The 55,493-nt window shown below is 70.5% G+C and carries 39 protein-coding genes and 1 pseudogene; 27 read left to right on the forward strand and 13 right to left on the reverse strand.

Annotation, left to right across the window (positions count from 1 at the left end; translation table 11 throughout):
- Positions 1-566 (reverse strand): annotated as a pseudogene (locus O3Q52_RS03665) (hypothetical protein); the annotation flags it as partial.
- Positions 567-792: 226 nt separating this feature from the next.
- On the opposite strand from O3Q52_RS03665, the gene O3Q52_RS03670 reads away from it, so the two are divergent.
- Positions 793-918, forward strand: coding sequence for a hypothetical protein (locus tag O3Q52_RS03670; protein WP_269647311.1), 126 nt, complete (start codon positions 793-795; stop codon positions 916-918).
- Between the two features lie 426 nt (positions 919-1,344).
- Positions 1,345-3,192 (forward strand): ABC transporter ATP-binding protein, encoded by a 1,848-nt coding sequence (locus O3Q52_RS03675; protein WP_269647312.1) that lies wholly within the window; start codon positions 1,345-1,347, stop codon positions 3,190-3,192.
- Between the two features lie 18 nt (positions 3,193-3,210).
- Here the strand turns inward: O3Q52_RS03675 and O3Q52_RS03680 are convergent, their stop codons facing one another.
- Positions 3,211-3,642 (reverse strand): VOC family protein, encoded by a 432-nt coding sequence (locus O3Q52_RS03680; protein ID WP_269647313.1) that lies wholly within the window; start codon positions 3,640-3,642, stop codon positions 3,211-3,213.
- Positions 3,643-3,872: 230 nt separating this feature from the next.
- Here O3Q52_RS03680 and O3Q52_RS03685 point away from each other — a divergent pair, with 230 nt between their 5' ends.
- Together O3Q52_RS03685 and O3Q52_RS03690 are read left to right on the forward strand one after the other, a co-directional pair.
- Entirely contained in the window at positions 3,873-4,823 is a 951-nt protein-coding gene (locus O3Q52_RS03685) for an SDR family NAD(P)-dependent oxidoreductase (RefSeq protein WP_269647314.1), read from the forward strand.
- Positions 4,824-5,026: 203 nt separating this feature from the next.
- Positions 5,027-8,401 carry a pyruvate carboxylase gene (locus O3Q52_RS03690; RefSeq protein ID WP_269647315.1) on the forward strand — a complete coding sequence of 1,125 codons (3,375 nt, stop codon included), beginning with the start codon at positions 5,027-5,029 and terminating at the stop codon, positions 8,399-8,401.
- Positions 8,402-8,556: 155 nt separating this feature from the next.
- On the opposite strand, the gene O3Q52_RS03695 is transcribed toward O3Q52_RS03690, so the two are convergent.
- A complete protein-coding gene (locus tag O3Q52_RS03695; protein WP_269647316.1) occupies positions 8,557-9,639 on the reverse strand; it encodes a DUF2235 domain-containing protein in 1,083 nt (360 codons plus the stop codon).
- 132 nt (positions 9,640-9,771) lie between these two features.
- On the opposite strand from O3Q52_RS03695, the gene O3Q52_RS03700 reads away from it, so the two are divergent.
- The 3 genes from O3Q52_RS03700 to O3Q52_RS03710 are packed head-to-tail and all read left to right on the forward strand — an operon-like array spanning position 9,772 to position 13,261.
- Positions 9,772-10,944, forward strand: coding sequence for a caspase family protein (locus tag O3Q52_RS03700; RefSeq protein WP_269647317.1), 1,173 nt, complete (start codon positions 9,772-9,774; stop codon positions 10,942-10,944).
- Positions 10,941-12,224, forward strand: coding sequence for a hypothetical protein (locus O3Q52_RS03705; protein WP_269647318.1), 1,284 nt, complete (start codon positions 10,941-10,943; stop codon positions 12,222-12,224). The genes O3Q52_RS03700 and O3Q52_RS03705 overlap by 4 nt, the downstream gene beginning before the upstream one ends.
- On the forward strand, positions 12,221-13,261 hold the full coding sequence (locus O3Q52_RS03710) for a ComEC/Rec2 family competence protein (protein ID WP_269647319.1): 1,041 nt from the start codon (positions 12,221-12,223) through the stop codon (positions 13,259-13,261). Before O3Q52_RS03705 ends, O3Q52_RS03710 begins: the two co-directional genes overlap by 4 nt.
- A 16-nt stretch (positions 13,262-13,277) precedes the next feature.
- On the opposite strand, the gene O3Q52_RS03715 is transcribed toward O3Q52_RS03710, so the two are convergent.
- From O3Q52_RS03715 to O3Q52_RS03730, 4 genes are all read right to left on the reverse strand, one after another.
- Positions 13,278-13,805, reverse strand: a complete 528-nt coding sequence (locus O3Q52_RS03715) for an NUDIX hydrolase family protein (protein WP_055612524.1) — start codon at positions 13,803-13,805, stop codon at positions 13,278-13,280.
- A gap of 163 nt (positions 13,806-13,968) precedes the next feature.
- On the reverse strand, positions 13,969-15,033 hold the full coding sequence (locus O3Q52_RS03720; protein ID WP_269647320.1) for an iron-siderophore ABC transporter substrate-binding protein: 1,065 nt from the start codon (positions 15,031-15,033) through the stop codon (positions 13,969-13,971).
- Positions 15,033-15,176 carry a hypothetical protein gene (locus O3Q52_RS03725; protein ID WP_269647321.1) on the reverse strand — a complete coding sequence of 48 codons (144 nt, stop codon included), beginning with the start codon at positions 15,174-15,176 and terminating at the stop codon, positions 15,033-15,035. Before O3Q52_RS03725 ends, O3Q52_RS03720 begins: the two co-directional genes overlap by 1 nt.
- A 210-nt stretch (positions 15,177-15,386) precedes the next feature.
- The gene (locus O3Q52_RS03730; protein ID WP_269647322.1) at positions 15,387-16,736 is read right to left on the reverse strand and encodes a lysine N(6)-hydroxylase/L-ornithine N(5)-oxygenase family protein; all 1,350 of its coding nucleotides are present in this window, start codon (positions 16,734-16,736) and stop codon (positions 15,387-15,389) included.
- Positions 16,737-17,078: 342 nt separating this feature from the next.
- Here O3Q52_RS03730 and argB point away from each other — a divergent pair, with 342 nt between their 5' ends.
- Positions 17,079-17,852, forward strand: a complete 774-nt coding sequence (gene argB / locus O3Q52_RS03735) for an acetylglutamate kinase (RefSeq protein WP_269647344.1) — start codon at positions 17,079-17,081, stop codon at positions 17,850-17,852.
- Positions 17,853-17,945: 93 nt separating this feature from the next.
- Here argB and O3Q52_RS03740 read toward each other — a convergent pair whose 3' ends face one another.
- The 4 genes from O3Q52_RS03740 to O3Q52_RS03755 all read right to left on the reverse strand — a co-directional run bounded on the left by O3Q52_RS03740 (position 17,946) and on the right by O3Q52_RS03755 (position 22,020).
- Positions 17,946-18,758, reverse strand: a complete 813-nt coding sequence (locus tag O3Q52_RS03740; RefSeq protein WP_269647345.1) for an ABC transporter ATP-binding protein — start codon at positions 18,756-18,758, stop codon at positions 17,946-17,948.
- 49 nt (positions 18,759-18,807) lie between these two features.
- Positions 18,808-19,827, reverse strand: coding sequence for an iron chelate uptake ABC transporter family permease subunit (locus O3Q52_RS03745; protein ID WP_269647346.1), 1,020 nt, complete (start codon positions 19,825-19,827; stop codon positions 18,808-18,810).
- Between the two features lie 83 nt (positions 19,828-19,910).
- Positions 19,911-20,933: an iron ABC transporter permease gene (locus O3Q52_RS03750; RefSeq protein WP_269647323.1), complete on the reverse strand. Its 1,023-nt coding sequence runs from the start codon at positions 20,931-20,933 to the stop codon at positions 19,911-19,913.
- Positions 20,934-21,072: 139 nt separating this feature from the next.
- Positions 21,073-22,020: a methionyl-tRNA formyltransferase gene (locus O3Q52_RS03755; protein WP_269647324.1), complete on the reverse strand. Its 948-nt coding sequence runs from the start codon at positions 22,018-22,020 to the stop codon at positions 21,073-21,075.
- 256 nt (positions 22,021-22,276) lie between these two features.
- Here O3Q52_RS03755 and O3Q52_RS03760 point away from each other — a divergent pair, with 256 nt between their 5' ends.
- From O3Q52_RS03760 to O3Q52_RS03795, 8 genes are all read left to right on the forward strand, one after another.
- Positions 22,277-23,611, forward strand: a complete 1,335-nt coding sequence (locus O3Q52_RS03760; RefSeq protein WP_269647325.1) for a lysine N(6)-hydroxylase/L-ornithine N(5)-oxygenase family protein — start codon at positions 22,277-22,279, stop codon at positions 23,609-23,611.
- Between the two features lie 52 nt (positions 23,612-23,663).
- Entirely contained in the window at positions 23,664-24,719 is a 1,056-nt protein-coding gene (locus O3Q52_RS03765) for an iron ABC transporter permease (protein ID WP_269647326.1), read from the forward strand.
- Complete coding sequence (locus O3Q52_RS03770) at positions 24,716-25,777, forward strand: iron chelate uptake ABC transporter family permease subunit (RefSeq protein WP_269647327.1); 1,062 nt, start codon at positions 24,716-24,718, stop codon at positions 25,775-25,777. The genes O3Q52_RS03765 and O3Q52_RS03770 overlap by 4 nt, the downstream gene beginning before the upstream one ends.
- Positions 25,778-25,822: 45 nt before the next feature.
- Positions 25,823-26,662 (forward strand): ABC transporter ATP-binding protein, encoded by an 840-nt coding sequence (locus O3Q52_RS03775; RefSeq protein ID WP_269647328.1) that lies wholly within the window; start codon positions 25,823-25,825, stop codon positions 26,660-26,662.
- Between the two features lie 110 nt (positions 26,663-26,772).
- Complete coding sequence (locus tag O3Q52_RS03780) at positions 26,773-27,825, forward strand: ABC transporter substrate-binding protein (protein ID WP_269647329.1); 1,053 nt, start codon at positions 26,773-26,775, stop codon at positions 27,823-27,825.
- A 49-nt stretch (positions 27,826-27,874) separates the two neighbouring features.
- Complete coding sequence (locus O3Q52_RS03785; protein ID WP_269647330.1) at positions 27,875-29,662, forward strand: ABC transporter ATP-binding protein; 1,788 nt, start codon at positions 27,875-27,877, stop codon at positions 29,660-29,662.
- Between the two features lie 58 nt (positions 29,663-29,720).
- On the forward strand, positions 29,721-40,793 hold the full coding sequence (locus tag O3Q52_RS03790; protein WP_269647331.1) for a non-ribosomal peptide synthetase: 11,073 nt from the start codon (positions 29,721-29,723) through the stop codon (positions 40,791-40,793).
- The gene (locus tag O3Q52_RS03795) at positions 40,780-42,483 is read left to right on the forward strand and encodes an ABC transporter ATP-binding protein (protein WP_269647332.1); all 1,704 of its coding nucleotides are present in this window, start codon (positions 40,780-40,782) and stop codon (positions 42,481-42,483) included. Before O3Q52_RS03790 ends, O3Q52_RS03795 begins: the two co-directional genes overlap by 14 nt.
- A gap of 204 nt (positions 42,484-42,687) precedes the next feature.
- Here O3Q52_RS03795 and O3Q52_RS03800 read toward each other — a convergent pair whose 3' ends face one another.
- Positions 42,688-43,812, reverse strand: a complete 1,125-nt coding sequence (locus tag O3Q52_RS03800) for an alpha/beta hydrolase-fold protein (protein WP_269647333.1) — start codon at positions 43,810-43,812, stop codon at positions 42,688-42,690.
- Positions 43,813-43,983: 171 nt separating this feature from the next.
- On the opposite strand from O3Q52_RS03800, the gene O3Q52_RS03805 reads away from it, so the two are divergent.
- The 3 genes from O3Q52_RS03805 to O3Q52_RS03815 are packed head-to-tail and all read left to right on the forward strand — an operon-like array spanning position 43,984 to position 46,032.
- The gene (locus O3Q52_RS03805) at positions 43,984-44,196 is read left to right on the forward strand and encodes an MbtH family protein (RefSeq protein ID WP_269647334.1); all 213 of its coding nucleotides are present in this window, start codon (positions 43,984-43,986) and stop codon (positions 44,194-44,196) included.
- Between the two features lie 31 nt (positions 44,197-44,227).
- Positions 44,228-45,802 carry an amidohydrolase gene (locus O3Q52_RS03810; protein ID WP_269647335.1) on the forward strand — a complete coding sequence of 525 codons (1,575 nt, stop codon included), beginning with the start codon at positions 44,228-44,230 and terminating at the stop codon, positions 45,800-45,802.
- Positions 45,799-46,032 (forward strand): hypothetical protein, encoded by a 234-nt coding sequence (locus O3Q52_RS03815; protein ID WP_269647336.1) that lies wholly within the window; start codon positions 45,799-45,801, stop codon positions 46,030-46,032. Before O3Q52_RS03810 ends, O3Q52_RS03815 begins: the two co-directional genes overlap by 4 nt.
- Positions 46,033-46,062: 30 nt before the next feature.
- Here O3Q52_RS03815 and O3Q52_RS03820 read toward each other — a convergent pair whose 3' ends face one another.
- A complete protein-coding gene (locus O3Q52_RS03820) occupies positions 46,063-46,722 on the reverse strand; it encodes an isochorismatase family protein (RefSeq protein WP_269647337.1) in 660 nt (219 codons plus the stop codon).
- 136 nt (positions 46,723-46,858) lie between these two features.
- Between O3Q52_RS03820 and O3Q52_RS03825 the strand changes: the two genes are divergently transcribed.
- From O3Q52_RS03825 to O3Q52_RS03860, 8 genes are all read left to right on the forward strand, one after another.
- Positions 46,859-48,958 (forward strand): penicillin acylase family protein, encoded by a 2,100-nt coding sequence (locus tag O3Q52_RS03825; RefSeq protein WP_269647338.1) that lies wholly within the window; start codon positions 46,859-46,861, stop codon positions 48,956-48,958.
- 180 nt (positions 48,959-49,138) lie between these two features.
- Complete coding sequence (locus tag O3Q52_RS03830) at positions 49,139-49,615, forward strand: sigma factor (protein WP_332112852.1); 477 nt, start codon at positions 49,139-49,141, stop codon at positions 49,613-49,615.
- 88 nt (positions 49,616-49,703) lie between these two features.
- Positions 49,704-50,354: a helix-turn-helix domain-containing protein gene (locus O3Q52_RS03835; protein WP_269647339.1), complete on the forward strand. Its 651-nt coding sequence runs from the start codon at positions 49,704-49,706 to the stop codon at positions 50,352-50,354.
- Between the two features lie 47 nt (positions 50,355-50,401).
- Positions 50,402-51,739, forward strand: a complete 1,338-nt coding sequence (locus O3Q52_RS03840; RefSeq protein ID WP_269647340.1) for a Xaa-Pro peptidase family protein — start codon at positions 50,402-50,404, stop codon at positions 51,737-51,739.
- A 110-nt stretch (positions 51,740-51,849) separates the two neighbouring features.
- A complete protein-coding gene (locus O3Q52_RS03845) occupies positions 51,850-52,791 on the forward strand; it encodes a thiamine pyrophosphate-dependent dehydrogenase E1 component subunit alpha (protein ID WP_269647348.1) in 942 nt (313 codons plus the stop codon).
- Positions 52,779-53,759: an alpha-ketoacid dehydrogenase subunit beta gene (locus O3Q52_RS03850; RefSeq protein ID WP_269647341.1), complete on the forward strand. Its 981-nt coding sequence runs from the start codon at positions 52,779-52,781 to the stop codon at positions 53,757-53,759. Before O3Q52_RS03845 ends, O3Q52_RS03850 begins: the two co-directional genes overlap by 13 nt.
- 29 nt (positions 53,760-53,788) lie before the next feature.
- On the forward strand, positions 53,789-55,147 hold the full coding sequence (locus O3Q52_RS03855; RefSeq protein WP_269647342.1) for an amidohydrolase family protein: 1,359 nt from the start codon (positions 53,789-53,791) through the stop codon (positions 55,145-55,147).
- The coding region (locus O3Q52_RS03860; protein ID WP_269647343.1) for a cupin domain-containing protein at positions 55,144-55,493 on the forward strand (350 nt) is incomplete at its 3' end. The genes O3Q52_RS03855 and O3Q52_RS03860, both read left to right, overlap by 4 nt.

Genomic DNA, 55,493 nt, shown 5'->3' on the forward strand with positions numbered 1-55,493 from the left:
CGGCTGGGGCGCTCGGGCGCGGAGGTCGTGGGGGAGGAGGCACCCGAGTCGGGCCGCGTCCTGCCCGGCTGCGTGTACGGCGTCGACGGCTTCTCGGCGATGTCCGAATCCGCGCCCGTGGACTCCGGCGCCGTGGCCGCCTGTGCCCGGTCACCGGACTGCTGGTCCATCACGGACACCGTGAGGCCGCCTCCGACGAGTGCGACGGCGGTCGCCACCACGGCCCGGCGCTGGTTCTTCTTCCAGCGGGCCCGCTGGCGACGCCGTGCCGCCCGTCCCTGCGGGGCGGACGGCACGGGTGCGAGGTCGTCGTCCGGATCGGTCCGCGGGTACTCGCTCATGGCCGCCGTGATCGCTGCCCCGCCGGCCGTGGCGTGCGGCCGGTCGTCGTGCCACGTGTCCGCCGGGGCGGCATCCCATGCGGGCGGTGTGCCCGCACTCGTCGAGGTGGCCGGGACGGTGTGCCCGCCGGCGGTGATCGGGGCGATGTCCGGGGCATAGGCACCGCACCCTGGACACACCAGGGCGCCATTGAGATGCCGGCGGCAGGAGGAGCAGTAGTCCATCGGGGGTCTTCCTGGGTTGACGCACCGTCGACCCTCCGGGCCGCGGCCCGGGCACGTTCGTACGTGGGATCGAGCGGCCTGCAACGCTAACGAGGCTTTCGAGGGACTGTGTGCAGTCTGTGTGAGACTCCTGCGCGGGTTCTTCGGGGGGTCTGTGGGTTACAGCGGTGTACCGCGCCCGGCCGGAGCGGGTTCACCGGGGACCGTGCTCCGGTTGGACCGCTTCGTGTCCGTTGAGTGCCTCGGCCATCTGGCGCTGCGTCTGCTCGGCCGCCACGCGGGCTTCCTCCACGACGTCACCGCGCTCACGCACCAGGCTCTCGTAGACCGGCAGATGATCGTTTCGGGTTGAACTGGGTATCACTGGGCTGGTCCTTCTTCGTGTCGTACCCGGATGAACGAGCGGTGTCGATACGGCCATTCAACCGGCCGGGCCGAGATTCGCACGCAATTATGCCCGTCAATTGGCGAGGCAATCCCGTGGCCCGGTCCGGTGGACAAATAGCGGCGGGCGGAACGCAATTGAGGAGAACGCGAAGTAATTCTGTGCCCGTGGTGAAAACATTCTGCAGCGGTCCATTCCGTGTGTGCCGCGTGTACCTGACTGACGCGCCTCGGTGGCGGGGAGGGCGGCCACCCGGGCCGTACCGGCGCGCACGCGGGCGTACGCGGCGCACCGGTGGGCGGCGGGCCAATGGCTGAGAAAAACGCTTGGACCCGGGGGGTGCCGTCGCGGGACGATTCGGTTCCAGTTGGCACACAACACCACAGGGTTGGAATGGAAACGCCCGAATCGCGAGAGGTTCCGCGGAGCAGGGGCTCGGTGCTCCTGGCACTCCGTTACTACGGACGGGAGTTGGCCCGGCTACGGTGGCTGACGGTACCCGCGATGCTGATGCCCGCACTGGGCAACATCGGCATCAACTACATTGCGCCGCTGATCGTCGCGAAGCTCGTCGGCCGCATCGCCGGTGACGCCGGTATCGACCTCGGCTCGACGCTGCCGTACGTTCTCGGCTTCGCCGGTGCCCTGCTGCTCGCGGAAATACTGTGGCGCATCGGCCTGCACTGTCTGAACCGCCTTGCCGCCCGCGGTATCGAGCGGCTGTACGTGGTCGGCATGGACGAGCTGTTCGCCAAGGACGCGGCGTTCTTCCACGACAACTTCGCCGGGGCGCTGACCAAGCGGGTGCTGAGCTTCGCGTCCCGCTTCGAGGAGTTCGTCGACACCCTGACGTTCCAGGTCGTGGCCAGTCTGGTGCCGCTCGTGTTCGGGTCGGTGGTGCTGTGGCGCTATGAACCGCTGCTCGTTGTCGGTCTCTTGACGATGATCGCGTTCACGGCGCTGCTCGTGGTGCCCCTCATCCGTCGCCGTCAGGCGCTCGTCGACAAGCGCGAGGAGGCGATCGCCAGGGTGGCGGGCCACGTCGCCGACAGCCTGATGAACATGGACACGGTCCGGGCGTTCGCGGCCGAGGAACGGGAGGCGGCCGAGCACCGCTCCCGCGTCGCGCAATCGCGGCGGCTCACGCTGAGGTCGTGGGACTACGGCAACCTGCGCATCGACACGCTGGTCGCGCCCATGTCCGTACTGACCAACGCGCTCGGTCTGTTGCTCGCGGTCGCGCTCGGCGGGGGGCGGCTCGGCGTGGAGGCGGTCGTGGTCGCCTTCACGTACTACACGAACGCGACGCGGATCATGTTCGAGTTCAACCAGATCTACCGTCGCCTGGAGAGCGCGATGACGGAGGCCTCGCAGTTCACCGAACTGCTGCTGGCGCCGCCGACCGTGCTCGACCCCGCGACACCGGCGCCGCTGCCGGGGGCCGCCGACGTCCGCTTCGAGCAGGTGACCTTCGCCCACGGGGGCGCGGAGCCGCTCTTCGAGGACCTCGACCTGGCCGTGCCCAGCGGGACGAAGATCGGCCTCGTCGGACGGTCCGGCGGCGGCAAGACCACGCTCACCCGGCTGCTGCTGCGGATGACGGACATCGACGCCGGCCGGATCCTGATCGGTGGCCAGGACATCAGCAGGCTGCGCCAGGCCGACCTGCGTGGTCTGATCGCCTACGTGCCGCAGGACCCCGCGATGTTCCACCGCACGCTGCGGGAGAACATCGCGTTCGCCCGGCCGGACGCCACCGACGCCGACATCCGCCGGGCGGCCGAGGCGGCGCACGTCGCGGAGTTCGCCGACGCGCTGCCGGACGGCTTCGACACCATGGTGGGCGAGCGCGGTGTGAAGCTGTCCGGCGGACAGCGCCAGCGGGTCGCTCTCGCCAGGGCGATCCTGCGCGACGCGCCGATCCTGCTGCTCGACGAGGCAACCAGCGCGCTGGACTCCGAGAGCGAGATCCTCGTCCAGGAGGCGCTGTGGCGGCTCATGGAGGGACGGACGGCGCTCGTGGTGGCGCACCGGCTGAGCACGGTCGCCACCATGGACCGTCTCGTCGTCCTCGACCGCGGACGGATCATCGAGCAGGGCACGCACCAGGAACTGCTCGCGTCGGAGGGCGCGTACGCGAAGCTGTGGCAGCACCAGTCGGGCGGCTTCCTCGACGAGGACGCCATCGACCCCCTCGGCGACCCTCTCGACGGCAGCCCCGCCCGGGCCGACCTGGTCTGAACGCGAGGCGGTCGCGTGTCAGGGGGCGAAGACCTGGGAGTCGTCGGCGAACGCCTTGAACTCCAGGGCGTTGCCGGCCGGGTCGAGGAGGAACATGGTCCACTGCTCGCCGGTCCGCCCCTGGAAGCGGACGTAGGGCTCGATGACGAACTCTGCGTCCGCCGCGCGCAGCCGGTCCGCCAGCTGCCGGAACGCGGGGACCGTGAGGATCAGTCCGAAGTGCGGCACGGGTACGTCGTGGCCGTCGACCGGGTTGTGTATCCGCTGGGCGCGCTCCGGCGAGAGGTGCGTGACGAACTGGTGGCCGTGCAGGTTCCAGTCCACCCAGGTGTCCGAGCTGCGGCCCTGCTCCAGGCCCAGCACCTCGCCGTAGAAACGGCGGGCGGCCGCCAGGTCGTCGACCGGCATGGCCAGATGGAAGCGCGGGATCGGGGAGTCGAGAACGGTCATGGACGTCTCCTGCCTCTCGGCGACGCGGGTTCGGCCCCCGCCTTCGAAGATTGTCCAGGGTCTCGTCAACGGTCCGGCTTAAGACGAGCAGCCGTGTCGCCCGCCTGTAGGCGGCGGACGGCATCTGTCGGTGATCTGTCGGCGGCCGCCGGGATCTTGGGGATGTGGGCTTGGGCCATGAACACGTGGCCCGTCCACCACCAGATCGTCCCGAGCGCGAGGAGCGTGCCATGTCGTCCGCAGTCCAGTCCCGGCCGTGGTCCGTTCACCGGCTCCCGCGTGCCGACGCCAAGACCTTCCTGGTCACCGGCGGCAACGCGGGCATCGGGTACTTCGTCGCCGAGCAGCTCGCCGGCACCGGCGCCACGGTGGTGCTCGGCAGCCGTGACGCGGCCAGGGCCGAAGCGGCCATGGCATCCATCCGCTCCCGTGTCCCCGACGCCCGCGTACGTCATCTGAGGCTGGACCTCGCCGACCTGTCCTCACTGCGGGCCTGTGTGGACGCCCTGGAGGTGGACCGCCTGGACGCGGTGGTCCACAACGCCGGGGTCCTGATCGAAGAGCCGGAGCGCCGGGAGACCGCGGACGGCAACGAGTGGATGTTCGGCATCAACCACCTCGGGCACTTCGCGCTGACCGGATGGCTCGCGCCCCTGCTGGCGGCCGCCCCCGCCGGCCGTGTCGTCACCACCGGAAGCTTCACGGGCAAGTCCGTGCGGCTGGACCTGGCCGACCTGCAGAGCACCCGGGACTACCAGCCCAAGCGCACCTACTCCCGCTCCAAACTCGCGCAGATGCTCTTCGGCTTCGAGCTCGACCGCCGGCTGCGGGCCGCCGCGAGCACGGTGTCGAGCGTGGTGACCCACCCCGGCGGCGCGCTGGACTCCCTGACTCCCGAACGCGCGGACGTACATCGGCGCACCACCGGCGAACGGCTGCGCGGCCTGCCCGCCGGTCTGCTCGTCCAGGGCAAGGAGCACGCCGCGTGGCCTGCCGTACGGGCCGTTCTCGACCCGTCCGTGAGCGGCGGGCAGCTGTGGGGACCCCGGGTGTTCGGCCTGCGAGGCGTGCCCGGACTCGAACCGGTCGGCGACCGGCTGGCCGACCGGGATGCCGCGGCACGTCTGTGGGAGGCCAGCCGCGACCTGACCGGGGTCGATCCGACCTTCGGGCCCGGGTGACTGTGCACCCTGTAACTGGGTAGCCGCCCGACCGCTCAAGGAGTTCGTCGGTGGCCCGCGAGGCCGGCCAGTGGAGGTCTTGGCCGGGTACCTGGCTGCTCCGCGGGCCGGAGGCATCCGGACGAGTGGCCCGGCTCACATGGCGCGGGGCGGGCGGGGCCGACACGATGGTGCGCGTCACCGGGCAGGCTGAAGGGATCCAAATGTTCCGCAAGGTGCTGGTCGCCAACCGTGGTGAGATCGCTATTCGCGCGTTCCGCGCCGGCTATGAGCTGGGCGCGCGAACCGTGGCCGTCTTCCCGCACGAGGATCGCAATTCACTGCACCGGTTGAAGGCGGACGAGGCTTATGAGATCGGGGAGCCGGGACACCCGGTGCGGGCCTACCTCTCCGTGGAGGAGATCGTCCGCGCGGCGCAGCGGGCGGGAGCGGACGCGGTCTACCCGGGATACGGGTTCCTGTCCGAGAACCCCGACCTGGCGCGCGCCTGCGAGGAGGCCGGCATCACCTTCGTCGGCCCGAGCGCGGACACGCTGGAGCTGACCGGCAACAAGGCGCGCGCGGTGGCCGCCGCCCGCGCGGCAGGCGTACCGGTGCTCGGCTCCTCGGAACCCTCCACCGACGTGGACGAACTCGTGCGCGCCGCCGAGGACATCGGATTCCCGGTGTTCGTCAAGGCCGTCGCGGGCGGTGGCGGGCGTGGCATGCGGCGGGTCGAGGAGCCCGCCCAGCTCCGCGAGTCCATCGAGGCGGCGTCCCGCGAGGCGGCGTCCGCGTTCGGCGACTCCACGGTGTTCCTGGAGAAGGCCGTCGTCGAACCCCGTCACATCGAGGTGCAGATCCTCGCGGACGGGGAGGGCAATGTCATCCACCTCTTCGAGCGCGACTGCTCGGTGCAGCGCCGCCACCAGAAGGTGATCGAGCTCGCCCCCGCGCCGAACCTCGACCCCGAGCTGCGCGACCGGATCTGTGCCGACGCCGTACGGTTCGCCCGGGAGATCGGCTACCGCAACGCGGGCACCGTGGAGTTCCTCCTCGACCGCGAGGGCAACTACCACTTCATCGAGATGAACCCGCGCATCCAGGTCGAGCACACGGTGACCGAGGAGGTCACCGACGTCGACCTCGTGCAGTCCCAGCTGCGCATCGCCTCCGGCCAGACCCTGGCCGACCTCGGGCTCTCCCAGGAGACCGTCACCCTGCACGGTGCCGCACTTCAGTGCCGTATCACCACCGAGGACCCGGCCAACGGCTTCCGACCCGACACCGGCAGGATCAGCGCCTACCGCTCGCCCGGCGGTTCGGGCATCCGGCTGGACGGCGGAACCACCCACGCCGGTACGGACATCAGCGCGCACTTCGACTCGATGCTGGTCAAGCTCACCTGCCGGGGACGCGACTTCAGCACCGCGATCGGCCGGGCCCGGCGTGCCGTGGCCGAGTTCCGCATCCGCGGCGTGGCCACCAACATCCCCTTCCTGCAAGCGGTGCTGGACGACCCGGACTTCCGGGCCGGCCAGGTCACGACGTCGTTCATCGAGAAGCGCCCGCACCTCCTCACGGCCCGCCACTCCGCCGACCGCGGTACGAAGCTCCTCACCTACCTCGCCGACGTCACGGTGAACAAGCCGCACGGCGAACGGCCCGAGCTGAGCGACCCCGTCACCAAGGTGCCGCCCGTGTCGGCCACGGAGCCGCCCGCCGGGTCCCGGCAGCGGCTCGTCGAACTCGGCCCCGAGGGCTTCGCCCGGTGGCTGCGCGAGTCACCGGCCATCGGCGTCACCGACACCACGTTCCGCGACGCCCACCAGTCGCTGCTCGCCACCCGGGTGCGTACCAAGGACATGCTCGCCGTCGCGCCCGTCGTGGCGCGGACCCTGCCCGAGCTGCTGTCCCTGGAGTGCTGGGGCGGCGCCACCTACGACGTCGCGCTCCGCTTCCTCGCCGAGGACCCCTGGGAACGCCTGGCCGCGCTCCGAGAGGCCGTGCCGAACATCTGTCTGCAGATGCTGCTGCGCGGCCGCAACACCGTGGGCTACACGCCGTACCCGACCGAGGTGACCGACGCCTTCGTGCAGGAGGCCGCGGCGACCGGCATCGACATCTTCCGGATCTTCGACGCGCTGAACGACGTCGGGCAGATGCGGCCCGCCATCGACGCCGTACGGGAGACGGGAACGGCGATCGCCGAGGTCGCCCTCTGCTACACCTCCGACCTGTCCGACCCGTCCGAGCGGCTCTACACCCTGGACTACTACCTCCGCCTCGCCGAGCAGATCGTCGAGGCAGGGGCCCACGTCCTGGCCGTCAAGGACATGGCGGGCCTGCTGCGCGCTCCGGCCGCCGCGACCCTCGTATCGGCGCTGCGCCGCGAGTTCGACCTGCCGGTGCACATCCACACCCACGACACCGCGGGCGGCCAGCTCGCCACCTACCTCGCCGCGATCCAGGCCGGCGCGGACGCGGTCGACGGCGCGGTGGCCTCGATGGCGGGTACCACCTCGCAGCCCTCGCTGTCGGGCATCGTCGCCGCGACCGACTACACCGAGCGGTCCACCGGGCTGAGCCTCCAGGCCGTGGGCGACCTGGAGCCGTACTGGGAGAGCGTCCGCAAGATCTACGCACCCTTCGAGGCGGGCCTGGCCGCGCCGACCGGGCGGGTCTACCACCATGAGATCCCCGGCGGGCAGCTCTCCAACCTGCGCACCCAGGCGGTCGCGCTCGGCCTCGGCGACCGCTTCGAGGAGATCGAGGCGATGTACGCAGCCGCCGACCGCATCCTCGGCCATCTGGTGAAGGTCACCCCGTCCTCGAAGGTGGTCGGTGACCTCGCGCTCCACCTGGTGGGCGCCGGCGTCTCACCGGCGGACTTCGAGGCGACCCCGAACAGGTTCGACATCCCCGACTCCGTCATCGGCTTCCTCCGCGGCGAGCTGGGCAACCCGCCCGGCGGCTGGCCCGAGCCGTTCCGCACCAAGGCCCTTGAGGGCCGCGCCGCCCCCAAGCCCGTCGAGGAACTGACCGCGGACGACCGCGAGGGGCTGGTGAAGGAGCGCCGGGCGACACTCAACCGGCTGCTGTTCCCCGGGCCGACGCGCGAGTTCGAGACACACCGTCAGACCTACGGCGACACCAGCGTGCTGGACAGCAAGGACTTCTTCTACGGGCTGCGCCCCGGGACGGAGTACGCGGTCGACCTCGAACAGGGCGTACGGCTGCTCATCGAGCTGGAGGCCGTGGGCGAGGCCGACGAACGCGGGATGCGTACGGTGATGTCCGCCCTGAACGGCCAGTTGCGGCCCATCCAGGTGCGCGACACCTCGGTGGCCTCCGACGTCCCGGCGACGGAGAAGGCCGACCGGGCCAACCCCGGCCATGTCGCCGCGCCGTTCGCCGGAGTCGTGACGCTCGCGGTCGCCGAGGGCGACGAGGTGGCGGCCGGCGCCACGGTGGCCACCATCGAGGCCATGAAGATGGAGGCCGCGGTCACCGCCTCGAAGGCCGGAACGGTGTCCAGGCTGGCCATCAACAAGATCCAGCAGGTGGAGGGCGGCGACCTGCTCGTCGAGATCGGCTGAATCGGCTGACCCTCCCGACGGTTTCGGCCGGAGGGTTGGGAAGGTTCGGAGGGGGCCCTGGGGCGGCTCGCCGCTGGGTAAGGATCCCCGGCGAGCCCATGGGCGCGTACCTCCACCGCCCCGTGAGGATCACTGCCGGGCGGTGAGTCAGGGGATCACTGCCGGGCGGTGAGCCAGCCGGTGTCCGCCCAGACCGCCGTCGGCGGGATCCGGTCCGCGTGTCCGGCGTCCTTCTCCAGCCGCGCGCGGACGCTCTCGTGCACATGCGCGCCCTGCGGAAGTCCACGGCGCCGGTAGGTGAGCAGGGCCCAGATCCAGCCCATCCGGTGCACCTTGCCCAGGGCGTCCTCGGGCACGAGGGTCACCTCGCGCTCGTAGGCCCGGGGCTTCAGGAGGAGACGTGCTTCGGGCTCGCCGTCCCGTGCTTCGAGGGCGCCGTCCACGACCCACTTGAGGGCGATCGCGGCGAGCCGGGGATCGTCGTCGAAGGTCCCGCCGACGTCGGAATGGACCCCGGCGAACCACACCTGCTCGACCGTCGACGGCACGGCCTGCTTCTTGTCGCCGTCGGCGGGGGTGACGAGGTACTCGCGGTAGGGTCTGCGCTTCTCGTCGATGGACACGGCGTGGCGGATGCGGCGGACGTTCGGGGCCTGACGGGTGTACGGCCAGCGCAGGTTCCAGCGCAGGAGGCCCGCGGCCTTCACGGAGTCCCAGATCCCCAGGTACTCGACCCGGATGCCGACCCGCCCGTCGACCGCGTTGCTGAACGCGCCCGCGAATCGGTGGAGTTGGTCCCAGTCCTGCCGCGTCCAGTCCTTGTTCCTCGCGTAGACGGACACGGCGTACGGGACGAGGTTCTCCATGCCGGGCCGCATCAGACCGACCGCCTTGAGCATGCCCACGAGGGCGCGGGCCGTGTAGGCGCCGCGGCTGAAGCCGAACACGTAGATGCGGTCGCCCGGTTGGTAGTGCCGCATCAGATAGGTGTAGGCCTCGGCGAGGTTGGTGCGCATTCCGGAGCCGAAGGCGAGACCGAGGAGTTTCGACAGATGCCGGCCCAAGGGTGTCCAGGCGCCCGCGGCCGAGAACGTGCCGACACCGGGGTCGTAATAGGCGATCTGCCGGGCGGGATCGGTGAGGTCCAGCATTTCGTAGAGCCGGACGACATTGGTGTTCCCTTTCGCCTTCAACTGATTGCCCGTGCCGTCCAGACAGACGACGAGATTCTTGGCCATGGGGCGCCTCACGTTCACCGAGGAACCGGTCACTGGTGGCATAGCGGGACATATTGAATGTCTCAGGAATATAATAGGGAAAATGCTGCCTTCGGGCACGCTCCGGTGCGGTACAGGGGTTCCGGAGGATCCATGGCCGGTTCCGTGGTCCACCTCGATGAGCACGCCGGTTCTCCGTGCACCCACGCACTGGTCATCGGCGTCGGCAAGTATCCCCATCTCGCCGGGGGCGAGGCACCGGTCGCCGATTCCGACGGAATGCGGCAGCTCAGTTCGCCGCCCATCTCCGCCCGTACGCTCGCGACCTGGCTGCTGGCCGAGTACCACGACCCCGGGCGACCGCTCGGCAGCGTCGCCCTGCTGCTCAGCGAGGAAACGCCGACCCCGTTCGTGAACCCCCGCACCCAGCAGGCCCACGAGGTCGAGACCGCCACCATCGACAACATCCTCACGGCGGTCACCCAGTGGTACGACCGCGGTGACAGCCATGTCGACAACCGGCTCGTCTTCTACTTCTGCGGCCACGGAGTCTCGCAGGGCGACGACATGGCGCTCCTGGCCGCGGACATCTTCGCCGACGAGCACAACCCCCTCAACAGCGCACTGGACTTCGCGGGCCTGATGAACGGCCTCAAGCGGTGCAGGGCCAGCGAGCAGGTGTTCTTCGTCGACGCATGCCGGTCCAACTCCGATGTCCTCATCGAGCGTTCGGGCGCGCGCTTCGCGGGGCGCTCCCCGCTCGGCGCCGGGACCCGGCCCCTCGATCTGCCGCGCCGCTTCCACATCCCGTACTACGCCACCCTGTCCGGCGACCGCTCGCACGCGCGGCCCGGTCAGGTGAGCCTGTTCACCGAGGCCCTCCTGAAGAGCCTCGCCGGCGCCGCGAGCGACGATCCCGAGGGCGACTGGCGGGTCGACACCTCCGACCTGCTGAAGGCCATCGACCACTTCATGCGCCAGCCGCGGTTCGCCGGGGCCGTGGCGGGCGTCCAGGTCCCCTCGGTCGGCGAACTGCCCGTGTTCGTCCTCCACCAGTTGCCAGGACCGCCGGTCGTCCCGGTGTACGTCGGCTGCGATCCCGCCGAGGACAACGCCGAGGCCGAGTTCGTCTGCCGTGAAGACGGTCTCGAGCGGCTGCATCGGGCCGCGGGCGAGGTCGACGGCGAGGATCCGGAGAGCGAGTGGGCCATCGAACTGTGCTTCGGGGACTACGACTTCGAGGCCCGGCTCGGCGACCAGGACGTGCGGACGAAGTCCGTCACCGTACGTCCGGTGTTCCGCCGCGTGAAGTTGGAGAAGCCATGAGCGCGGGCCTGAGCGTGAACGTCGAGTTGAGCCTCCACGAAGCCGACCTCGCCGACGGGGCGAAGGTGGTCGGCAACATCTACCCGTCCGAGGGCAGCGGCCCCGGTCACCGCGCCGTCCTCTTCCCCTGCGGGACCACGGCACCTCCGGCGCGGTTCGAGGTCGCCCCCGGCCACTACATCGTGTCCGCCACACTGCCCTCCGGGGTCGTGCTCTCCAAGGACGCCGAGGTGGCGGACGGCGAGGAGAAGCAGGTGACGCTCCGCCCGGCGGCCTCGCCCTTCGAGTCGCACTCCTGGCAGCACCTCATGGGCAACATCGAGTCCTACGGGGCTTACCACGACGGAGCCCCGATCCCCGTGCCCCGCTCCCTGGGCTCACGGTCCGGGACCTGGGAGCGCGGCGCGTTCATCGAACCCGGACACGCGGCCTGGGTGGGCGACCCGAAGCCGACGAGCTGGCAGTTCCCGTCGATGCTCCGGCTGACCGACGGGCCCGCGAAGCAACTGGTCGCGTTCGAGATCGCCCGCTCCGAACCGCACTCCGTCGCCAGTCTCGAACTGGGCGACGCCGCCGCGCGGCTGTACCGCTTCGGCGAGCACGGCCCGGTCGACGAACGGGGCGGACGCACGCTCGACGTGCCCCTGGGCCCACGCCAGTTCCTGGTCGTCTCGCTGGCCGGCAGCGAGTACGTCGTCACCCTGCCCGCCCCCTGGGGCGCCGCGCAGATCGAGGTCCTCGTCAACGAACGGCAGAGCCCGACCGGCAGCGCCGTCTCGGTGTCCGTACGCGACAGCCGGGTGGGGCCCGCCCTCGCCTACATGGCCCGGGGCGCCTTCGACGCGGCGGCGACGCTGGTCAGGGACGCGGAGACCATGCTCTACGGAGAGATGACCAACCCGCTCGCGGCGGTGGCGGGCGCCTACGTCCTCGTCGGCAGCGAGCTGACCGAACAGCCGCACCGCTGGGACCCGTGGCTGTCCCGGCTGCGGCGCGAGTTCGACTGGATGAGCGACGGATCCCTGCTCTGGGCCATGCGGCACCTGCGCCGGGCCCACACCGAGCCCGAGCGGGAGGCGGCACGGGACGCCCTGGTCGAGGCCTTCGACCGCGGAGTGCCGGTCTTCACCCTGGGCCTGAGCCGCCTCATCCACGGACTCTCCGAGTTCCCCGACGACCCCGGCTGCGCCGCGCGGCTCGAACAGGCCCGCCGCCTGTCGTGGCGTGTCGACATGCGCGAGCCGTTCGTGATCGTCGCTCTGCGAGGGAGACAGCAATGATCCGGTTCACGATGATGCCCGGCGAGGACGGCGACTGCCTGCTCCTGGAGTACGGCGACGGCGGCTTCGTACGACGGATCCTCGTCGACGGCGGCCGCTCGGGAACGTACCCGCTGATCAAGCCCACGCTCGCCGGGCTCGACGGTCAGGTCGACGTCCTCGTCGTCACCCATGTCGACCAGGACCACATCCTCGGCGTGCTCGCCCTGCTGGACGACCTCGACCGGTCGGTGGAGTTCGGGGACGTGTGGTTCAACGGCTTCGACCACCTCCTCGACACCGAGGGGTTCGGCGCCCAGGACGGGGAGAAGCTCACCAGCGCCCTGCTGGAGCAGAAGGTGCCGTGGAACGACGCGTTCGGCGGACGCAGTGTCGAGGTCGGCCGAGAACTCGCGTGGTTCGACGACGGATCCACGATGGACGTGCTCTCACCCGACCGCAGGCAACTGGAGAAGCTGGCGCCCGCCTGGACCGCGGAATGCGCCAGACACGGTCTGATCCCCGGCCGGGATCCCGAGGAGAACGCCCCGGTCCCGGGCTTCGAGCACTTCGGGGGCGTCAACGTGGACCGGCTGGCCGCGTCGGTGTTCAAGCCCGACACGTCGAAGACGAACGTGTCGAGCATCGGTCTGCTCTTCGAGTTCGAGGACAAGCGGGTCGTCCTCACCGGTGACGCCGACGACCGCCGGCTCGTGGCGTCGATACGGCCCCGGGCCGAGGCGGAGGGCGGACGGATGCACGTCGACCTCCTCAAGGTCGCCCACCACGGAAGCGACTACAACCTCTCGAACGAACTCCTCGACCTGATCGACTGCGACCGCTACCTGATATCGACCAGCGGCGCGCGGCACGACCACCCCAACGAGATCGCCATCGCCCGGATCCTCAAGCACGGCGGAGCCGAGAAGGAACTCGTCTTCAACTACCGCGACCGTGCGGCGCTGTGGGACGTCACGGGCCTGAAGGATCGCTTCGGCTACACCGTGACCGCCCCGGCACCGGACGAGCCGGACGGGTTCGTCGCTCTCGAACTCTGAGGACGGGCGCCGGCCGTCAGGACAGGTGGCCGATGTGCGCGAGGGCCTGCTTGAGGAGGGCTCCGGTGCCGCCCGGCATCTCGTTGATGACCACGGGCGACGCGGCCTCCTCGGGGCTGAACCAGACCAGGTCGAGAGCGTCCTGCCGCGGCCGGCAGTCACCGGACACCGGGACGATGTAGGCGAGGGACACCGCGTGCTGGCGGGGGTCGTGGAACGGCGTGACCCCGAGCGTCGGGAAGTACTCGGCGACGGTGAAGGGCTGCAGCGAGGCCGGGACGCGGGGGAGTGCGACCGGGCCGAGGTCCTTCTCCAGGTGGCGCAGCAGGGCGTCCCGCACCCGCTCGTGGTGCAGCACCCGGCCGGAGACGAGCGCGCGGCTGACCGTCCCGTCCGACCCGATGCGGAGCAGCAGTCCGATGCTGGTGACTTCGCCGCTGTCGTCGACGCGGACGGGGACGGCCTCCACGTACAGGATCGGCATGCGTGCGCGCGCCTGCTCCAGTTCGTCGTGCGGGAGCCAGCCGGGCGTGGTTTCGGTCATGTCAGACATTGGTTGATCATACTTTCAGGGTCTCCAGTAGCGAGCGTGTCGCGTGACACAGCCGGGGCCGAGGTCACACGCGCGACACGGCAGGACCGGGGATCACGGTTCGCCCGTGGCCCCGGCCCTCTGTATACATCCGCCGGGTTCCTCGTGGACGTCGTCAGGACGTCGGCTCGGTGACCTTCGTGGCCGTGTCGCCGTCGACCGCCGCGCCGAGCTGCGGGACCAGACGCTCCAGCATGTACGGCAGGCTCAGCACCGACACGAACGAGACGGCGTTGCCGAAGTCGCCCGCCTCCTTGACGAAGACCTCGCGCCCCTGCTTCACCGCGTTCAGGTCGGCGTAGAGGGCGTTCTTGTGGAGCGCGGCCGCGTCCTTGGCCGTGTCGCCGACGATCCACACGATCGCGTCGGTGTCCAGCAGGTCGGTGCGCTCCTTGCTGATGTCGGCCCCGAACTCGTCACCGATGACCTTGTCCAGGTCCTTCGGCAGCTCGAAGCCGAGGTCGGTCAGGATGCGCGAGCGCGGATCCTGGCTGCCGAAGACGAAGATGCCCTCGTACGGGGTCGCCATCACGCCGGTGGACTCCGCGAACTCGGGATTGTCCTCGGCCGTGGTCGCGATGTCGTCCTGGACGCCCTTGACCAGGTCCTTCGCCCTGCTCTCCTGACCGAGCGCCTTGCCGATGATCCCGGTCTGCTTCTGCCACGGCACACCGAAGTCGTTGTACTCCTTCGGCTGGGCCACGACCGGGGCGAACTTCGAAAGGGTCGTGTACTGGTCCTTCGTCAGACCGCCGTAGACCGCGAGGATCAGATCAGGTCGCAGGGCTGCGATCTTCTCCGTCTGCGGGCCCGTGCCGGTGTCCTTCAGCACGGTCGGGGCCTCGGCGCCGCCCAGCTTGTCGGCGGCCCATGGACCGATGGCGCCCTTGTAGTCGCCGAGCCAGTGGGTGGTGCCGACGGGCACCTTGCCCAGGGCGAGCACGGGGTCCTGGTCGGTCAGCCCGACCGTGACGATCCGCTTCGGCTCGGACTTGATGGTGGTGCTGCCGTACTTGTGGGCGATCGTCACCGGGAAGGCGCCGCTCGCGGACCCGGACGAGTCCGAGCCCGCCTCGGAGCTGTCGTCCTCGGAGCCGCAGGCCGCGGCGGTGGAGAAGAGGAGGAGTGCCGACGCGAGCGCCGCGACGAGGCGTGTGCCTCTTCTGGAAGAGCCGGGCATCAGTCGTCCTTCAGGGTCGTGGTGTCAGGGCGGCGGTGCGTGGGGGTCTGGTCGGCCGTGGTGCGGGTGCCGGACCACGCCTCCCACAGGGAGGCGTGGACGCCGGCCGCCGCGCACAGCTCGTCGTGGGTGCCGCTCTCCACGATCCGGCCGGACCGGTTCCCGCAGGACGTCCCGCCCCGTCGGATATGAAGGACTCACCCGTGTCCCTCCGGGATCGAACGCGGAAAAGTTAGGTGAGGCTGCCTTGAGTTAATGGGTATTGCCCGGTGAGGGAACGGGGAACCGACGGCGGCCGTGCGGGTGGGACGGCACGTGGATCCGTGCCGTCCCACCCCGGCCGTCGGGGCCTCTCAGCCGGCTCGCGCGGTGAGGCCGTCCGCCAGGTCGTCCGCGCGGTGGGCGAGCAGGGAGTCGAGGATCTCGCCGGACCGGACCGCCGTGGTGGACAGCAGGGTCGAGGTGAGTCCGTGCGTGTGCTCGGTCGCGCCCTGCAGATAGATGCCTGCCGTCACGTCGGGCGTGAGCTCGACACGGTGATCGCGCCCGACGCGTACCGCGTCCTTGTCGTCCCGCAGGCAGAGTTTCGCGGTCCTGCCCAGGAGGGTGTCGAGATCCCTGGGGCGGTAGCCGGTCGCGTGGACGAGCACGTCCGCGGAGATCACCTCCCGTTCCCCGGTGGGGAGATACTCGACGGTGACCTCAAGGTGGTCGTCGAGGCTGCGTACGTCCCGGATGCGGGACACGTTGCGCAGGCGCAGCCGCTCACGGCCCTGCACCTTCTCGCGGTACATCGTCGCGTACAGCGACTCGATGAGATCCATGTCGACCACCGAGTAGTTGGTGCTGCGGTGGTAGTCGACCAGGGACTGCTTCACCTCCGGTTTGGAGCGGAAGTAGACGTCCACGGCCTCCGGGTCGAAGATCCGGTTGGCGAACGGGCTGTCGTCGGCGGGCGTGTACCCGTACTTGGCGAAGATCGCGCAGATCTCCGACTCGGGGAAGGACTGGTGCAGATAGTCAACGGCCTCGGCCGCGCTCTGGCCCGCGCCGAGCACCAGGACACGGCCCACCGGGGTGCCGGAGTCGTTCAACTCACTTACACGCGGAACGAGTTGGCTGTTGTGCCAGATGCGGTCGGACAGGGCGGTGTCCGGTGGCAGGTGCGGCTCCAGACCGACGGCCACCGAGATGTTCCGGGCCCTTCGTGTGATGGTCCGCTCAGGGGAGCCGGGCACGCGGCTGACCACGTCCAGCCAGCGGACCTCCCCGTCGGGGCCGGTCACCGGGTCGACCGACACGACCTCGTCGGAGTAGTCGACGAGGTGGGCCACCCGGGCGGCGGCCCACTCGAAGTACTCGTGGAACTCGATCCGCAACGGGAACAGCGTCTTCGCGTTGAGGAAGTCCACCATCCTGCCCCGCTCCCGCAGGAAACACAGGAAGCTGAAGTCGCTGGTCGGGTTGCGCATGGTGACCAGGTCCTTGAGAAAGGACACCTGCATCGTGGCGTCTTCGATGAGCATTCCCCGGTGCCAGCCGAACGACGGCTGGCGCTCCAGGAATCCCGCGCGGATCCGGTGCTCCGGGGCGACTTGGGCGTTGTGTTCCTCAACCGCAATGGCCAGTGCGAGATTTGACGGCCCGAAACCTATACCGAGCACGTCAAGGATGGCGTCCGGCTCGTCATGCAGTGCGTTCACCGCAACTTTCCTTCCCCTAGGCGCCACTGATGTTAAATAAGGTTAGCCTTACCTTGCAATGGTGTGTCCTAGGAGAGGATCGACGATGCGGGTCGTCATGTTCGGCTGTCAGACCTGGAGGCACAGCACGCTCCAGGCTCCGCCGGAGTCCGGCCTGGCCGAGAAGCGCGTGGCCCGCAGCGGCCGGCGTCCGTGAACGGGGCCGTCGTGGCCGAAACGGCCACCTCCCTCGATGCCGCGTCCTTCGAGGTCACGTCCTCCGCGGCCGATCTCACCGATCGCCTCGCCGCGCTGGAACCCCTGTGCGGACACACGGTCGTCGTCAAGTACGGCGGCCACGCGATGACCGACGACACGCTCAGGCGGGCCTTCGCACAGGACGTCCTCACCCTGCGGCGCGCCGGCGTCAGACCGGTCGTCGTGCACGGCGGCGGTCCGCAGATCGGCGCCCACCTGGACCGCCTCGGCCTCAAGTCGTCCTTCCTGAACGGGCTCCGGGTCACCACTCCGGAGACCATGGAGGTCGTCCGCATGGTGCTGTCCGGCAAGGTCCAGAAGGAACTCGTCGGCCTGCTCAACGAAGACGGCCCGTACGCCGTCGGCCTCAGCGGCGAGGACGGGCGCACCCTCACCGCCGTCAAGCGGTACGCCGAAGTGGCCGGTGAGTCCGTCGACATCGGGCTCGTCGGGGACGTGGCACGGGTGAACACCGCGGTCGTACGCATCCTGCTCGACAGCGGCCACATCCCGGTGGTCTCCTCCGTCGGCCGCGGCGAGGACGGGCAGGTCTACAACGTCAACGCCGATACGGCGGCAGGGGCGTTGGCGGCCGCGCTGGGGACGCGGATCCTGGTCGTCCTCACCGATGTTCCCGGGCTGTACGCCGACTGGCCCGAGAGCGACCGGATCGTCGACCGGATCGGCGCGGGGGAACTGGAGCGGTTGCTGCCGACGCTGAACGGCGGCATGGGACCCAAGATGGAGGCCTGTCTGAGGGCCGTCAGGGGTGGCGTGGGAGCGGCCCGGGTGCTCGACGGGCGCGCGCCGCACGCACTGCTCGACGGGCTGGCGGGTGTCGTCGGAACGGGGACGACGATCCTGGCGGAACCCGCGTGAACGCTCCACTGTCAGGAGGGTGATTCGGCTGCGGGTGGGTGGGGGCCGGCCGCGCCCCGCGGCGGAGCCGCAAATCGACACAGCCGCGCGCCCCTAACGGGCGCGGGCTCCATGGTGACGCCCTATCGGGATGACCAGTGGGGTGCCGCTGACCGGGTCCGTCGTGATCTGGCAGGTCAGGTCGAAGACGTCCTCGACGGTGGCGGCGGTGATGACCTCCGCGGGGCTTCCTTCGGCGACGATCCTCCCGGACTTCATCGCGACGACGTGATCGGCGTACCGGCAGGCCTGGTTGAGGTCGTGGAGCACCATGACGACCGTGCGGCTCTCGCGCCGGTTGAGGTCGGTGATGAGGTCCAGGACGTCGATCTGATGGGCCAGGTCCAGATACGTCGTCGGCTCGTCCAGCAGCAGTACGGGGGTGCCCTGGGCGACCGCCATGGCGATCCAGGCACGTTGGCGCTGACCGCCGGACAACTCGTCGACGGGCCGGTCCGCGAGGTCCGTCATGCCCGTGGCGTCCAGGGCCCGGCGCACGGCCTGCTCATCGGCCTTCGACCACTGGCGCCACCAGGTCTGATGCGGTGAACGGCCGCGGTTGACCAGGTCGATGACGGTCAGCCCCTCCGGCGCGAGCGGACTCTGCGGCAGGATGCCGAGGCGCTGGGCCAGCTCCCTGCTCGGTATCGACCGCAGGGCCCGGCCGTCGAGGAGGACGGCGCCTTCCTTGGGCGCCAGCAGCCGGGCGAGGGCGCGCAACAGGGTGGACTTGCCGCAGGCGTTGGCGCCGACGATGGCCGTGATCCGGCCCGGCGGTACGGCCAGGTCGAGCCCGTCCACGACGATCCGGCTGTCGTAGGCCAGCCGCAGACCGCTCGCGCGCAGGTCCGGGTCGGGGGCCGCCACGCGGTCGGCCGGCCGGGGATCCGCCGGCGTGGGATCAGCCGACATGGGTTCAACCTCCTGAACCCGCGCGGTTGGCGCGGGCGAGCAGCCAGAGCAGGACCGGTGCGCCGAGCACTCCGGTGACGATTCCGACCGGCAGTTCCGTGCCGGGCACGAGCGTACGGGCGATGAGGTCGCCGCCGAGGACCACCAGTGCCCCGGTCAGTCCCGAGGCGACGGTCGGCGGCCAGGCCGTACGGGCCAGCCGTTGGGCGATCTGCGGAGCGGCGAGCGCCACGAACGCGACGGGACCGGCGGAGGCGGTGGCGAACGCGATCAGCCCGACACCGGCGAGCAGGATGGCGAGACGGACGGGCTGTACCCGCGTACCGAGGCCGGTGGCCACGTCGTCGCCGAGTTGGAGGGTGCGCAGCAGCCGGCCGAGCAGCAGTGCCGTCGGCAACAGCACCGCCAGCGCGACGGCGAGCGGGCCGACCTGGTCCCACGTACGGCCGTTGAGATTGCCGACCAGCCAGCCGAGGGCGGCCTGTGCCTGGAAACGTCCGCCCTTGGCCACCAGGTAGTCGGTGGCGCTGGTACAGATCCAGGCCACACCGATGCCGACCAGGACGATGCGGTATCCGGTGGTGCCGCGCCGCCAGGACAGCACGTACACGATGAGGGCCGAGGCCAGGGCGCCGAGCAGGCCGAGGGCCTGGGTGCCGAGGCCGCCGTCCCAGCCCAGCACGATGCCCGCGACCACGGCGGTGCCCGCGCCCTGGGTGAGGCCGATCATGTCGGGGCTGGCCAGCGGATTGCGGGTCATGGTCTGGAACAGCGCGCCGGAGACACCGAAGGCGATGCCCGCCAGCAGTCCGACCAGGGCGCGGGGCAGCCGCAGTTCCCGCACCACGAGGACGGTTCCGGGGTCGCCCGAGCCCACCAGGGCCCGTACGACGTCGGTGAAGCCGATCGGATGGTCGCCGGTCGTCAGGCCCCGGCAGAACAGCAGGAAGGTGGCGGCGGCGAGTACCGCGCACAGGGCCACCAGCCGGGGGCGGAAGACACCGGAGACGGGCGGCAGGGCCAGCCGGTAGGTGCGGAAGCGGGGGCCACCGGGCGAACCGTCGGGAACCGGGCGGGACTTGAGCGCGGACTTCGGGTTCGGCACGCTCACACCTCCGCCAGATTGCGCCTGCGGACCATGGCGATGAAGAACGGGCCGCCGATGAAGGCGACCAGCACGCCCGCCTGGATCTCGGTGGGCCGTGCCACCAGGCGTCCGAGGATGTCGGCGGTGAGCAGCAGGCCGGGGGCGAGCACCGCGGACAGCGGCAGCAGCCAGCGCTGGTCGGGGCCGATGCCCGCCGACTGGGCGAGCACACGCGCGACATGGGGGACCACCAGGCCGATGAAGACGACCGGGCCGATGACCGCGACCGAGGCGCCCGTCAGCAGGGTGACCGCGGCGACGCCCGCGAGCCGGACCAGGCCGAGGCGCCGGCCGAGCGAGGCCGCGACGTCGTCGCCGAGGGCCAGGCTGTTGAGGGCCGGAGCGCAGGCCAGCGCCAGCACCGCGCCGATGACGAGGAACGGCAGCACCCGCCACACCATGCCGCTGTCCGCGTCCGCGAGCGAACCCGCGGACCAGAAGCGGAACTTGTTGAGCGCGTCCACGTCGGTGAGCACGATGGCCTGGGTGAACGACCACAGCATCGAGGTGACGGCGATTCCAGCGAGCGCCAGTTTCACCGGGGTCATCCCGGACCGCCCGAGACCGCCCAGCAGATAGACGGCCACCGTGGCGATCAGCGCTCCGGCGAACGCGAACCACACATACCCGTACAGCGAGTTGATCCCGAGCACTCCGACGGCCAGCACGATGGCGAAGGAGGCACCGGCACTGACCCCGAGCACCCCGGGGTCGGCGAGCGGGTTGCGGGTCAGGGCCTGCATCAGCGCGCCGGCCAGCCCGAGGGCCGCGCCCGCCGCGAGCGCGAGGGCGGTACGCGGTACGCGCGCCGTCCAGACGATGTTGTCCACGAAACGGCTCGGAGCGTCGCCGAACAGGGCCCGGATCACCTGGTCCGGCGGGACGTTGGCCGCGCCGAGCGCCAGCGACAGCAGGCAGAGGACAGCGAGGACGACACCCAGCAGCGCCACGAGAAGGGCCGGGCGCGCTCTCTTGCCTGTCACCTTGCGGTCTCCAACGGCCGGCTTCCTTGGCTGAGGCGGGCCCGAATCGTAGAGGGAGCGCCCCCGCTGTGCGGAGACGGGAAGTTCCGCACGGCGGTGGCGGCCGGCCGGCCCACGGGACCGTGCTGGGGCCGGGGTATCAGGGGCGGGTGGTGAGATAGCCGCCCATGGAGGTGAAGTACTGCGTCGCGGGCAGCTCGCGGCCGTCCTCGGTGCGAACGCGGGTGATGGCCAGGCCGTGGTTGCGGCCGGTGCGGGCGTCGGCTCCGGCGACGATCACCACGCCCTCGCCCTCGCGGTAGAAGATGCGGCCGGGCGTACCGCCGTAGCGGCCCTGGGACACCACGGCGGCGAGGACCTCGAGTCGCTTGCCCTTGTGGAAGGTGAAGGCGCTGGGGTACGGCTCGGACTGGGCGCGGACCAGGCGCTCCAGGTCCTCGGCCGGCCAGGCCCAGTCGATGCGGATGTCCTCGGCGGCCCGCTTGTGGAAGAAGCTCGCCTGGGACCGGTCCTGCTTGGTGAACTCCGTCTGCCCGGCGGCGATGAGGCCGAGCGCGCCGACGGTGACCGGGGCGATGAGGTCGACGGTCTTGTGGAAGAGGTCGGTGGCGGTGTCCGTCGGTCCGACCGGGACCGCCTCCTGCCGGACGATGTCGCCCGCGTCGAGTTCGTCGTTCATCATGTGCGCGGTGACGCCCACTTCGGACTCTCCGTTGATCAGGGCCCAGATCAGCGGGGAGAAGCCGGCGTACTTCGGCAGCAGCGAGTCGTGGACGTTCAGTGTGCCGTGGCGCGGCAGGTCGAAGATGCGCGGGGGGATCCAGGTCCGCCAGTTGTTCGCCACGAGGATGTCCGGGTCGGCCTCCTTGAGGCGCTCGAACAGCTCGTCGTCGTCAGGGCGGTTGCGGATCAGCACCGGGACGCCGTGCTCCTCGGCGAGGTCGGCGACGGAGTCGCTCCAGATCTTCTCGTACGCGTGCTCGCTCTTGGGATGGGTCACGACCAGCACCACGTCGTGTTCGGAGTCCAGGAGGGCTTGCAGGGTGCGGTGCCCCCAGGTCTGGTAACCGAACATGACGACCCGCATGGGGTTCCTCCTCGAAGGCAGGGGATGGACCGGGGTCAGTAAAGCAAGGCTTACCTTAGTATGCAACGGGGGTACGCAGTGCCCCAGTTGGCGACCGCCGGTACCCGATCGCCCGGTTTCGTCCTGTCGACAGCTTTATGGGATTAGCTTAGGCTAACCTAAATTCCCGGCGGGCTCGGCCGTCGGCATGCCCGCCTTTCGTACCCCGTTCTTTCCCCACGCCTGACAGGCGACTGCCCCGCACGATGGGAGTGACATGTCACAGGTTCTTCCTGATGACGCACCACTGGTCCACGACCTCATTGGCATCGGTTTCGGACCGTCCAATGTGGCCATGGCGATCGCACTCGGCGAGCACAACGCACGAGCCGGCGAGCAGGAGGCGATCACCGCTCACTTCTTCGAGCAGCAGCCGTGCTTCGGCTGGCACCGGGGCATGCTGATCGACGACGCGACCATGCAGGTGTCCTTCCTCAAGGACCTGGTGACGCTCCGGAACCCGGCCAGCGAGTTCAGCTTCCTCTGCTACCTGAAGAGCAAGGGCCGGCTGATCGACTTCATCAACCACAAGAACCTCTTCCCGCTGAGGGTCGAGTTCCACGACTACCTGGAGTGGGCCGCGGCCCAGGTCGAGGACATGGCCTCCTACGGCCACGAGGTCGTCGGCGTCGCGCCCGTCGTCCGTGACGGGGTCGTGGAACACCTGGAGGTGACGGTCCGGTCGGCGGAGGGCCTCGCGATCCACCGGGCCCGCAACCTGGTTCTCGGCACCGGGATGCGTCCCCTCATGCCGGAGGGCGTCGAGACGGGCGACCGTGTCTGGCACAACTCCGAACTGCTGGCGAAGGTCGACCGGTTGGAGGGCACCTCGCCCTCCCGGTTCATCGTCGTGGGTGCCGGTCAGAGCGCCGCCGAGAACGTCGCCTACCTGCACCGCCGCTTCCCCGGGGCCGAGGTCTGCGCGGTCTTCTCCCGCTACGGCTACAGCCCCGCCGACGACAGCAGCTTCGCCAACCGGATCTTCGATCCCGCGGCGGTCGACGAGTACTTCGCCGCGCCCGAGAACGTCAAGCGCCGCCTGATGGACTACCACGGCAACACCAACTACTCAGTGGTGGACATCGACCTGATCGAGGACCTGTACCGGCAGACGTACCAGGAGAAGGTCCTCGGCACCGAGCGGCTGCGCTTCCTCAACGTGTCCCGGCTGACCGACGTCGAGGAGACCGCGGGCACGGCCCGTGCCACCGTGACGTCCCTCGTCACCGGCGAGGAGACCGTCCTGGACGCGGACGTCGTGGTCTTCGCCACCGGCTACAGCCCCGCCGACCCCCTCGGACTCCTCGGCGAGGTCGCGGACCACTGCCTGCGCGACGACGAGGGCCGTGTCCGCGTCGAGCGCGACTACCGCATCGTGACGGACCCCGAACTGCGCTGCGGCATCTATCTCCAGGGCGGCACGGAGCACACGCACGGCATCACGTCGTCCCTGCTGTCCAACACCGCGACCAGGGTCGGGGAGATCCTGGACTCGCTGCTCGCCCGGGGCGTCAAGTCCCCCTCGGCCGAGGCCCGGACGGTCGCCGCGTGAAAGGCCATGGCCATGCTTGTCCGGTGGATCAATAGGGATAACGTACTTCGCCATGGGCACGACTGCGGTTGAGCGCCCCACGCCCAGGGGCACAGACGCCCGTCGGCGGCGGGTGATGGGTTTGGGCTTGCTGGTGGTGGTCCTCGTGGCCGCGGGGGTGGTGTCGTTGGCTGTCGGCGCACGCTCGTTGAGCCCCGCCGAGGTGTGGCACGGGCTGTTCGCGGCACCGGACTCCGACCAGCGGCTCACCGAGATCAGGCTCATCGTGCGGACCGTGCGGGTGCCCCGGACGGTGCTCGCGATCGTGGCGGGTATCGCGCTGGGGGTCGGCGGTGCGCTGATCCAGGGGTACACGCGCAACCCGATCGCGGACACGGGCCTGTTGGGCGTGAACGCCGGGGCCTCGTTCGCCGTGGTGTCGGTGATCGCCGTGTTCGGGTTCTCCAACCCGTTCCAGTACGTCTGGTTCGCCTTCCTGGGAGCGGCGGTCGCCGGCGTCGTCGTGTTCGGCCTCGCGAGCATCGGCCGGGGCGCCGGCAATCCGTTGACGCTCGCACTGGCCGGGCAGGGGATCACGGTGTTCCTCGCGGCGATGACCACCGCGGTCGCGCTGACGGACCTGGCGTCGCTGAACGCCCTGCGGTTCTGGAACGCGGGCTCCGTGGCCGGCGTCGGATTCGACGTCATCTGGCCGGTGACCGCGTTCATCGTGGTCGGGCTCGTGCTCGCCCTGGCCATGCTGCCCTCCCTCAACCTGCTCAACCTGGGCGACGACGTGGCGCGGGGCCTCGGAGTGAACATCGCGCTGAGCCGGACCGTCGGCATCCTCGCCATCACCCTGCTCGCGGGCGCGGCGACGGCGGCATGCGGCCCCATCGCGTTTCTCGGGCTCATGGTGGCCCACGTGGCCCGGTACATGACGGGTCCGGACTACCGCTGGCTGGTGCCGTACGCGGGTCTGCTCGGCGCCGTCGTCCTGCTGGTCTGCGACATCGTGGGCCGACTGGTGGTGCGGCCGGGCGAGTTGGACGCGGGTGTCCTCGTCGCCCTCCTGGGAGCTCCGTTCTTCGCGGTCCTGGTGTGGCGCGGAAAGTTCAAGAACGCATGAACGGGACAGACGTGAAGCCAACGGTGGCGCCGGGTGTACGGCTCGGCCAGGTGTCGTTCGTGTGGCGGCCCATGATCGTGTTCGTCACGCTGTTCCTGGCGGCGGCGACCTTCCTGGTGTTCTGCGTGTCCATCGGCGTGGGGGACTTCCCCATCGGCCTGTCCCGGGTGATCGCCACGATCCTCGGCCGGGGTGAGCGGGTCGACGAGTTCGTCATCATGGACCTGCGGATGCCGCGGGCGCTGGCCGGGCTCGTCGTGGGGATCGCGCTGGGGGTGTCCGGGGCGATCACGCAGTCCATCGCGCGCAATCCGCTGGCCAGCCCGGACATTCTGGGGGTCACCTCGGGCGCCAGCGCGGTCTCGGTGTTCCTGGTGACGGTGTCGGGCGGGACCGCGACGGCGATCGTCAGCTCCGTGGGCCTGTCCGCAGCGGCGCTCCTGGGCGGGCTCGGCACGGGGCTGCTGGTGTACTTCCTGGCGTGGCGGCGCGGGGTCGACGGCTTCCGGCTCATCCTCATCGGCATCTCGGTGAGCGCGGTGATGGAGGCGATCACGACCTGGCTGCTGGTCACGGCCGACATCCGGGACGTGGCCAAGGCCCAGGCGTGGCTGGTCGGTTCGCTGGACAACCGGTCGTGGGGCGAGGTCCGGATCGCGCTCTGGTGCACGCTCGTCCTCCTGGTCGTCGTGGCGAGTGTCGCGTTCCAATTCAAGCCGATGCACTTCGGCGACGAGATCGCCGCCGGCCTCGGCGTCCGGTACTCGATGGTGCGGGCCGTCCTGCTGCTGTGCGCGGTGCTGCTGGCCGCCGCGGCGGTGAGCGCGGCGGGTCCGGTCCCCTTCGTCGCGCTCGTGGCGCCGCAGGTGGCGATGCGTCTGGCGAGATGTCCGACGCCGCCGATGGTGGCCTCGGGGCTGGTCGGGGCGCTGCTCCTGATCGGATCGGACCTGGTGGCGCGCACGGCACTGCCCATCAGTCTCCCGGTCGGTGTCGTCACCGCCGCCATCGGCGGCCCCTTCCTCGTCTATCTCCTGGTGCGGGCGAACCTCCGATAGCTGGTACAAAGAGTTAGGCAAACCTAAGTAGGCAGAGGGGGATTCGTGGCCGCGCAGCACATCGCCGAGGTCGAGGCCGGGGTCGGTGACACCTCGCGGCTGGCAGCAAAGGGCGTCACGGTCGGGTACGGCGGCCGGATCGTCATCGACGAGCTCGACGTGGCGATACCCCCAGGGGTGATCACCACGGTCATCGGCCCCAACGGATGCGGGAAGTCGACCCTGTTGAGGACCCTGTCGCGGCTGCTCAAGCCGACCAGGGGGACGGTCGTCCTCGACGGCGACGACATCGTCAAGCTCAGGACCAGGGACGTGGCCAAGAAGCTCGGCCTGCTGCCGCAGGCGCCGGTCGCGCCGGAGGGGCTGACGGTGTCCGACCTGGTCGCCAGGGGCCGTCATCCGCACCAGAGTTGGCTGCGGCAGTGGTCGTCGGACGACGTCGCCGTCGTGGAGCGCGCGCTGGCCATGACCGGGGTGTCCGACCTCGCCGACCGTCCCGTCGACTCGCTGTCCGGCGGACAGCGTCAGCGTGTCTGGATCTCGATGACCCTGGCCCAGGGCACCGACCTGCTGCTGCTCGACGAGCCGACCACGTACCTGGACCTGGCGCACGCGATCGACGTGCTCGACCTGGTGGACGACCTGCACGAGTCGGGGTGCACCGTGGTCATGGTGCTGCACGACCTCAACCTCGCCACCCGCTACAGCGACAACCTCGTCGTGATGAGGGAGGGGGTGATCCTGGCGCAGGGGCACCCGCGTGACGTGATCACCGCCGAACTGCTCCACGAGGCGTTCGGACTGCGCGCCAAGGTGATCGAAGACCCGGTCGGTGACCGGCCGCTCATCGTGCCGATCGGCCGCACTCACGTCCAACTCGACTAGATCCGCACAAAGATGGTGAAGTTAGGCTAGGCTAACCTCACTTCGCCAGGGTAAGGTTTGCCTGCCCTAAGACAGGGTGCAGCGGACGGCGCTAAAGCAAGGGATCTGGGATGTTCCTCCTTCGAACGACGCGTATGAAGCCCTGGCGGCGGTTGGCGGCGACGGTTTCCGCGGCGGCGCTCGGCGTCGGTCTTCTCGCGGGATGTGGTTCCGACTCGAAGGACGAGTCGAACGACAGCGCCCCGGCTGCCAAGTCCGGCGCGTTCCCGGTCACCGTGGAGCACGCGTTCGGATCCACGAAGGTCGCCGAGGCCCCCAAGCGCGTGGTCACCGTCGGCTACACGGACGACCAGAGTGTCCTGGCGTTCGGCATCAAGCCGGTCGGCATGGTCGACCAGTACCCGAACCCGGCGGGCAAGACCCCCGACATCAACACCCAGTGGCCCTGGGTGAAGGACAAGTGGGGCGACGCCAAGCCCGAGGTCATCATGAAGAACGGTGACGCCGGCCCCAACTACGAGAAGATCGCGGCCCTGCGGCCCGACCTGATCATCGCGGTCTACTCCGAGGTCGACAAGGCCGCCTACGACAAGCTCTCCCGGATCGCTCCGACGGTGGGCCGTACCAAGGCCGAGAAGGAGCCGTTCAGCGCTCCGTGGCAGGACAACGCCCTCCAGATCGCCAAGGCGCTCGGCAAGGCCGACGAGGGCGAGAAGATGGTCGCGGCCATCCAGGCCCAGCTCGACACCGCCAAGAAGGAGCACCCGGGGTTCGCGGACCAGAAGGCCGTCGCGCTCTCCTGGTACAAGGACGCGGTCAACCCCTTCACCTCCACCGACGTGCGCGGACAGCTGCTGACGGGCATCGGCTTCAAGTACCAGACCGAGATCGACAAGGTCGCGGACGGCAGCTTCTCCGTCGCACTGTCCCCCGAGCGCATCGACCTGGTCGACGTGGACCGCGTCTTCGTCATCAACGACAAGGCGGACACGGAAGCCCTCAAGAAGTTCAAGCTGTTCACCAACCTGGACGCCGTGAAGAACGGCAAGGTGTCCTACCTGCTGGACAGTGAGGGCCCGGCGATCGGCGCGGCCATCTCCCAGGGCACCCTGCTGTCCATGCCGTACGCGATCGACGAGCTCGTGAAGTCGGCGGCCGGCTAACGATGTTGATGGTCAACGGATTCCGTCCCCGACCCGGTCTGGTTCTGGTGTGAGCACTACCGACACTCGCGTCGCTCCGGCAACTCTGCGTACGGCGACCGGGGGTGAGGCCACCCGCTGGGTCGCGGCACACTGCCGCGAGGTGCCGTGGCTGACCCTCTCCACCGTGCTCACCACGGTGGTGGGGGCGGCGCTCCAGGTGCTTCCGGTGCTCCTCCTCGGCCGGGTGGTCGACGGGGTGGTCGGGGGCGAGTCCCGCTCGATCCTGGTCCAGGTCGGGGTGTTGATGGTGGCAGCCGCGGTGTTCGGCGCGGTGGCCACCGCGGTGTCGACGTACCTGATCGGGCGGCTGGGCGCGGATCTGCTCGCGCGGCTGCGCGAAGGCGCCGTCCGGGCGGTGCTCGGGATGCCCAGCGCACGGATCGAGCAGGTCGGCCGGGGAGACGTGCTGTCCCGGGTCGGTGACGACGTCGCCGTGATCTCCAAGGGCATCCGGACGGCCATCCCCACGGTGTTCTCGGCGGGAGTGCTGGTCGTCATCGCCACGGTCGGCATGTTCGGCCTCGACTGGCGGCTCGGCCTGGCGGGCGCCGGCGCGCTGCCCGCGTACGCGCTGGCCCTGCGCTGGTATCTCCCGCGGTCGGCCCCGCTCTACCGGAAGCAGCGGGTGGCCCAGGCCGACCGCGCCCAGGCGTTGATCAGTGGTCTGAACGGGATCGACACGGTCCGGGCGTACCGCCTGGAAGGCGCCGTCCGCGAGAAGGTCACCAGCGAGTCGTGGCGGGTGCGTGAACTCGGCATCGAGGTGTTCCGGTTCTTCGGCCGGTTCGTCGGCAGGGAGAACCGTGCCGAGTTCATCGGCCTCGTCCTGATTCTCGTGGTGGGGTACGCCCTGTTGGAGGCCGATGCCGCCAGCCTGGGCGAGGTGTCGGCGGCCCCGCTGATGTTCCACCGGCTGTTCACTCCGCTGGGCGCCATCATGTTCACCTTCGACGAGGCGCAGAAGTCGGGCGCGAGCCTGACCCGGCTGGTCGGGGTGCTGGGGGAGGACGCGGAGGACCGGCTGGTGGGCGACGAGGCCGTCGCGGCCGCGGACGCCGTGTCGTACCAAGTGACGGTGGAGGGGCTGACGTTCAGCTATCCCGACACCGAGGAACCGGTCCTGAGGGATGTCGGCCTGACGATCCCGGCCGGGGGTTCGCTCGCGCTGGTGGGGGCGACGGGCGCGGGCAAGTCGACCCTGGCCGCGCTGATCGCCGGCATAGGGACTCCGCAGGCCGGGTCGGTGCGCGTCGGGTCGACCGACCTCGCCGGCCTGGACGAGGCCGGGGCGCGGGCCCTGGTGAGCATCCTGACGCAGGAGACCCATGTGTTCTCCGGTCCGCTCGCCGACGACCTGCGGCTGGCCGCGCCGGAGGCGACCGACGCCGAGCTGATGGACGCGTTGCGCACGGTCGGCGCCGGCGGGTGGGTCGACGCGCTGCCCGAGGGGCTGAACACCCTGGTCGGCGAGGGCGGTGAGCGTCTGGACGTCACCAAGGTGGCCCAGATCGCCCTGGCCCGCCTCGTGCTGGGCCGGGCGCCGGTGGTGGTGCTCGACGAGTCGACCGCGGAGGCGGGCAGTGAGGGCGCCGCCGAGCTGGAGCGGGCCGTGCTGGCCGCGTGCGCGGGCCGGACCACGCTGTTCGTGGCGCACCGGCTGACCCAGGCGATGGCGGCGGACCGCATCGCCGTGCTGGACGCGGGACGCGTCGTCGAGCAGGGGACTCACGAGGAGTTGGTGGCTCTGGGCGGCCGCTACGCACGACTGTGGCGGGCCTGGCGCGAAGGCAGTTAGGTAAACCTAATTTAGGTTAGGCTAACTTTCATTACCTGGAAGGGACGCTGAGTCTTCGATGATGGAACCGAGCGCTCGTCTCGTACTGCTTTCTCCCACGCGCCTTGCCGACGTACGCAGGCGGACCGGTGACTTCTCCGACCGGACCATCGTCGAGGCGTGCGCCATCGGGCTGTCGTACTGGGCCACGGGACAGAGTCCCGACGGCATCGACCTCACCCCCGGCACGCTGTTCGCCGACGTCCTCGCATGGGTCGACAACGGCGGGGACGCGCCCGGCGGTTGGGGGACCGGCGGCTGGGAGGCGGGCGGGGACGGCTGGAACATCGTCGTCCCGGCGGGCGCCATGCAGTCCGACGCGCAGCTCGCGCTGGACGACCTGGCCGACTTCCCGGACCGGCCCATCGGCACCATCGGCCCGTCCGGCGTGGCGGCGAGGACCGAGGCCCTGGCCGAGTGGAACGACACAGAGGCCGACCGGGTCCGCCCGACCCTGGTGGAGATGTTCCGCGAGCAGGCGCGTACCAGGCCCGACGCCGTTGCCATCGTCGACGAGCACCGCTCCTTGACGTACCGTCAGGCAGCTGAGCTGTCCAGCCAGTTGGCCCATCACCTGATCGAGCGCGGCCTCACCGCCGAACAGGTCGTCGGCATCTCACTTGGCCGCTCCGCCGACATGGTGATCGGGCTGCTTGGCGTGCTCCAGGCCGGGTGCGCGTTCGTCCCGCTCGATCCGCAGTGGCCCGCCGCACGCCGAGCCGTCGTCATCGAGGACGCCCGGGTCGTGCTGCAGCTCAACGACTCCGGCGAGCAGGCCCCGGGTGAACCCGACGCCGTGGCCGTCGACCTCGGCGACTGGAAGTTCGGTTCCCGCCCCACCGACGGGACCGGCATCGCCGTCCACGGCGACGCCCTGGCATACGTGATCTTCACGTCCGGTTCGACCGGACGGCCCAAGGGCGCGATGATCCGTCACGAAGCCATCAGCGAGCGCCTGTTGTGGCAGGTCGACGAGATCCTCGGCTTCGGCCACGACGACGCGTCGCTGTTCAAGGCGCCGCTGTCCTTCGACATCTCCATCAACGAGATCTTCCTGCCGCTGGTGAGCGGCGGCAGGCTGGTGGTCCTGCGGCCCGGCGGCGAACGCGACCCGCACCACCTCCTGAGCGTCATCGCCGAACACCGCGTCACCTTCACCTACTTGGTGTCGTCCATGCTGGACGTACTCCTCGAGATCGCCGGCGACTCCGGAGACCTGGACAGCCTGCGGCACGTGTGGTGCGGCGGCGAGGTGCTGACCCCGGAGCTGTACGAGCGGTTCCGCACCCGGCTCGACATCCCCATGTACCACGGCTACGGCCCGGCCGAGACGACGATCGGCGTCTCGCACGTCATCTACCGGGGCGCGGCGGAACGCCTGTCGACGTCGATCGGCAAGGCCAACCCCAACACCCAGCTGTACGTGCTGGACGACGAACTGCGCCCGGTCCCGGTCGGAGTCGGCGGCGAACTGTACGTGGGCGGGTTCCTCCTGGGGCGCGGCTACGTCAACGCGCCCGGTCTGACGGCGTCCCGGTTCGTCGCGAACCCCTTCGCCGGGGACGGCTCCAGGCTGTACCGGACCGGTGACCTTGCGAGGTTCGCCCCGGACGGATCGCTCGACTTCCTCGGCCGGGCCGACAACCAGATCAAGATCCGCGGCATGCGGCTGGAGATCGAGGACGTCGAGGTCGGTCTCGCCGAACACCCCGGCGTACGGCACACCTGCGTCGTCGCGAAGAAGAACGCGGCGGGCGGCACCTACCTCGTGGGGTACGTGATCCCGGCCGCCGGGAGTGAGACCCTCCGGGCGGACGAGGTCAAGGCGTGGGCCGCCGAGCACATGGTCGAGTACATGGTGCCCGCCCACGTCGTCGTGATGAAGGAGTTTCCGCTCACCGCGAACGGCAAGCTCGACCGGAACGCGTTGCCGGAGCCCGCCGTCGGGACGGGCTCGATCGTCCCGCCCGCCACCGAGAACGAGCGCGCGGTCTGCGCGGCGATCGCGGCGCTGCTGCAGCTCGACGAGGTCGGTGTCGACCAGGACTTCTTCCAGCTCGGCGGAGACAGCATCCTGGCGATCTCGTTGCTCAGCGCGCTGCGCGACGCGGGTCTCTACGTCACGACACGGCAGATCTTCACCCACACCGTGGTGGGGGCGCTGGCGTCGGTGACGAGCCGCGAGGACGTCGCCACCGTGGACCACGGGGACGTCGCGACCGGCGCCGTCGTGGGATCGCCCATCGTGCAGTGGCTCGGCGAGACCACGGACGCGATCGACGGCTTCGTCCAGTCGGTGGTGCTGAACACCCCGGCGGACCTGACCGCCGACGCGCTCGACGAGATCCTCGCCGCCGTGGTCGGCCGGCACGACATGCTGCGCGCCGAACTGGTGCGCGGCGACCGTTGGAGCTTCGAGATACCGGGGGCCGACCAGGCCGCCCCGGGGTGGCAGGAGAGCGACCGGCCGCTCGACGAGTGCGTCGCCCTCGCCACCGACGCACTGGACCCGGCGAACGGCGCGATGCTGCGTGCCGTCTGGCGCCGCGAGGCATGCCAACTGGTCCTGGTCGCCCACCACGTGGTGATCGACGGCGTGTCCTGGCGGGTCCTGATGGAGGACCTGGCCACGGCATGGCGGCAGTTCTCCTCGGGCGCGCCGATCGACCTGCCCCCGGTGGGCACGTCGTTCCGCCGCTGGACGCAGTTGCTGGACCGCGCGGCGTTCGACGCGGACAGCACCTACTTCCGGCGACCCCTGCCGGGAGCGGACGAACCGGTGGGCAGGCGCGCGCTCTCCGAGGCCGACACCGTCGCGGGCGAACGGCTCCGGACCGTCTCTGTCGGCCCCGAGGTCACGGCCGCGCTGCTGGGCGAGATCCCCGCGAAATTCCACGCGGGCGTCAACGACGTACTGCTGACCGCACTCGCCGTCGCCCTCGCCCGCCGGCGCCGCGACCTCGGGCAGGACCAGACGTTCGCGCACATCGAACTCGAAGGCCACGGCCGCGAAGGACAGTTCGTGGCCGGAAGCGCCGGCTTCGAACCCGAACTGTCCCGGACCGTGGGCTGGTTCACCACACTGTTCCCGGTGACCGTGGACCCCGGCGCGGCGAGCGACCTCACCGCACCCCAGTACCTGGCCGCCGCACTCAAGGCGGTCAAGGAGGACCTCGCCCGGGTGCCGGACAACGGCGTCTCCTACGGCGCCCTGCGCTACCTCGCCCAGAGCGAGTTCGACGCGCCCGCACCCCAGGTGCTGTTCAACTACCTGGGCCGCTTCGACGCGGGCTCGTCCGGTGACTGGCAACTCGCGGGCACCACGGGCCAGTTGGGCGAGAAGCGCGACCCGAGGATGCGCCTTCCGCGCGCCCTGGAGTTCAACGCGATCGCCGAACCCGCCGCCTCGACCGGTGAGTACGAACTGGTCACCACCATCTCCTGGCCCGACGGGATGTTCACCGACGAGGACATCACGACGCTCGGCGAGTACTTCCGGCTGGCCCTGGCCGGACTGGCCGCGCTCGACCAGGGCGGCCACACCCCCAGCGACTTCGGCCTGGTGCCCCTGACGCAGGCAGACGTCGACGCCCTGGACGGCCCGGAGCTGCGGGACATCCTGCCGTTGACCCCGCTGCAGGAGGGCCTGTACTTCCACTCGGTCTTCGACGACGACTCGGCCGGCAGCTACGTCGAGCAGCAACTGCTCACGCTGGACGGCGAGGTGGACGCCGACCGGCTCGCCGCGGCGGCCACCCGCCTGCTCACGCTGTACCCGAACCTGGCCGCACGGTTCGTGGCCCTCGCCGACGGCCGCGTGGTCTCCGTACTGGACAGCGGCGCGGAGGCGCCCTTCACCACGCTGGACCGCCCCGGCATCACCGACGACGAGATCCGCGACCACGCGGAATGGGACCGCCGCGCCGGGTTCGACCTGGCCACAGGACCGCTGATGCGGTACACGCTCATTCGCGCGGGCTCCGGCCGCAGTGTCCTGGTGCAGACCGTGCACCACATCATCGCCGACGGCTGGTCGGTGCCGCCGATGCTCCGCGCGCTGCTGGCCGAATACCACGCGCCGGGGACTGTGTACGCGATCGGCGGCTTCCCCGACTACGTGCGCTGGCTCGCCGGACGCGACGACGACGAGAGCGACCGGGTCTGGCAGGAGCAGCTCGCCGAGCTGCCCGGCCCCTCCCTCGTCGCCGAGGGGCACACCCCGTCCGACCGGTTCGCCGACACCGCAGTGGAGCCGGCGGACGACATCGACGCGGCCGTCCGGTCGGCCGGGGTGCCGCTGAGCGCGGCCGTGCACAGCGCCTGGGCCGTGACGCTGGGCGGCATCCTGCACGGCACGGACGTCGTGTTCGGCTCCACGGTGTCCGGGCGCGACGCGGAGGTGCCCGGCATCGAGAGCATGGTGGGTCTGTTCATCAACACGATCCCCGTACGGGCCCGTTGGGCCGGGACCACCACGGCGCGCGACCTGCTCGCCTCGGTACGGGAACACCAGAGCGCGGTACTGCCGCACCAGCATGTCTCGCTGGCGAGGATCGGCCGCCAGGCCGGCGCAGGCTCCCTGTTCGACACCCTGGTGGTGTTCGACGTGGCGACCGACGTGAACGCGCTGCGGGGGCCCGGCGACGACCTGGTCATCACCGACATCGTGAACGAGGGCGCCCCGCACTACCCGTTGACCCTGGTGGTGGAACGCGCACTCGACGGCCGTCCGCGCTTCAACCTGATCTACGACGGCGAACTGCTGCGGGAGGCGAGCGCCCAGGCGATCCTGCGTACGTTCACCCGGACCCTCAGCGACCTGCTGACCCGGCCCGACGCCCTGGTCGAGGACCTGGCGCCCGAGGACGGCCGACGTCCCGCGCGCATCACTCCGACCACCCTGGGCGGACTGTTCGACGCCGCCGCCCAGCGGGACCCGGCCGCCACCGCCGTCACCCAGTGCGGTCTCGACGGCGGCACCAGGTCGTTGACGTACGGCGAACTGTCGGACGCGAAGGACGAGTTGGCCTCGGTGCTGCGTGCGTCCGGGGTCGGCCCGGGCAAGCGGGTCGCCGTCGCCGTCCCGCGTTCCCTCGAACAGGTCGTCGCCCTGGTCTCGATCGTCGGCGCGGGCGGTGCCTACGTGCCGCTGGACCTGGCGTACCCGGACGAACGGCTGGAGTACATCCTCGCCGACTCCGCTCCGCAGGTCGTCCTCGTGGACCGTGAGCAGCGGGAGCGCTTCACGGAGCTGCTGGCCCGGGCGGGCGTGCCGGCCCGCGTGCTCGTACAGGGGGACGAGCTGCCGCGGACAGCTGACCAGGCGCGGGGCGATGGGCAGGCGCAGGGAGTTGGGCAGGCGACGGCCCCCAACGAGCCCGGTCGGGCGGTCAGTTGGCGCGACCCCGCGTACGTGATCTACACGTCCGGATCGACCGGCCGGCCCAAGGGTGTCGTCGTCCCGCACTCCAGCGTGGTGACGCTGCTCGCGAACACCCGGCCCGACATGGACTTCGGTCCGTCCGACGTGTGGGTCCAGTTCCACTCCTTCTCCTTCGACTTCGCGGTCTGGGAGCTGTGGGGCGCGCTGGCGCACGGCGGTGAGCTGCTGGTGCCCGAGTACGGGCTGACCCGCTCCCCGGTCGACTTCCACCGGCTGGTCCGCGAGCGCGGCGTCACCGTGCTCAACCAGACCCCGTCGGCGTTCTACCAGTTCATCGAGGCCGACCGGCATGCCGGCGAGCCCGTCACCGCACTGCGCCGGATCATCTTCGGCGGCGAGGCGCTGGATCTCGGGCGGCTGCGCGGCTGGGTCGAGCGGCACGGCACCGGTTCGCCCGAGCTGGTCAACATGTACGGCATCACCGAGACCACCGTCCACGTCACCCACCGGGTGCTGACCGACGAGGACTTCGACCTCGGCGACGACGTCAGCCCCATCGGCGGTCCGATTCCCGGCCTGACCACCTACCTGCTCGACGACCGGCTCCGGCCGGTGCCGCCGGGCCGGGTCGGCGCCATCTACGTGGCCGGCGACCAGGTGTCCCTCGGCTACCTGGGCAGGCCGGGGCTCACCGCGGGCCGGTTCGTGGCGAACCCGTTCGCCGACGACGGCTCCCGGATGTACCACACGGGCGACCTCGCCCGCCGCACGCTCGACGGCGAGCTGGAGTTCGCAGGCCGCGCCGACGACCAGGTCCAACTCAAGGGCTTTCGGATCGAGTTGGGCGAGGTCGAGTCCGCGATCAGGGAACTCGACGGCGTGGTCGACGTGGCCGTCACCGTGGCGGACAGCGGCGACCACCTCGTCGCGCACGTCGTGGGTTCGGTGCCCGGTGACCTCACCGGCCTCCTGTCCACGAAGTTGCCCGTGCACATGGTGCCGGGACGGGTGCTGTCGGTCGACGCGCTGCCGTTGACGGTCAACGGCAAGCTGGACCGCAAGGCTTTGATCGAGCGGGCGGCCACGCCCCGTAGGGGCGCGGGGCTGCATCGATATGCGGCTCCGCCGCGGGGCGCGCCCAGCCACGACGCACTCGCAGACGAAGAAGCCGCTGTTGCGGCCCTTCCTGCGGAGCGCTTCAGCAATTCCACGCTCGCCGCGCTGGTCGGCATCTTCGCGGAAGCACTACCCGGCTCCGCCGCGGACACCGTGGACGCCGACACCGACTTCTTCATGGCCGGAGGCGACAGCATCGTCGCCATCACCGTGATCAACCGGGCCAGGGCGCTCGGCCTGCCGATCGCGCCGCGGGACGTGTTCCTGTTCAGGACACCGCGCGCGCTCGCCGAGCACGTGGGCACGCGCACCCCGCAGGCAACGGCAACGGCGACGGACCCGGCACCCGCCCGCCGCGAGGACGGCCCGCTGACGCCGACGCCGATCATCCTGCGCCGGCGCGAACTGGGCGGATCGCTCGCGCGGTTCGCCCAGGCCAGGACGCTCGTGGCCCCCGAGGGCACCGGTTTCGCCGATGTCGAGCGCGCCGCGAACGCCGTCGTGGCCGCACACCCGGCCCTCCGCCTCCGGCTGCGCGCCGAGCACGGCGTGTGGGCACTGCGCACCGAACCCGCCAGCGAGGTCACTGTCGTGGAGACGGACGCGACCGACGCGACGGCCGCGGCGAACGAAGCCGCCGGACGGCTCGACCCCGAGTCCGGGGACGTCATCGCGTTCACGTGGCTGGCGGCGAGCCGGACCCTGGTCGTCACCGTGCACCACCTCGCCGTCGACTCGGTGTCCTGGCTGATCGTCCTCGACGACCTGACCGCCGCACTGAGCGGGGCGCCCCTGGCACCGCCGACCACGTCCTACGCCGAGTACGCCGAAGCCCTGACGCTTCGGGCCACCTCGGCGATCGACGACCTCGGGCACTGGGTCACCACGCTCCAGGCACCCGAACTCCTGCCCGCGGTCGAGGGGTTGCGCGAGATCACGGTCGTACTCGCGCCCGACGTGAGCGACCGCGTGACACGTACCGCGCCCGCCGCACTCGGCGTCGGTCTCACCGAGCTGCTGTGCGGCGCCCTGCGTACCGCGCTGACAAGCGTCCAGCCGTCACCCACCGACCTTGCGGTCGAGCTGGAGCGGCACGGCCGGGTCCCGGCCGTCGAACACCACGACTACACGCGCACGGTCGGCTGGTTCACCTCCATCGCTCCCGTGCGGCTCACGGCGCACACCGACCCCGTCGCGGCGGCGCGCGAGGTCGCCGAACGCCAGCCGGACGAGTGCGGACACGTCGCCTACGGCGGGCTCAGGTACCTCAACCCGCAGACGGCACCTCTCCTGACCGCCCGCCCGCAGGTGCTGTTCAACTACCTGGGCCGGGGCAGCGAGTCCCAGGCGCTGCACATCACCGGCGGCGTTCAGGGCAGCCCGTACGCCGTCGAGGTCAACGCCTGGGTCGACGAGGCCACCGGGAGCCTGCGCGCGGAGTTCATCCTCGCCGAGGGCATCCCCGACGAGATCACCGAGCACTGGCTCGGCGCGCTGAAGCACATCGCGGACGCCTCCGCGACGGCCGAGCGCACAGCGCCGGTCACTCCGCTCCAGCGGGGCCTGTTCTTCCAGGCCCAGATGGCGGGCTCGGCCGGACACTACGTCGCGCAGAGCTGGTTCACCTTCGACCGGCGTCTGGACACCGACGCGCTGGCCGACGCGATGGCGTACGTGATCGGGCGCCACCCGGTCGTGGGCGCCGGCTTCTCCACCGACGACGACGGAAACCCGGTACAGGTCCTCAAGGCGGGCCGACGGGTCGACGTAAGCACGGTCGAGTTGGCGACGGACGCCGAGGTCGACGCCCTGCGCGCCCGGGACCGGGACACGGGATTCGACCCCGGTGAGCCGCCGCTGATCCGGCTGACCGTGGTGCGGCTGCGCGACGGCCGCGACGGCCTGCTGCTGAGCTACCACCTGCTGCTGTGGGACGGCTGGTCCCGCGAGATCATGCTGCGGGACCTGTTCGACGCCTATCAGGCCGTCGTCGCGGGCGAGCCACTGGACGCGGCTCCGGCCACGCCGAGCTTCGAGGACTACGCCCGGGCGCTCGACGCCAAGGACCCCGCCGTTTCGGAACGTTTCTGGGCCGAGCACCTGGCAGGCCTCGCGGGCCCGACACTGCTCGCCGGACCGGCGCCGTCCCTCTCGGACGACCTGCCGCAAGCGCTCGTGCACCAGCTGTCGGAGGAGCAGTCGGAACTGCTGCGGGAAGCGGCCAGGACGCACGGCGTCACGCTGAACTCGGTGCTGACCGGAGCCTTCGGCCTCCTGCTGGGCGCCCATACGGGCCGCAGTGACGCGGTGTTCGGCGTGACCGTCTCCGGCCGGGAGGGCGAGGGGCTGTCCGACATCGTCGGCGTGCTGCTCAACACCGTGCCCATGTGGACGCGGGCACGGCCGGACGACACGGTCCGGGAGTACCTGTCGGCCGTGCAGACGGCCAGGGTCGAGGCGATGGAGCACGAGCACCTCGGCCTCGGCGAGATCCAGCGGGCCAGTGGACACGACACCCTGTTCGACAACCTGTTCGTGCTCCAGAACTTCCTGGACCTGGACGCGTTCGCCGAGATGAACGCCAGGCACGGCATCACCTCGGTGAAGGCCGACGACTCCACCCACTATCCGTTCACCTGGGTCGTCACGCCCGGCGACCGGCTCACGGTCAAGCTGGAGCACCGCTACGGCGACACCGACAACGCCCGCCGTCTCCTCGACGACTACCTGAGCGTGCTCGAAGACCTGGCCCGGTCGACCGGACCGGTCGGCGCGCTGCCGGGCCTCGGGGCGGAGCACGAGCCGGCCGAGCGCACGGATGTCGGAACGGACACCGTGGTCGACCGGTTCGACCGGGCGGCGGACCGCGACCCGGAGCGGGTGGCGCTCGTGGCCCATGGCTCGACCATGACCTTCGCCCAACTGCGGGACCGCAGCCGCGCGGTGGCGGGCGTGCTGGCCCGGCGCGGCATCGGCACGGAGACGAACGTGGGTCTCGCGATCCCGCGCTCCCTCGACTCGATCGTGGCGCTGTTCGCCGTGCTGCGCGTCGGCGCCGCGTACGTGCCGCTGGAACTGGACCACCCGGACGAGCGGATCGCCGCGATCGTCGAGGACGCCCGCCCGGACGTGATCCTCACCGTGAGCGCCGTCTCGCCCCGGCTGACCGGCGACCTGATCGAGCTGGACCGACCTCTGCCGGAGGCCGAGCCGTTCGTGACGTTCGCGCCGGACGACCCGGACCGGCTGCGGCATCCCGCGTACACGATCTACACCTCCGGTTCGACCGGAAAGCCGAAGGGCGTGGTGACCGAGTACGCCGGGCTCACCAACATGCTGATCAACCATCAGCGCCGCATCTTCGAGCCGGTGTTGGCGGAGCACGACCACCGGGTCTTCCGGATCGCGCACACCGTGTCGTTCGCCTTCGACATGTCGTGGGAGGAGCTGCTGTGGCTCGCCGACGGGCATGAAGTGCACATCTGTGACGAGGAGTTGCGCCGCGACGCACCCCGACTGGTCGAGTACTGCCTCGAATTCGGGATCGACGTCATCAACGTTACCCCGACCTACGCGCAACAGCTCGTAGCCGAGGGGTTGTTGGACAACCCGGCACGTCGGCCGGCGCTGGTGCTGCTGGGCGGCGAGGCCGTCACCCCGACGCTGTGGCAGCGGCTCGCGGAGACCGAAGGGACGGTCGGCTACAACCTGTACGGGCCCACCGAGTACACGATCAACACCCTCGGCGTCGGCACCTTCGAGTGCCAGGACCCGGTGGTGGGTGTGGCGATCGACAACACCGACGTGTACGTACTGGATCCGTGGCTGCGCCCGCTTCCGGACGGGGTTCCCGGTGAGCTGTACGTGTCGGGCATCGGCATCGCGCGTGGCTATCTCGGGCAGCCCGCCCAGACCGCGCACCGCTTCGTCGCCTGCCCGTTCGGCGAACCCGGCGAGCGCATGTACCGCACCGGCGACCTGGTGGTCCGGCGGTCCGACGGCAACCTGATGTACCTGGGCCGCACCGACCAACAGGTCAAGATCCGCGGACACCGGGTCGAACTGGGCGAGGTCGAGGCCCTGTTCGCGGCTCACCCGGCGGTGCGGTTCGTCGCCGCGGTCGCCCAGCCCGACCCGCAGGTCGACGGGGCGTACCGGCTGGCCGCCTATCTCGTGCTCGACGGCTCCGACCTGGCGGCGGTCGCCGCCGAAGTGGGCGCCGGACTCCCGGACTTCCTGCGCCCGACGCACTACGCGGAGGTCGACAGCATCCCGCTGACGGTGAACGGGAAGGCTGACACCAAGGCGTTGCCGGAGGCCAAGCCGCTGGGCGCGCTGACCACGGCGGGGGAGCGCGGACCGGAGACCGAGACCGAGACCACGGTGTGCGAGTTCTTCGCCGAGGCACTGGACCTGGACGACGACGAGGTGAGCGCGGTGAGCGACTTCGTGTCCCTGGGCGGGCACTCCATGCTGGCGGTACGGCTGATCGGGCTGCTCCGCCGGGAGTACGGTCCTGTGATCACCATCCGAGACCTGTTCACCCTGCGAACCCCGGAAGCGATTGCCCACCATCTCGATGACAACTCCTGACACGCAGCGGCCCCGCCCGGGGTCCGACATCCTCCGTACCGCTCTGCGTCGCAACATCGGCGCCATGGTCTGGGGCACCGTCCTCATGGGCCTGTACCAGGCGGGTGAGACGGCCTTTCCCATCGCGCTCGGCCTGATCGTCGAACACACGATGCAGGGCGACCGGAGCCTCGGCGCGCTCGGCCTGTCGATCGGCGCGCTGGCCGTGATCATCACGACCGTGTCGCTGTCGTGGCGGTTCGGGATGCGCGTCCTGCAGAAGGCCAACACGACCGAGGCCCACCGCTGGCGGGTGCGGGTCGCGGCCTGCGGACTCCAGCCGGTGGCCAGGGACGTCGACCTCAAGTCCGGCGAGATCCTGACCATCGCCACCGAGGACGCCGACCAGACCGCCGACATCATCGAGGTGGTGCCGCTGCTGATCAGCTCGCTGGTCGCGGTGGTGGTCGCGGCGGTCGCGCTGGGTCTGGCCGACATCCGGCTCGGTCTGCTGGTGATCGTGGGAACCGTCGCGATCCTGTCCGTCCTGAGCGTGATGTCCAAGCGGATCGGCGCCAGCACCCAGGAGCAGCAGGCCCGCGTCGCGCGGGCCGGGGCGAAGGTCGCCGACCTGATCATCGGCCTCCGCCCGCTGCACGGCTTCGGCGGCAACCACGCGGCGTTCCGGTCCTACCGGAAGGTCAGCACGGAGGCGAAGCACCAGGCGATCACCGTCGCCAAGGTGAACGGCGTCTACGCGGGCACCGCGCTGGCCCTCAACGCGGTCCTCGCCGCCGCCGTGACCCTCACGGCGGGCTGGCTGGCGTTCGGCGGCGAGATCACCATCGGTGAACTCGTCATGGCCGTGGGCCTGGCGCAGTTCATCATGGAACCGCTCAAACTGTTCTCGGAGATGCCGAAGTACGTGATGATCGCGCGCGCGTCGGCCGAGCGGATGGCGCTGGTCCTGACCGCGCCGCCGGTGACGACACCGGGCCCGGAGCGCCCGTCCGAGGGCGGATCCCTGGAGATCGACTGTGTCCGGTACGGGACCCTGCGCGACGTGAAGTTCCAGGTGCCGGCAGGCGAGTTCGTGGCGATCGCCGTCTACCAGCCCCGCTCGGCGGCCGACCTCGCGTCGGTCCTGGCCGTGAACGTCCCGCCCGAGGCGTACGAGGGATCGGTGCGGGTCGGCGGGCAGGAACTCGCGGACCTGTCGGTCGAGGCGGTGCGCGAGCACATGCTGGTGAACCCGTACGACGGGGAGATCTTCGCGGGGACCCTCCGCACGAACATCGACCCGTCGGGCACCAGCCGGACGGTCCCCGAGGCCGTCGAGGCGTCCCTGCTGACCGATGTCGTCGCCCTGCACCGCGAAGGACTCGACCACGGCGTCCGCGACCGAGGCGCGAACCTCTCAGGAGGGCAGCGCCAACGGCTGTCCCTGGCCCGCGCGTTGGCCGCCGACACCGACGTCCTCGTCCTGCACGACCCGACGACAGCCGTCGACGCGGTCACCGAACAGCTCATCGCCCGCAACATCGCGAAACTGCGCCGCGGCCGCACCACCGTCGTCCTCACCAGCAGCCCGGCCCTCCTGGACGCCGCCGACCGAGTCCTCGTCCTGGACGAAGGCGTCATCACAGCAGAAGACACCCACCGCAACCTTCTGGCGAAGGACGAGGCCTACTGCTCGGCGGTGGCCAGGTAACTCTCTGACGGGCCTGTGGCTTGCAAGGGGCGCGGGGAACTGCGCAGTCTTTGAGGGACGCGGAGAACGGCGCTGTCCTTTCGGGGCGCGGGGAACGGCGCAGTTTTAGGGGCGCGGGGAACGGCGCAATCTTTTAGGGGCGCGAGGAACTGCGCGACCAGCCCCCACCGGCCCCGCAGACAACAACCGTGCCCCGCGAAGCGCCTACGCGAGGGCCCAGGCCACATCCCTCAACAGGGCGCCCCGCCACCCCGCCCGGTCATGGCCGGAGGCCGACCGAGAAACACGCACGGCAGCACCGGCCTCCGAGGCCAACGCCTCGACCAACTCACAGTGCGGCAACATCGGCGTCTCATGCTCCCCCACATCGAACGCAACCCGCAGCCCGGACAGCCCAGACAGTCCGGGCCCCCGGCCCCGCAACCACGCGGCGATGGACCCACCGAGCGGCCCGCCCAACGGGTCGGCCAGACCCATGGCGTCAGGCGTCCACCAGAACGACCCCGACTGACAGGCGACGCGCGACACCAACTCCGGGAACTCCAGCGCCGCGTACACCGCGCTCAGCCCCCCGAGGCTCTGCCCGGCGACCACCAGCCGGTCCGGGTCGGAGGGGACGTCGCACTCCGCCACCAGCGGCAGCAGTTCGTCCCGGATCGCCTCCCAGAGTTCGCGCCTGCACGCGAACTCGGCCGCCCTGTCCTTGCTCGGAAGGAAGACGAGGGTGACGGGGGGCATCTCACCACTGGAGACGGCCGAGTCGAACGCGGTCATGGCCGGGTGCAGGTACAGCCAGTCGTCCCCGTCGAGCAGCAGGACCACCGGTCCGCCGCCGCCCACCGGATGGACCCGTACGGTGCGCCGCCCGCCGAGCCGTTCACTGGTCCAGCGGAGCCGGGTGAGCGGGAGGGGCAGTACGACATCGGTGCCGACGACGGGCCAGTGCGGCTGGGCCGGGGCGTCCGGGGTCGCGGCGATGGACCGGTCGCCGCCCGCACCGACCGGGTTGAACGGGTCGGCGTACGCCTCGTCGCCCGCGAGGAACCGGTAGGTCACCCGCAGCCGCGCGGGCATGGGCACCTCGGCGTACCAGCAGTCCGTGTCGCCCCACTGGCGCAGGGGCACCGGCTCCGACCAGCTCTCGAACTCGATGCTCGCCGGAGAGCCGCGCCACAGGAACAAGGTCACCCAACCGCCGCCGTCGGCAGGTACGGACGCGGGTGTCCCCGCCGCCGCCCAGAACTCGTCGGTGCCTGGTTTGCCGGGGAGTCCGAACGCGACGAAGGCGTTCTCCCTGTCGGCCGCGAGGCCGGGAACGGCATCGGTCATGGCCGGACCCGTTCGATCACCAGGCGCATGAACGTCTCCTTGTGAGAGGGAAGGGGAGAAGGATAAGCTCGCTTCTAATTAGGCGAGCCTAACCTAATCATGGCATTCCTCTCCATCCCCGATTCCACCCGGGCTCCATCCCTGATGCGCTTCCTGAAAGGGCCACCGAACATGAGCACCAACCCTTTCGACGACACCGAAGGCCGCTTCCTGGTTCTGGTGAACGACGAGGGCCAGCACTCGCTCTGGCCGTCCTTCGCCGAGGTGCCCGGGGGGTGGACGGTCGCCTTCGACGAGAACACCCGGGAGGCGTGCCTGGACTTCATCGAGGCGCACTGGACCGATCTGCGCCCCCGGTCCCTCGCGACGGCCAGGGACGTGTGACCCTGCCGACCACTCCGGGGGGACACCGCTGATGCTCTGCACCAGACTGACGAACGCCCGCTTCCTCACCGTGGATCCGGACCACCCCGTCGCTCACGACCTGGGCATCTGGCGGGGCCGGATCGTGGGCCTGGACGCAGCCGTGACCTCCCTGCCGGCCCGCGAGGTGATCGACCTCCAGGGCGCCACCGTGCTGCCCGGGTTCATCGACAGCCATGTGCACCTGGCCTGGACCGGCTTCAAGGCGGGCACACCGAGCGTCGCCCCGTGCGCCTCCGTCGAGGACGTGCTCGCCGCCGTGGCCGAGGCGGTGGCCCGTACGCCGGAAGGGGGCTGGGCGGATCTCGCGGGGTACGACCAGCGCGGCCTGGGCCGCCATCTGACCGCCGCCGAGCTGGACAAGGTCGGCGCCGGGCGAAAAGTCTTCATGATGCACGACTCCGGACACGGCTGCATGGTCAACACGGCCGTCCTGGACCTGCTGCCCGCCGAACTCCCGCATGAGGAGGGCTTCCTGGCCGAGGGTGCCATGGGGGCCGCCCGTGCGCTTCGACTGCCGTACTCCCAGCAGGAGTTGGCCGACGCGATCGGGCTGGCCGCCCGGACCTGTCTGGCCGAGGGGGTGACGGCCTGTGCGGAGGCGGGCATCGGGGGCGCGCTGTTCGGGCACAGCCCGGTCGAGCTCGGTGCCTATCAACTCGCTCAGGAACAGGGCAAGTTGCCGCTCAGGGTGCAGCTCATGGTGTCCGCGGACCGGCTGCGCCCCGTCACCGCGCACGAGGGCGACGGCATTCCCCGCGCCCTCGACCTCGGTCTGCGCACCGGGTTCGGCGACGAGCGGCTCTCCGTGGGCGCGCTGAAGATCTACACCGACGGCGGCATGATGGCCCGTACCGCCGCGCTGACCGGCCCGTACCAAGGGCTCGATCACACGGGCCAGTTGCAGGACGACCCCGAGACCGTCGCCGACACCATCGTCGACGGCCATCTCGCGGGCTGGCAGCTCGCCGTGCACGCCATCGGCGACCGGGCGGCCGATGTCGCCCTGGACGCCCTGGAGCGAGCGCAGCGGATCCGACCCCGCCCGGGCGCCCGGCACCGCATCGAGCACGCGGGCCTCATCCGGCCCGACCAGTTGGACCGATTCGCGCGGCTGGGCGTGACGGCCGTGATCCAGCCGAACTTCCTGCGGTACTTCGGCGACGACTACGCGGCGATCATGGGGGAGGAGCGGGCGCCCTGGCTGTACCGGGGGAGGGGTTTCCTGGAGCACGGGATCACGCTCGTGGGCAGCTCCGACCGGCCCGTCGCGGACGGATCGCCGCTCAGGGCCGTGCAGTTCATGGTCGAGCGCGCGTCCGAGTCGGGTCAGGTGATCGGCCCGGACGAGGGCATCACGGTCGACGAGGCCCTGCGCGCGTACACCGTGGCCGGCGCCTTCGCCTGCCACTGGGAGGACAGCGCGGGGAGTCTGACCCCCGGGAAACGCGCCGACCTGGTCGTCCTGGGCGACGATCCGAGGAGTGTCGACGTCTCGCGCATCGGCGACATCGAGGTGGTCGCGACGTTCGTCGGCGGCCGTGAGACCGAGGAGGCCGCGTCGTGAGCACGCGGACGGACAACGACAACACCCGGTACGCACACCTGTGGCAGGGGTCGCCGTACCCGCACCGGTGGGTGCTCTGGGACACCGCCGGGGACATCCTGGTGTTCGACCGGGACGCCAACGGCCTGGTGGACATCGACGACGAGCGTGTCCGGCAGGAGGTCGTGCGCAGGATGCGCGAGGCGGGCGTACCGGAGAGCGACGACTATCCGGGTCGCCCCTGCTCGTGAACGACCCGCGCTTCGGCGAGGGCGAAGGTGTCACATGCTCTGTGCCGCCCTGCCGTGCAGGAGCTGGCGGATCAGCTGGTCGGTGGTGCACACGACGCTGGTGCGTCCGATCCACCGCAGTGCCATGGAGTGGTCCTCGGCGGAGAAGTCGGCCACCGCGTCGGCCACGACGAACGGCTGGATGTCGTTCATGAAGGCGTCCGCGGCCGTCAGCAATATGCCGAGATGTGCCCGCACTCCGCAGAGGATCAGCTGGTCGCGCCCCTCGGAGCGCAGCAGCCGGCCCAGATGGCTGCGGAGGAAGGCGTTGTGGCGGACGTTCACCAGCACGTGTTCTCCCACCCTGGGCGTGAGTTCCGCGACGATCGCCGCGTCGTCGCCGGGTTCCTGGCCGATGCCCGGGCCCCAGATGTCGGTCATCAGCCCTCGCTGGCCCGGGCGTTGGGCGGCCGGCTCGGCGCTGAACACCACCGGCATGCCGAGCGTCCCCGCGAGCTCGCGCAGGGTGGCGCTGTTGTCGAGCAGCTCCATGACGGGCGAGCAGTCCGGCGGGAAGGCCTGGACGAAGTGGTTCTGCATGTCGTGGATCAACAGCGCGGCCCGTGCCGGATCGATCGTCCAGGGCGGGCCCGACGGGGGCACCGCGGAACGGTCGGGCATGGGATAGGAGTTGATGACCGGCAAGCCCATGGGCGGACTCCTCCCTGATGGCGTGTGCGCCGAGTCCGATTGAGGGAAGTTAGCTTAGCCTAAGCTAACTTGATGAGTGGTGGATCGTCAGGTGGCCGGTTCGGCCCAGTTACCAGGAGTTCGAGGAGCGAGGATCATGGCGAGCCGTACGTACCGGGACGCCTGGGGCATCCCGCATCTCCGTGCCTCCGACCCGCTGCAACTGGCCTTCGCCCAGGGGAAGAACGCGGCGCGCGACCGGGCCTGGCAGATCGAGGCCGAAAGGCATCGCTCGCAGGGCACCACGGCCTCCTTCCTCGGGGCGGCCGCCGTCCCCTGGGACCGTTTCGTCCGCCGGGCCCGGCTCGACGACACGGCCCGGCGCTGCTTCGAGACGCTGGAGGAGGGGACGGCGGCCTGGGTGTCGGCGTACGTCGACGGGGTGAACGCCGGCCTTGAGCGGGGAGCGGCCGACGCACCGGAGTTCGCGGCCACGGGGCTGGCCCCGGGGACCTGGCAGAAGTGGACGCCCCTCGGCGTCTGGCTCGCCCATCACATCCTCTTCGCCGGATTCCCGACCAAGCTGTGGCGCGAGGAGGTCGCGCGCCGACTCGGCGACGGGGCCCTCGAACTCTTCGCGGCGGACGGCCCCGCCACCTCGGGCTCCAACGGCTGGATGGTCGCGGGCGACCGCACCGCGTCCGGAGCCGCGCTCATCGCCGGCGACCCCCACCGCTTCATCCAGGACCCGGGCTTCTACCAGCAGATCCACCTCTTGTGCCCGGAGTACGACGTCGTCGGCTTCGCCGTGCCCGGGGTGCCCGGCATCGCGCACTTCGGCCACACCGGGACCGTGGCCTGGGCCATCACCAACGCCATGTCCGACTACCACGACCTCTACCGGGAGCAACTGCGCACATCGGATGACGGCATCGAGGCGCTGGGGCCCGAGGGGTGGCGGCCGGCCGCCCATCACCGGGAGACCATCCGGGTCGCGGGCGCCGACCCCGTCGAGATCGACGTGATCGAGACGGAGCGCGGGCCGGTCGTCATCGACGGACCCGCCGAGGGGGCCGAGGGTGACTCGGGACCCACCGCGCTCTCCGAAGGCATCAGCCTCCGCTACCCGCCCCGCGTCACCGAGGACCTGGGGTTCGACGTGCTCCCGGCCCTCCTCCGGGCGCGTACGGTCGCGGACGTGGACCGGGCGCTCGACCGGTGGATCGAGCCGGTGAACGTCGTGCACGCCGCGGACACGTCCGGCGGGCTGCTGCACCGGGTTGCCGGATACGTGCCCGTACGGCACCGGGGGAACGGGCTGCGGGTCGTGCCCGCCTGGCGCGGCGGGCACGAGTGGCAGGGCCGTCACGACACACCTCGCGCCGAGGTGGACGGCATCGCGGTGATGGCCAACGAGCGTGGCCTCGCTGCGCCGTTGGGCACGGAGTTCGCACCGCCGTACCGCGCCGACCGTATCGACGGCCTGCTGCGCGCGTCACGGCAGTGGGCGCCCCACGAGATGGCCCCCATCCACATGGACACCCAACTCGCGGCCGCCACACCCCTGTTGGAGCGAGTGGCACGGCTCGACGGACTCAGCCCCGAGGCGGAACTGCTGAGGGCGCGGCTGCTGGACTGGAACCGGCGCATGGACGCCGACAGCACCGCCGCCGCGGACTTCGCGCGGCTGCGCTCCGCGGTCGTACAACGAGTCGCGGCAGCACCGGAGTTGAATAGTCTCGCCGTGCCGCCCCTGCCGTATCCCGTGGTGTTCGAGCCATGGTTGAACCTCACCGCGAAGGTTGCTTCCGCGCTGGAGAACCTGCTGGCCACCGAGCTGCTCCCGGGGCTGGACGGCGAGGCGGTCGTCCGGGCGGCTCTGGAGGAGACGGCACTCCTGGAGCCCGTCACCTGGGGCGAACTGCACCGGCTCGCCCCCTCCCGGATCCTGCCCGCTGCCGAGGGCGAGGAGTGGCCCGGCCTCGCTGGGGACCACGACTGCGTGCTGGCCACGTCGAGCACGCCAGGCCTGACCGATCTCAGCTCCCGAGGACCGTCCGCCCGGTACGTCTGGGACCTCGCCCGCCGCGAGAACAGCCTCTGGACCGTGCCCCTGGGCGCACGCGGCATCCCCGGAGACCCGCACCGGCGGGACCAGCTTCCACTGTGGCTGACCGGTCAACTCCTCCCTGTCATAACTGATTTCGCGCTCCTCACCGAAGAACCGGAGCACGGTTCCCGAGGCCTCGGAATGTGATCGTCCGTTCTTCATGCGGACGAATGAAAGGCGAAGGCCCCTGGTTTTTCGCTCTCCCTGCTCGGACAGACCGGGGTCATGGTTCACGGCAATTGGGCGGAGACTTCAGGTGGGTCCGGGTTCGGCGACCGGGAACTCCATGAATCCCAGGAGGAATTACGAAGGGCCCTGTCCTGGGAGGTGATCGCCGGCCACCGGGAGCGGCTGATGAGACTCGTCCGTCGGCGGCTTCCGAACGCGCAGGACGCGGAGGACTGCGTACAGGAGGCGATGCTGAGGGCGGCCGCCTGCGGCGATCTGGACCGGGAGCGCATCGGCCTCTTTCTGACCTCGGTGGCCCTGCGCCTCTGCGCCGACAGCCACCGCGAACAGGAGCGGAGCCGGCTGCTGCTGCCCCGCACCGCCGATGTCCGTACGCCCGAGACCCCGGACGAGGGCGTGTGCGACAGGGACTTCGGGCGCTGGCTGCTCCGCCAGGTGTACCTCCTGCGGGGCCGCGAGCGGCAGGTCGTGCTCGCTCGCGCCCATGGCATCTCCACTCTGGAATTCGCCCGCATCCACCAGATCTCGGTCAAGGCGGCCGAGGGCGCGTTCACCCGCGGTCGTGCGCGGCTCCGGCTGATCTGCGCCAGGGCCATGGACGGTGTCGTGGCGTAGTCGGCGTACGCCGTTTTCGCGCAACGCTCCCGATTCCTCCGGCCGCGCTGTTCAATGAGTGTGAACGTATCTGCGGAAGGAGCCGTCCGTGTCCCCTGTGGTCGTGCCGCCCGTCGGCGCGCGCATCCGGCAGGTTCGTACGGCGCGGGGGATGAGCCTGCGCGGCCTCGCGCGGGAGATCGGGGTCTCCGCGAGCCTGATCTCCCAGATCGAGACCGGCAAGAGCCAGCCCTCGGTGAGCACCCTGTACGCGATCACCACCGCGCTCTCCATCCCGGTCGAGTCGCTCTTCGACGCGGAGGGTGAGACCGCCCGAACCCCGGCGACCGCGGTCGTGGGCGCACCGCCCGACACCGTGCTGCACGCCCTCGCCGCCTTCGCCGCCGACCCCGGCCGCAGGATCGGACCGCTGGTCGGAGGTGGTGAGCGGGAGGTGCTGGAGCTAGACTCGGGTGTTGTGTGGGAGCGTCTCGGCCATGTTCCGGGAGCGGACGTCGACTTCCTGCGCGTGACCTACCGCCCCGGCGGGACATCCTCCAGCGCGGGAGGCCTGATGCGGCACCCCGGGACGGAGTACGGCTATCTGACCTTCGGCGAACTGGTCCTCACGCTCGGTTTCGAGGAGTACGTGATCCGGCCGGGCGACGCGGTCTGCTTCGAGTCGACGACCCCGCACCGGTATCGCAACGACGGCAGCGAACCGGCTGTCGGGGTCTGGTTCGTGTTCAGTATGGGTTGACACTTTCCCCGGACGGTCGTTCACTCCGAATGAGGGTGGTGGTCGTCATGGCAATCCGCACATTCGGACCGAACGCCGTCGACTGGGAACAGCGCATCGACCTCGACCGGCTGCGCGGGCAGCGGCTGGCCCGGCTCCACGAGGCACTGAACCGCTCCGAGCTGGGAGCGCTGCTCAGCTTCGACTTCGCCAACATCCGCTACATGTCGTCCACCCACATCGGCACCTGGGCGATGGACAAACTGATCCGCTTCGCGCTGCTCGTCCGTGGCGGCGAACCGATCGTCTGGGACTTCGGCTCGGCCGCCCGCCACCACCAGCTCTACAACCCCTGGCTCGACTACAGCGAAGGCAAGGAAGGCCCGCCCACCGGCGCCCGCGCCGGCATCTCCACCCTCCGTGGGGCCTTTCACCCGGACGCCGGCATCGGCGCGGACGTCGCGGCGAAGGTGGCGGCGGAACTGCGCGAACACGGGCTGGCGGGCGAGCCGTTGGGCGTCGACCTCGCCGAGATGCCCGTCCTGCATGGCCTCAAGGAACAGGGCATCGACGTCGTCGACGGCCAGCAGGTCTTCCTGGAGGCCCGTCGCGTCAAGACACCCGACGAGATCTCCCTGCTCACCCAGGCGTGCTCGATGGTCGACGCCGCCTACGAGGAGCTGTACGCCCGCCTGCGGCCGGGCATACGCGAGAACGAGTGCGTCGGACTCGTCAGCAAGGTCCTCTACGACCTCGGCAGCGAGTACGTCGAGGGCGTCAACGCCATCTCGGGCGAGCGCTGTTCACCGCATCCGCACGTCTACAGCGACCGGCTGATCCGCCCTGGCGACCCCGCCTTCTTCGACATCCTGCACAGCCACCTCGGCTACCGCACCTGCTACTACCGCACGTTCGCCGTCGGCAGCGCCTCACCCGCCCAGCGTGACGCGTACACCCGCTGCCGCGCCTACATGGACGAGGCCATCTCTCTGGTCCGGCCGGGTGCCACGACCGCCGACATCGTCCAAGTCTGGCCGCGGGCCGAGGAGTTCGGCTTCCCGGACGAGACGGCCGCCTTCGCGCTGCAGTACGGGCACGGGGTGGGCCTGTCCATCTGGGAGAAGCCGATCTTCAGCCGCCTCGTCTCGCTCGACCACCCCGAAGTCCTCGAAGAGGGCATGGTGTTCGCCCTGGAGACCTACTGGCCGGCGGCGGACGGCTGGTCGGCGGCGCGCATCGAGGAGGAACTCGTCGTCACGGCCGACGGGTGCGAGGTGATCACCAAGTTCCCCGCCGAGGAACTCCTCGTCGCGGGCCGCAAGTACTGGACCGTCGGCGGCGAGCTCAACACCCGCCGCGAGTCCCAGTCCCACCTCAACACCCGTGAGGGCAGGGGGGAACGATGACGCACGCCCCTCACCCGGACGCCTCCCGGCCGGAGCCCCCTCGGCCGGAAGCCCTCCAGCGGGAGGCCGCAGGCCCGGACGCGGCCCAACTCCTCGCGCTGTACGAGCAGATGGCCGTCATCCGGCGTACGGAGAAGGCCGCCCACGACCTGTTCATGTCCGGCCTCGTCAAGGGAACCACCCACCTCGCCGCCGGACACGAGGCCATCGCCGTCGGCGCGAGCGCGGCCCTGCGCGACGACGACTACGTCTTCGCCACCTACCGCGGCCACCACCACGCGCTGGCCCGCGGCGCGACCCCCGAGGAGTGCCTGGCCGAACTCATGAGCCGCGCCACCGGACTGTGCAAGGCCAAAGGTGGCTCGATGCACCTGACCAAGGCATCGCGGAACATGCTCGGTTCGTACGCGATCGTCGGCGCCCACCTCCCGATGGCGGTCGGCGCCGCCTGGTCGGCCCGGCTGCGGGGCACCGAACAGATCGCCGTGGCCTTCTTCGGCGACGGCGCGACCAACATCGGAGCCTTCCACGAGGCGCTCAACCTCGCCGCCGTATGGAAACTGCCCGTGCTGTTCGTCTGCGAGAACAACCTCTACATGGAATACACCCCGATCGCCGACGTGACCGCGGTGGCCAACCCCGCCGCCGACCGGGCACCCGCCTACGGCATCCCCGGCGAAATCGTCGACGGCAACGACGTGGTCGCCGTCCAGGAGGCGGTGGCCCGGCTCGCGGGTCGGGCCCGGGCAGGAGACGGGCCCAGCCTGCTGGAGGCGCAGACCTACCGGCACTTCGGCCACAGCCGCGCAGACCCGGCGACGTACCGCCCGGCGGAGGAGGTCGAGCGCTGGCTCAAGCACGACCCGCTGGACGTGGCACGCGGCCGCCTCGCCGAACTCGGGGTGCCTGCCGACACGGTCACCGAGGCCGACGGGCGCGCAACCGGCCTCGTACAGGCGGCAATCGAGGCCGCCAAGAACGCGCCCGGGCCCGATCCCCGGGAGGCGCTGACCGACGTGTGGGCCGACGGAGGTGCGGCGTGGCGGACGTGATCACCTACCGGCAGGCGGTCGCCGAGGGCATCGCGCGGGAGATGCGGCGCGATCCGACGGTGGTGTGCCTGGGCGAGGACATCGGCGCGGCCGGCGGGGTGTTCAAGACGACCGGCGGACTGCACGAGGAGTTCGGGTCCGGGCGGGTGTGGGACACGCCGATCTCCGAACAGGCCATCGTCGGGGCCGCGATGGGCGCCGCGATGACCGGCATGCGACCCGTCGCCGAGATCATGTTCTCCGACTTCCTCGCCTGTTGCTGGGACTACCTCGCCAACGAGATACCCAAGGTGCGGTACATGACGGGCGGTCAGGTGACCGTCCCGCTCGTGGTGCGTACGGCCAACGGCGGCGGACTCGGCTTCGGCGCGCAGCACTCGCAGGCCACCGAGAACTGGGCGCTGACCGTCCCCGGGCTGAAGATCGCGGCACCGGCGACACCCGCCGACGTGGTCGGCATGATGGCGGCCGCCATCCGCAGCGACGACCCCGTGGTCTTCTTCGAGCACAAGGGACTCCTCGCGACCAAGGGAGCGCCCGCGCCGCCGGACCACGTCGTCGAACTGGGGCGGGCGGCCGTTGTGCGCGAGGGCGCCGACATCACGCTCGTGGCCCTCGCCTCGATGGTGCCGGTGGCGCTCGCCGCCGCCGACCGGCTCGCGGAGGAGGGCATCGAGGCGGAGGTGATCGACCTGCGCTGTCTGGTGCCGCTCGACACCCGGACCGTGCTCGACTCCCTCGCGAGGACCTCGCGGCTCGTGACCGTCGAGGAGAACCCGTACCAGGGCGGCTGGGGCGGCACGCTCGTGTCGGTCGTCGCCGACGAGGGATTCGGCCTCCTCGACGCGCCCGTGCGCCGGGTCGCCGCCGAATGCGTACCCCTGCCCTTCGCGGACGCGCTCGAAGAGCAGGTGATCCCCACCGTCGACAAGGTCGTGACCAAGGTCCGCGACCTCACCGCGTACTGAACTCGGCAAGGAGAGAGGCGAGTAGGGCGATGACGAATCGGATGCTCCTGCGCTCGGGCCACGTGATCTCGATGGACCCCGACATCGGGGACCTGCCCGGCGGTGACGTCCTCATCGAGGACGGGAAGATCGTGGCGGTCGACCGCGACATCAGCGCGGACGCCGAGGTGCTCGACATGACGGGCCGCATCCTCGTGCCCGGCTTCGTCGACACCCACCGACACACCTGGGAGGCGCCCATCCGCGGCTGCGCGCCCAACGCCACCCTCGACGACTACTTCGTGGAGGTCCTCGACACCTTCGCGCCCGTCTACACACCCGAGGACGTGTACGCGGGCAACCTGGCGGGCTCGCTGGAGTGCCTGAACGCCGGGATCACCACCCTCGTCGACTGGTCCCACATCAACAACACCCCCGAGCATCCGGACGCCGCGGTCCAGGCACTCGGCGAGACCGGCATCCGCGCCCAGTACGCGTACGGCAGCGCCAACACCTCGCTCGCCGACTACTGGTACGAGAGCAAGATCTCGATTCCCGGGGACGACGTACGCAGGGTGAGGGACCGTCACTTCGCGTCGGACGACGGGCTGTTGACCATGGGCCTCGCCACCCGTGGCCCCGGCTTCTGCATCAACGACGTCGTCGAGGCCGAATGGCGCCTCGCACGCGAACTGGGCATCCCCATCACCGTGCACGTCGGCATGGGACGGCTGGCGGGCCGCTTCGGGATGGTCAAGCAACTGCACGAGCTGGGGCTGCTCGGCTCCGACACCACCTATGTGCACTGCTGCTACTTCAGCGAGGAGGAGTGGCGGATGGTCGCCGACAGCGGCGGCACGGTCTCCATCGCACCGCAGGTGGAGACCCAGATGGGGCACGGCTGGCCACCCGTGATGAAGGCCATCGAGCACGGGCTGCGGCCCTCCCTGAGCATCGACGTCGTCACCACCGTGCCCGGCGACATGTTCACCCAGATCCGCGCGGCCTTCGGCGCCGAGCGGGCACGGGTGAACGCCGAGTGCTGGCAGGCCGACATCCCGGTCCCCGAAACGATGTTGACGGCACGTCAGATGCTGGAGATCGCGACGGTCAACGGCGCGCATGTCGCGGGACTTGAGCACCGCACCGGTTCACTGACCCCCGGCAAGCGCGCCGACGTCGTCGCCATCGACGCGACCGCCCTCAACGTCGCTCCGCTCATCGACCCGGTGGCCGCCGTGACGCTGAGCGCGGACGTGTCCAACGTCGAGACCGTCATCGTCGACGGAGTCGTCCGCAAGCGCGACGGCAGGCTGCTCGCCGACGTCGGGCGGGCGCGGCGCCTGGTCGAGGAGTCCCGCGACCGCCTCGCGGCAGCGGTCGAGGCACGTGGGAAGCAGCAGGCATGACGCACCACGTGATCCGGCGGGCGGCGGACGCCACGTTCGCCGTCCCGCCCCAACTGCCGTACGGGAGCACGGGATTCACACGGCGGACCGTGGTCGATGAGGAGGACGGCTCCGTGCACACGGGCTTCGGCGTGTGCGAACTGACGCCGGACGGGGCGATCGGGGCCCACGTCCACTCGTACGAGGAGTCCTTCCACCTGCTCGCCGGGACCGTGATCCTCGATACGCCCGAGGGCTCGTACCTCCTCGAAGAAGGCGACTACGGGCTGCTGCCGACGGGCGTGCCGCACGCCTGGCGCGGGGCCGGGGACACCGCCGCGCGCTGGGCGGACATGCTCGCGCCGGT

Source organism: Streptomyces sp. ActVer (genome assembly GCF_027270795.1).
Lineage (GTDB): Bacteria > Actinomycetota > Actinomycetes > Streptomycetales > Streptomycetaceae > Streptomyces > Streptomyces umbrinus_A.

Excerpts from the sequence above, each read along its gene's own strand:
- O3Q52_RS03690 (WP_269647315.1), top strand. The coding sequence starts at position 5,027 with ATGTTCCGCAAGGTGCTGGTCGCCAACCGTGGTGAGATCGCTATTCGC.
- O3Q52_RS03755 (WP_269647324.1), bottom strand. The coding sequence starts at position 22,020 with ATGCGGGTCGTCATGTTCGGTTACCAGACCTGGGGGCACCGCACCCTG.
- O3Q52_RS03820 (WP_269647337.1), bottom strand. The coding sequence starts at position 46,722 with ATGGGCTTGCCGGTCATCAACTCCTATCCCATGCCCGACCGTTCCGCG.
- O3Q52_RS03765 (WP_269647326.1), top strand. The coding sequence starts at position 23,664 with ATGGGCACGACTGCGGTTGAGCGCCCCACGCCCAGGGGCACAGACGCC.
- O3Q52_RS03680 (WP_269647313.1), bottom strand. The coding sequence starts at position 3,642 with ATGACCGTTCTCGACTCCCCGATCCCGCGCTTCCATCTGGCCATGCCG.
- O3Q52_RS03770 (WP_269647327.1), top strand. The coding sequence starts at position 24,716 with ATGAACGGGACAGACGTGAAGCCAACGGTGGCGCCGGGTGTACGGCTC.
- O3Q52_RS03790 (WP_269647331.1), top strand. The coding sequence starts at position 29,721 with ATGATGGAACCGAGCGCTCGTCTCGTACTGCTTTCTCCCACGCGCCTT.
- O3Q52_RS03855 (WP_269647342.1), top strand. The coding sequence starts at position 53,789 with ATGACGAATCGGATGCTCCTGCGCTCGGGCCACGTGATCTCGATGGAC.
- O3Q52_RS03720 (WP_269647320.1), bottom strand. The coding sequence starts at position 15,033 with ATGCCCGGCTCTTCCAGAAGAGGCACACGCCTCGTCGCGGCGCTCGCG.
- O3Q52_RS03810 (WP_269647335.1), top strand. The coding sequence starts at position 44,228 with ATGCTCTGCACCAGACTGACGAACGCCCGCTTCCTCACCGTGGATCCG.
- argB (WP_269647344.1), top strand. The coding sequence starts at position 17,079 with ATGACCGACGACACGCTCAGGCGGGCCTTCGCACAGGACGTCCTCACC.
- O3Q52_RS03675 (WP_269647312.1), top strand. The coding sequence starts at position 1,345 with ATGGAAACGCCCGAATCGCGAGAGGTTCCGCGGAGCAGGGGCTCGGTG.
- O3Q52_RS03845 (WP_269647348.1), top strand. The coding sequence starts at position 51,850 with ATGGCCGTCATCCGGCGTACGGAGAAGGCCGCCCACGACCTGTTCATG.
- O3Q52_RS03795 (WP_269647332.1), top strand. The coding sequence starts at position 40,780 with ATGACAACTCCTGACACGCAGCGGCCCCGCCCGGGGTCCGACATCCTC.
- O3Q52_RS03700 (WP_269647317.1), top strand. The coding sequence starts at position 9,772 with ATGGCCGGTTCCGTGGTCCACCTCGATGAGCACGCCGGTTCTCCGTGC.
- O3Q52_RS03685 (WP_269647314.1), top strand. The coding sequence starts at position 3,873 with ATGTCGTCCGCAGTCCAGTCCCGGCCGTGGTCCGTTCACCGGCTCCCG.
- O3Q52_RS03705 (WP_269647318.1), top strand. The coding sequence starts at position 10,941 with ATGAGCGCGGGCCTGAGCGTGAACGTCGAGTTGAGCCTCCACGAAGCC.
- O3Q52_RS03715 (WP_055612524.1), bottom strand. The coding sequence starts at position 13,805 with ATGACCGAAACCACGCCCGGCTGGCTCCCGCACGACGAACTGGAGCAG.
- O3Q52_RS03695 (WP_269647316.1), bottom strand. The coding sequence starts at position 9,639 with ATGGCCAAGAATCTCGTCGTCTGTCTGGACGGCACGGGCAATCAGTTG.
- O3Q52_RS03710 (WP_269647319.1), top strand. The coding sequence starts at position 12,221 with ATGATCCGGTTCACGATGATGCCCGGCGAGGACGGCGACTGCCTGCTC.
- O3Q52_RS03800 (WP_269647333.1), bottom strand. The coding sequence starts at position 43,812 with ATGACCGATGCCGTTCCCGGCCTCGCGGCCGACAGGGAGAACGCCTTC.
- O3Q52_RS03760 (WP_269647325.1), top strand. The coding sequence starts at position 22,277 with ATGTCACAGGTTCTTCCTGATGACGCACCACTGGTCCACGACCTCATT.
- O3Q52_RS03780 (WP_269647329.1), top strand. The coding sequence starts at position 26,773 with ATGTTCCTCCTTCGAACGACGCGTATGAAGCCCTGGCGGCGGTTGGCG.
- O3Q52_RS03805 (WP_269647334.1), top strand. The coding sequence starts at position 43,984 with ATGAGCACCAACCCTTTCGACGACACCGAAGGCCGCTTCCTGGTTCTG.
- O3Q52_RS03825 (WP_269647338.1), top strand. The coding sequence starts at position 46,859 with ATGGCGAGCCGTACGTACCGGGACGCCTGGGGCATCCCGCATCTCCGT.
- O3Q52_RS03840 (WP_269647340.1), top strand. The coding sequence starts at position 50,402 with ATGGCAATCCGCACATTCGGACCGAACGCCGTCGACTGGGAACAGCGC.